Annotated in this window: 47 protein-coding genes (2 of these 47 only partly in view); 28 read left to right on the forward strand and 19 right to left on the reverse strand. The window is 39.4% G+C overall.

Features of this window, described 5'->3' with window-relative positions; all coding sequences use genetic code 11:
* The 5 genes from WBW42_RS02550 to WBW42_RS02570 form a co-directional block, all read left to right on the forward strand.
* On the forward strand, positions 1-104 hold the 3' end of the coding sequence (locus WBW42_RS02550) for a PaaI family thioesterase (protein ID WP_032056474.1). Its footprint begins 280 nt before the window's first position; the window shows 104 of its 384 coding nt (coding positions 281-384); its start codon lies off the left edge, out of view; the stop codon is at positions 102-104.
* 167 nt (positions 105-271) lie between these two features.
* Entirely contained in the window at positions 272-1,480 is a 1,209-nt protein-coding gene (locus WBW42_RS02555; protein ID WP_032003356.1) for an ABC-three component system protein, read from the forward strand.
* Positions 1,480-1,950, forward strand: a complete 471-nt coding sequence (locus tag WBW42_RS02560) for a three component ABC system middle component (protein WP_498478272.1) — start codon at positions 1,480-1,482, stop codon at positions 1,948-1,950. The genes WBW42_RS02555 and WBW42_RS02560 overlap by 1 nt, the downstream gene beginning before the upstream one ends.
* Positions 1,947-3,794: a DUF3732 domain-containing protein gene (locus tag WBW42_RS02565; protein ID WP_032003357.1), complete on the forward strand. Its 1,848-nt coding sequence runs from the start codon at positions 1,947-1,949 to the stop codon at positions 3,792-3,794. Before WBW42_RS02560 ends, WBW42_RS02565 begins: the two co-directional genes overlap by 4 nt.
* 794 nt (positions 3,795-4,588) lie before the next feature.
* Positions 4,589-5,170 (forward strand): TetR/AcrR family transcriptional regulator, encoded by a 582-nt coding sequence (locus tag WBW42_RS02570; protein WP_032056473.1) that lies wholly within the window; start codon positions 4,589-4,591, stop codon positions 5,168-5,170.
* 56 nt (positions 5,171-5,226) lie between these two features.
* Here the strand turns inward: WBW42_RS02570 and WBW42_RS02575 are convergent, their stop codons facing one another.
* Positions 5,227-6,138: a LysR family transcriptional regulator gene (locus WBW42_RS02575; protein WP_032056472.1), complete on the reverse strand. Its 912-nt coding sequence runs from the start codon at positions 6,136-6,138 to the stop codon at positions 5,227-5,229.
* 98 nt (positions 6,139-6,236) lie between these two features.
* On the opposite strand from WBW42_RS02575, the gene WBW42_RS02580 reads away from it, so the two are divergent.
* Complete coding sequence (locus WBW42_RS02580; RefSeq protein ID WP_032056471.1) at positions 6,237-6,833, forward strand: NAD(P)H-dependent oxidoreductase; 597 nt, start codon at positions 6,237-6,239, stop codon at positions 6,831-6,833.
* 56 nt (positions 6,834-6,889) lie between these two features.
* Here the strand turns inward: WBW42_RS02580 and pobR are convergent, their stop codons facing one another.
* The gene (gene pobR / locus WBW42_RS02585; protein WP_032056470.1) at positions 6,890-7,705 is read right to left on the reverse strand and encodes an IclR family transcriptional regulator PobR; all 816 of its coding nucleotides are present in this window, start codon (positions 7,703-7,705) and stop codon (positions 6,890-6,892) included.
* Between the two features lie 141 nt (positions 7,706-7,846).
* On the opposite strand from pobR, the gene pobA reads away from it, so the two are divergent.
* Complete coding sequence (gene pobA / locus WBW42_RS02590; protein WP_032056469.1) at positions 7,847-9,061, forward strand: 4-hydroxybenzoate 3-monooxygenase; 1,215 nt, start codon at positions 7,847-7,849, stop codon at positions 9,059-9,061.
* Between the two features lie 147 nt (positions 9,062-9,208).
* Here pobA and alr read toward each other — a convergent pair whose 3' ends face one another.
* Positions 9,209-10,501, reverse strand: coding sequence for an alanine racemase (gene alr / locus WBW42_RS02595; RefSeq protein WP_032056468.1), 1,293 nt, complete (start codon positions 10,499-10,501; stop codon positions 9,209-9,211).
* Between the two features lie 1,244 nt (positions 10,502-11,745).
* Here alr and WBW42_RS02600 point away from each other — a divergent pair.
* The 7 genes from WBW42_RS02600 (at position 11,746) to phnX (ending at position 19,837) form a co-directional block, all read left to right on the forward strand.
* Complete coding sequence (locus WBW42_RS02600; RefSeq protein WP_032056467.1) at positions 11,746-12,468, forward strand: UTRA domain-containing protein; 723 nt, start codon at positions 11,746-11,748, stop codon at positions 12,466-12,468.
* 91 nt (positions 12,469-12,559) lie between these two features.
* A complete protein-coding gene (locus tag WBW42_RS02605; RefSeq protein WP_163114387.1) occupies positions 12,560-13,597 on the forward strand; it encodes a putative 2-aminoethylphosphonate ABC transporter substrate-binding protein in 1,038 nt (345 codons plus the stop codon).
* Between the two features lie 22 nt (positions 13,598-13,619).
* Complete coding sequence (locus WBW42_RS02610; protein WP_032056465.1) at positions 13,620-14,822, forward strand: ABC transporter ATP-binding protein; 1,203 nt, start codon at positions 13,620-13,622, stop codon at positions 14,820-14,822.
* Positions 14,816-16,525, forward strand: coding sequence for a putative 2-aminoethylphosphonate ABC transporter permease subunit (locus WBW42_RS02615; protein WP_032056464.1), 1,710 nt, complete (start codon positions 14,816-14,818; stop codon positions 16,523-16,525). Before WBW42_RS02610 ends, WBW42_RS02615 begins: the two co-directional genes overlap by 7 nt.
* A 100-nt stretch (positions 16,526-16,625) precedes the next feature.
* Positions 16,626-17,780, forward strand: coding sequence for a TIGR03364 family FAD-dependent oxidoreductase (locus WBW42_RS02620; RefSeq protein WP_032056463.1), 1,155 nt, complete (start codon positions 16,626-16,628; stop codon positions 17,778-17,780).
* 26 nt (positions 17,781-17,806) lie between these two features.
* Entirely contained in the window at positions 17,807-18,994 is a 1,188-nt protein-coding gene (gene phnW / locus WBW42_RS02625; RefSeq protein WP_032056462.1) for a 2-aminoethylphosphonate--pyruvate transaminase, read from the forward strand.
* 27 nt (positions 18,995-19,021) lie between these two features.
* Positions 19,022-19,837 carry a phosphonoacetaldehyde hydrolase gene (gene phnX, locus WBW42_RS02630; RefSeq protein ID WP_032056461.1) on the forward strand — a complete coding sequence of 272 codons (816 nt, stop codon included), beginning with the start codon at positions 19,022-19,024 and terminating at the stop codon, positions 19,835-19,837.
* 224 nt (positions 19,838-20,061) lie between these two features.
* On the opposite strand, the gene WBW42_RS02635 is transcribed toward phnX, so the two are convergent.
* Complete coding sequence (locus WBW42_RS02635) at positions 20,062-21,312, reverse strand: MFS transporter (RefSeq protein WP_032056460.1); 1,251 nt, start codon at positions 21,310-21,312, stop codon at positions 20,062-20,064.
* Between the two features lie 61 nt (positions 21,313-21,373).
* A complete protein-coding gene (locus WBW42_RS02640) occupies positions 21,374-22,525 on the reverse strand; it encodes an acyl-CoA dehydrogenase family protein (protein ID WP_032056458.1) in 1,152 nt (383 codons plus the stop codon).
* Positions 22,526-22,856: 331 nt separating this feature from the next.
* Between WBW42_RS02640 and WBW42_RS02645 the strand changes: the two genes are divergently transcribed.
* A complete protein-coding gene (locus WBW42_RS02645; protein ID WP_032056456.1) occupies positions 22,857-24,074 on the forward strand; it encodes a CaiB/BaiF CoA transferase family protein in 1,218 nt (405 codons plus the stop codon).
* Positions 24,075-24,260: 186 nt separating this feature from the next.
* Entirely contained in the window at positions 24,261-25,106 is an 846-nt protein-coding gene (locus tag WBW42_RS02650; RefSeq protein ID WP_000996082.1) for an IclR family transcriptional regulator, read from the forward strand.
* A gap of 64 nt (positions 25,107-25,170) precedes the next feature.
* Here the strand turns inward: WBW42_RS02650 and WBW42_RS02655 are convergent, their stop codons facing one another.
* On the reverse strand, positions 25,171-25,980 hold the full coding sequence (locus WBW42_RS02655) for an enoyl-CoA hydratase (protein WP_032070491.1): 810 nt from the start codon (positions 25,978-25,980) through the stop codon (positions 25,171-25,173).
* Between the two features lie 230 nt (positions 25,981-26,210).
* On the opposite strand from WBW42_RS02655, the gene WBW42_RS02660 reads away from it, so the two are divergent.
* A complete protein-coding gene (locus WBW42_RS02660) occupies positions 26,211-27,182 on the forward strand; it encodes an NAD(P)H-dependent flavin oxidoreductase (RefSeq protein WP_032070492.1) in 972 nt (323 codons plus the stop codon).
* A 38-nt stretch (positions 27,183-27,220) separates the two neighbouring features.
* Here the strand turns inward: WBW42_RS02660 and WBW42_RS02665 are convergent, their stop codons facing one another.
* The 6 genes from WBW42_RS02665 to WBW42_RS02690 all read right to left on the reverse strand — a co-directional run bounded on the left by WBW42_RS02665 (position 27,221) and on the right by WBW42_RS02690 (position 33,793).
* Positions 27,221-28,393, reverse strand: a complete 1,173-nt coding sequence (locus tag WBW42_RS02665) for an MFS transporter (protein WP_032056451.1) — start codon at positions 28,391-28,393, stop codon at positions 27,221-27,223.
* 63 nt (positions 28,394-28,456) lie between these two features.
* Complete coding sequence (locus WBW42_RS02670) at positions 28,457-29,299, reverse strand: IclR family transcriptional regulator (protein ID WP_032056450.1); 843 nt, start codon at positions 29,297-29,299, stop codon at positions 28,457-28,459.
* A 109-nt stretch (positions 29,300-29,408) separates the two neighbouring features.
* Entirely contained in the window at positions 29,409-30,614 is a 1,206-nt protein-coding gene (locus tag WBW42_RS02675; RefSeq protein ID WP_032044212.1) for a 3-oxoadipyl-CoA thiolase, read from the reverse strand.
* A 14-nt stretch (positions 30,615-30,628) separates the two neighbouring features.
* Positions 30,629-32,152: a 3-hydroxyacyl-CoA dehydrogenase gene (locus WBW42_RS02680; protein ID WP_032056449.1), complete on the reverse strand. Its 1,524-nt coding sequence runs from the start codon at positions 32,150-32,152 to the stop codon at positions 30,629-30,631.
* A 61-nt stretch (positions 32,153-32,213) separates the two neighbouring features.
* On the reverse strand, positions 32,214-32,975 hold the full coding sequence (locus tag WBW42_RS02685; RefSeq protein ID WP_032056448.1) for an SDR family oxidoreductase: 762 nt from the start codon (positions 32,973-32,975) through the stop codon (positions 32,214-32,216).
* A gap of 29 nt (positions 32,976-33,004) precedes the next feature.
* Positions 33,005-33,793 (reverse strand): enoyl-CoA hydratase, encoded by a 789-nt coding sequence (locus WBW42_RS02690; RefSeq protein ID WP_032070493.1) that lies wholly within the window; start codon positions 33,791-33,793, stop codon positions 33,005-33,007.
* Positions 33,794-34,104: 311 nt separating this feature from the next.
* On the opposite strand from WBW42_RS02690, the gene WBW42_RS02695 reads away from it, so the two are divergent.
* From WBW42_RS02695 to WBW42_RS02720, 6 genes are read left to right on the forward strand one after another with little or no spacing between them, the layout of a single operon-like run.
* Positions 34,105-35,259 carry an acyl-CoA dehydrogenase family protein gene (locus WBW42_RS02695; RefSeq protein ID WP_163114383.1) on the forward strand — a complete coding sequence of 385 codons (1,155 nt, stop codon included), beginning with the start codon at positions 34,105-34,107 and terminating at the stop codon, positions 35,257-35,259.
* Between the two features lie 58 nt (positions 35,260-35,317).
* Positions 35,318-36,601 (forward strand): MFS transporter, encoded by a 1,284-nt coding sequence (locus WBW42_RS02700; protein ID WP_017481548.1) that lies wholly within the window; start codon positions 35,318-35,320, stop codon positions 36,599-36,601.
* Between the two features lie 47 nt (positions 36,602-36,648).
* Positions 36,649-37,317 (forward strand): 3-oxoacid CoA-transferase subunit A, encoded by a 669-nt coding sequence (locus tag WBW42_RS02705; RefSeq protein ID WP_000608704.1) that lies wholly within the window; start codon positions 36,649-36,651, stop codon positions 37,315-37,317.
* Complete coding sequence (locus tag WBW42_RS02710; RefSeq protein ID WP_032056441.1) at positions 37,317-37,970, forward strand: 3-oxoacid CoA-transferase subunit B; 654 nt, start codon at positions 37,317-37,319, stop codon at positions 37,968-37,970. Before WBW42_RS02705 ends, WBW42_RS02710 begins: the two co-directional genes overlap by 1 nt.
* 36 nt (positions 37,971-38,006) lie before the next feature.
* Positions 38,007-39,323 carry an outer membrane trimeric porin-like protein DcaP gene (dcaP, locus tag WBW42_RS02715; RefSeq protein ID WP_032056440.1) on the forward strand — a complete coding sequence of 439 codons (1,317 nt, stop codon included), beginning with the start codon at positions 38,007-38,009 and terminating at the stop codon, positions 39,321-39,323.
* 18 nt (positions 39,324-39,341) lie between these two features.
* Positions 39,342-40,562 carry an MFS transporter gene (locus WBW42_RS02720; RefSeq protein WP_032056439.1) on the forward strand — a complete coding sequence of 407 codons (1,221 nt, stop codon included), beginning with the start codon at positions 39,342-39,344 and terminating at the stop codon, positions 40,560-40,562.
* A gap of 16 nt (positions 40,563-40,578) precedes the next feature.
* Here WBW42_RS02720 and WBW42_RS02725 read toward each other — a convergent pair whose 3' ends face one another.
* Positions 40,579-41,028, reverse strand: coding sequence for a PaaI family thioesterase (locus WBW42_RS02725; protein WP_079284144.1), 450 nt, complete (start codon positions 41,026-41,028; stop codon positions 40,579-40,581).
* 306 nt (positions 41,029-41,334) lie between these two features.
* Here WBW42_RS02725 and WBW42_RS02730 point away from each other — a divergent pair, with 306 nt between their 5' ends.
* Positions 41,335-43,137, forward strand: coding sequence for an acyl-CoA dehydrogenase C-terminal domain-containing protein (locus tag WBW42_RS02730; protein ID WP_032070495.1), 1,803 nt, complete (start codon positions 41,335-41,337; stop codon positions 43,135-43,137).
* 197 nt (positions 43,138-43,334) lie between these two features.
* The gene (locus WBW42_RS02735; protein ID WP_032056434.1) at positions 43,335-44,138 is read left to right on the forward strand and encodes a thioesterase family protein; all 804 of its coding nucleotides are present in this window, start codon (positions 43,335-43,337) and stop codon (positions 44,136-44,138) included.
* A gap of 61 nt (positions 44,139-44,199) precedes the next feature.
* On the opposite strand, the gene WBW42_RS02740 is transcribed toward WBW42_RS02735, so the two are convergent.
* Positions 44,200-47,682 carry an indolepyruvate ferredoxin oxidoreductase family protein gene (locus WBW42_RS02740; protein WP_032056432.1) on the reverse strand — a complete coding sequence of 1,161 codons (3,483 nt, stop codon included), beginning with the start codon at positions 47,680-47,682 and terminating at the stop codon, positions 44,200-44,202.
* Positions 47,683-47,886: 204 nt separating this feature from the next.
* Here WBW42_RS02740 and WBW42_RS02745 point away from each other — a divergent pair, with 204 nt between their 5' ends.
* Positions 47,887-48,828 (forward strand): LysR family transcriptional regulator, encoded by a 942-nt coding sequence (locus tag WBW42_RS02745; protein WP_032056430.1) that lies wholly within the window; start codon positions 47,887-47,889, stop codon positions 48,826-48,828.
* Positions 48,829-49,076: 248 nt separating this feature from the next.
* Here the strand turns inward: WBW42_RS02745 and WBW42_RS02750 are convergent, their stop codons facing one another.
* From WBW42_RS02750 to WBW42_RS02770, 5 genes are read right to left on the reverse strand one after another with little or no spacing between them, the layout of a single operon-like run.
* Positions 49,077-49,979, reverse strand: coding sequence for a hydroxymethylglutaryl-CoA lyase (locus WBW42_RS02750; protein ID WP_032056428.1), 903 nt, complete (start codon positions 49,977-49,979; stop codon positions 49,077-49,079).
* A complete protein-coding gene (locus WBW42_RS02755) occupies positions 49,976-51,967 on the reverse strand; it encodes an acetyl/propionyl/methylcrotonyl-CoA carboxylase subunit alpha (protein WP_163114381.1) in 1,992 nt (663 codons plus the stop codon). The genes WBW42_RS02750 and WBW42_RS02755 overlap by 4 nt, the downstream gene beginning before the upstream one ends.
* 11 nt (positions 51,968-51,978) lie before the next feature.
* Complete coding sequence (locus tag WBW42_RS02760) at positions 51,979-52,782, reverse strand: enoyl-CoA hydratase/isomerase family protein (protein ID WP_032056425.1); 804 nt, start codon at positions 52,780-52,782, stop codon at positions 51,979-51,981.
* A 9-nt stretch (positions 52,783-52,791) separates the two neighbouring features.
* Positions 52,792-54,393: a carboxyl transferase domain-containing protein gene (locus WBW42_RS02765; protein ID WP_032052942.1), complete on the reverse strand. Its 1,602-nt coding sequence runs from the start codon at positions 54,391-54,393 to the stop codon at positions 52,792-52,794.
* A gap of 24 nt (positions 54,394-54,417) precedes the next feature.
* On the reverse strand, positions 54,418-55,590 hold the full coding sequence (locus WBW42_RS02770; protein WP_005076583.1) for an isovaleryl-CoA dehydrogenase: 1,173 nt from the start codon (positions 55,588-55,590) through the stop codon (positions 54,418-54,420).
* 144 nt (positions 55,591-55,734) lie between these two features.
* Here WBW42_RS02770 and WBW42_RS02775 point away from each other — a divergent pair, with 144 nt between their 5' ends.
* Entirely contained in the window at positions 55,735-56,352 is a 618-nt protein-coding gene (locus tag WBW42_RS02775) for a TetR/AcrR family transcriptional regulator (RefSeq protein WP_032056423.1), read from the forward strand.
* 110 nt (positions 56,353-56,462) lie between these two features.
* A protein-coding gene (locus WBW42_RS02780) for an AMP-binding protein (RefSeq protein WP_032056421.1) crosses the window boundary here: on the forward strand, positions 56,463-57,671 show its 5' portion. The gene runs 486 nt beyond the window's last position; only the first 1,209 of its 1,695 coding nucleotides appear in the window; its start codon is at positions 56,463-56,465; the stop codon falls past the right edge of the window.

Consider the following 57,671-nt stretch of genomic DNA (forward strand, 5'->3'; position numbering starts at 1 on the left):
TCGGCAGTAGTAAAAAATTTGCTCATTATGAAATAGTGATAACAGATGGTTTAAATAACAGAGTCGCGTTATTTACATCTACGTGTTACAGACTTGCGCCATAAGAGGCGGTTATGAGGTTGTTATATCTAAAGTAGAACTTAACTAAATTGATAAATGTATTATAAGATATAAAAAAAGACGTTGCTTAAATTTTATAAATACAGATAATGGCTGACATTATCTGTATTTTTCTATGAAAAATTTCCATTCATATTAATGGGTTTACTAAATGAAGAATGATATAAAAACTTTTACTGATAAAACAAATGCTGATAATAAAGAGATCGGCTTTCAGTATCAGTATTACTATTTTTTATATAAGTTACTTAATCTGAAGAAAGGACAATCTGTGGGCCTTGAAGTCAGGGATGATGTTCATACAACACTTAAAAATAATCAACAAATACTTATTCAACTTAAACATACAGTCAGAAAAAATGCTTCTGATAACGCTGTTTCCTTAGCGGAATTGGATGTTGATTTATGGAAGACTTTATATAATTGGGCAAATATAATTGTAGATAAAACAGCTGGTCGAGCAGAAAAGAGTCAACAGATAGATTTTATATCTAGAACTGAATTTCATTTAGTAACTAATAAAACTGAAAGTAAAAAAAATTATTTTTTGGAAATTATAGAAAAATATAAGAAGAAAGAAAGTACTTTTCATGAGCTTAGAGCTCACATTGTTGTTTTATATGAAAAAACAGATAATGATAACATTAAAAAGTATATAAATTTTTTACTTGAATTAGATGAAGAAGTACAAGCTAATTTTTTGGAAAAAATTTATTTAGAGCTTGATCAAGATGATTTAGATATATTAATAAAAGAATCAATAAGAGATAAGATGATTGATGAAAGTCGGATTCAGGAAGTCTATGAGCGATTAGACTCAAATATAAGATTTGATAATTTTATAAATATTAAAAATGGGGGTAAAGTAGAAATTAATTTTGATGATTTTTATAAACGTTATAGAAATATTTTTAGCACAGCTCGAACACCTTTACAGTTAAGTAAGTCTTTTCAACCAGTGTTACCTGATGATCTTTTTTCACAGAACTTTATTAAGCAATTAATAAATATACAAGCTATGAAAGTAAATGATATGGAAAAAGCTATAAAATATACTAGTCAAAGATTAAAAATAATCAGGTTTTTAGATGAATGGTTGCAAAATGGAGAAATTATTTATGATGAAATTAATGATTTTCATAGTGATGTGACGAATAAATGGGAAAATGAGTTTGAACATTGGTGTGAAAGTTGTCATGACATGGATATTGTAAAAAATGCAAGAGAATTATTGCGAAATCTTCGTATTATAGAGTTTACGATAGCAAACAATAAACTTAATACAGAGCTAAGTAACGGTGAGCTTTATCATTTATCCAATGAAAACTTAATAGGTTGGCATAGAGATTGGAACAAATAGTGAAAACATCCGAAGATAATAATTATCGAATTTTTGGGGACGGTTATAATAATATTGGTATAGGGGCGGTAGCTTTAGCTACGGTTATGAACGAAGTAAAAAGTTTGTCTATTTCCAAATCATTATTAATTTTACCATTAGTAATACATCAACCGACCTTGCAATTACTATCTCATAAACGAACAACTTTTAAAGGATCAGCTTCCTTTGTCTCAACATATCCACGATTATTAACAAATTTTAATAGGCGTTATTTTAGCACTCTACCACTTACGTTGAACTCTATTCAAATTTTAATAAATTTAAATTACTTAGAATTCAATGAAAATATTGAGCTAAGAAATATTCTGGATATCGATAAAGAATTCGGTGAGAGGGCAATTAAGATCTCAAAAGCAGCTAATAAAATTTCAGAGCTGCTACAAGAATCTGAAGAAGAACTTTATTTAAACTTTAGAGTAAAATTATGAATTTTGGATTAGATGCGATTGTTCTATGGTCAAGAAAAAATGAACTTCGAAAATTAGATTTTAAGAGAAATAAAATTAATGTGATAACTGGGGGAAGTCAAACTGGCAAATCAACTTTATTAAAGATTTTTGATTATTGTTTTTTAGCTAGTGAACATAATATTCCTCATGATATTATTAATGATAACGTGAGCTGGTATGGTATTAAGTTTTATATTAATAATAAAAATTATTTTCTAGCTCGTAAAAGTCCATCTGAAAGAGGTGTTTCAGATGAATATTATTTTTCATCTTTAGGTGTTATTCCGGAAATTATTAAAACAAATATAAAAGAAGATGTGTTAAAAGGAATAATTGCTTCTGAGTTTGGATTAGATGAGAGGGTAAAATTACCTTTTGGAGGAAGTTCTTTAAGAGCTGGTAGTAAAGTATCTTTTAGATATTTTTTCCTTTTTAATATGATTTCAGATGATATTATTATAAATAGTAAAAATTTTTTTGATAAACAAGAAATCCCAAGATACCGTGAAGCATTACCAAGAGTTTTTGATTTAGCTTTAGGTATTGATGATTTAAATAATATTTTGGCCCAAGAGAAAAAAGATTCTTTACTTAAAGATATTCTTAAATGGGAAAAAAGAGAAAAACTTTTAAATGAGGGTAGAAATTCTTTCGATTTTGAAGTTAGAAATATAGCTTCAAAAGCTGTTGCTTATGGCCTTATTTCCCAAGTTGATACTAATATATTACCGATCGATTTATATAGTTTATTAGAGAATACTAAAACTATTCCTGATTATGATTTTTCAACAAAAAGACGTGAAGAAATCAATTCAAGATTATTTATTATCAATAAGCAGTTAAAAGAATGTTCTCAATTTAATGATGATTATTCAAATTATAAGAAAATTTTAAAAAACTCTAGAGATAGTTTAAAGCCGATTGAAGCTTTAGTAAAAAGATCAAATGAAGTGGTTAAATCTGAAGTTTTTGATGAATTAATTAGTGCTCTAAAATTAGATCTTTCGAATATTAAAAAAGAAATTCAAGCTAAACAGCCGGTAGAAAGTCAGATAAATTCTGAGATAATTCGACTTAAAGTTGAGAAAGAAAAGTTAATGTATGAGCTCCAAGTACTACCTGAGGCTCCTCAATCATTTTTGGAGTTGCAAAATAAATGGGAATTTATTGGTGAGGCAAAAGGCAAACTTAGTATTTATACGCAGCTAGAAAGTAATAAGTTATCTAATAATTTGCCTGAAATCAATGATATTGAAAATGAATATAATTCAATTAATGTTAAAAATGTTGAAGATGAAAGAGTAGCTACCATTGGTTTGATTGATGAGGTTGCTACTGAATTAATGCAACAGGTAAATGGTGCACTAGATAATTATGCAAATTGGTATGCAAGCTTTAATTATAAAGATAAGAAGATTCAACTAAGAAAGCCGAAGTCTACCCTAATTGAAAATATTGGTAGTAGTTCAAATCATATGTTTTTACATTTAATTCATTTTTTATCTTTGCATGAAGTAGCAATTAATAAAGGATCTAAATTTGTACCTTCTTTTTTAATAATAGATCAACCAAGTAGACCTTATTGGGGTGATGATGGTGCATCAAAAGATGTAAAGTATAGTGATCAAGAGAAAATAAAAATTGCTTTTCAGCTGTTAAATAATTTTATTGATACTGTGAATATTAATTATAAGCATGAATTTCAAATATTAATGTTTGAACATGTACCATCTATTATGTTTAAAGGTTTGAATAATATTCATTTGTTGGATCCTTTTAGAGGCGGTAATGCTTTAATTCCAGAAAATTGGTATAAGGAATAAAATATAGTTGCTGATATAACCATATACATATAATGATTTTTTATAAGTATATGGTTGTTTTTTTGATAGAATTTATTAATAATAAATTTGTATTATTGAAAAAAGATTAGAGAAGCACCAAAATTTAAAACGAATAAAGTGTTAACGAATCTCTAATTTCCCACTTACATTTAAAATTAGCACCGCAATAAGCCTAAAAATTCTCTCTCTACAACCTCCACTTAACAATAACTCCCTCATTATTTAGCCTTACTTTTCTAATGATTTAATTTAAAACAAATGGCATTTTGCGTGCTTGACTGCAAAAGGGTTGGGCACTATTCTTTGCCTGCTGGCCTACATTGCCAGACGGTCGTCGCGGACCGATTACAACAGCATCAGAATTATTCCTTTCTGAGGGATAATTTTGTGTGAGCATCTCCTCGTCTCCTCCCGTAGCGGTAGGACGGGAGAGGGACACCTTCGGGTGTGCTGGTTGTTGTACCAGTCCGCGAACCCTTTCTCGTTCTGCCACCATAATTTTAATGTCGGCAGAACTCCCAATAAAAAGGAGTTGGCTTTGCACATCCATTATTTCTTGGTTCTCAATGCCAAAAGCTATAACGACACAGCTTAAAAATTAAAGCAGCTTGAACACTCTAAGGTTTTCAGGCTTTAAGTCATTTTTACTTAAAACTTAGCAACAACAAAACTTGAGATGTGCCAAGCACAGTCTTACGGGCTTTGCTGTGCCTTTTTTTCTCCCAAAAAAAGTATCTCATTTAGAAACAACAAGAATTTATAACGGTAAAACTATGCCAAAGTTAGTGCTTTCTTCCCGTGCCATTCAAGTCATCAACAAGTCGATTGATTTATTTCACCATCGTGGCTTTCATACCGTTGGGGTAGATCGAATTGTGAAAGAATGCGAAATTACCAAAGCAACTTTTTATAACTTTTTTCATTCAAAAGAGCGGTTTATTGAAATCTGTTTGATCGTACAAAAAGAACGTTTAAAAGAAAAAGTGGTCTCAATTGTTGAGTACGACCAAGGCATAAACGTGCGGGAAAAACTCAAACAGCTTTATTTCTTACATACCGATGTAGAGGGAATGTACTACCTATTATTTAAAGCCATGTTCGAAACGAAACTGACCTATCCAAAAGCCTATATCACCGCAGTGAGATATCGCACATGGCTGCTAAATGAAATCTATAGCCAGCTGATAAAACTAAAAACCGATGCGACTTTTCAAGACGCCAAACTATTTTTATATATGGTGGAGGGCACAATTATTCAGCTTTTAAGTTCAGATGAGGCAATCGATCGGGAAAAGATGTTGGATTGTTTCCTTAATGCGAATAAGACGGTCAATGCATTTGAATATAAGCAATAAACGTTGGCTTTGGGTATTAAAAAACCCTTGTTCCAGTGGACAAGGCTTTATCTATTTTAAGCTTGTTTGTTCAGCTCAGGGGGTAAATGCTGCGCCAAATAATCAATTGCAAGGCGGGTTTTTAGTGGCATAAAAGGCAGCGTAGGCCATACCAAATGAATCGGAAAAGCAATGCTCGACATGGTTTCTAACACTTGTACGAGCTTACCGTCCTGTAATTCATTTTGAATGAGCCAGTCGGGTAGCCAAGCGATACCAGCTCCAGCAAGCGCTGCATTTTTAATAGCTTGTAAGTCATTTAAAAGAAGTTTTGCTTTGGGTTTTATAAATAAAGGCTCTGTATTTTCCTTTTGAAGTCGCCATTTTTGCATTTGACCAAAATGCGGATCGGCAATCGTGGCGTGATGGTCTAAGTCTTCAATATTTTCTAATGGACCTGCTTTATTCAAATAGTCAGGTGAGGCACAAAGTAGCATTCGATGTTCACCAATAGGTTTGGCAACGAGCTGAGTGGTGTCAGGTAACGCTCCGATGCGGATGCATAAATCAAAACCTTCTTCGACCAAGTCTACATTGCGGTCATTAAATGAAACTTCTAGCTGTAAGTCCGCATGTTGCTGAGCAAATTTAACCATGAGCGGGGTAGCAAAGAGTTGCCCGAACAGCACTGGCACAGACATTCTTAATCGGCCTGTTGCATTAATTTTGCCTTGGTCTAATAACGCCGCCGCATTTTGTATTTCACTTAACGCTCGGCGGCTATGCTCATAAAACAAAGCACCTTCGTCAGTCATGCTGAGTGAACGTGTTGTTCTTTTAAATAAAGCAACGCCAAGCTGTTCTTCAAGCCGAGCAATATTTTTACTTATGGCTGAGCGAGTTAAATGCAATTGCTCGGCAGCTTTTACAAAACTTCCAGCTTCAACCACAGTCACAAATATAGATATTGCACTTAGCTCATGTTGCATGATTGTTGCCTAAAAGGAACCAATGATAAGAAATAATATCACCACTGTTGAATTTATTGTGGAGTTAATATGGCTTTATCAAAAAAGTGGAGACGGTCATGGCTAAAATATTGGTATTAAAATCCAGCATTATGGGTGAGGGTTCACAAACCAATCGCCTAATTGATGTCATGCTTGAACACCGTAAAGACCAAGGTTTGCAAGATGACATCACCATACGCAATTTAGCTGAAATGAACCTGCCTGTATTAGATTTAGAAATCTTTCAGGCGCTTCGTGGGGCTGAAAATGTAAATCAAGACATTCAGCAGATTGTTGCTTTGTCTGATGAATTAATTGCTGAATTAAAAAGTGCTAATTTACTAATTATTGGCGCACCCATGTACAACTTAAATGTTCCGACTCAACTCAAAAATTGGTTTGACTTGGTGGCACGAGCAAGACAAACATTCCGCTACACCGAAACTTATCCCCAAGGTTTGGTTGAAGGGGTAAAAGCTGTGGTAGTAAGTAGTCGGGGCGGTATTCATGTTGGTCAAGAAACTGAGGCAGTCACGCCTTATCTCAAAGCAGTGTTAGGTCTAATGGGCATTCATGATGTCGATTTTATCTATGCCGAAGGTCTAGATATGCAGGCCTATCGCAGCAATGCATTAGATCTGGCAAACCAGCAAGTTAAAAAATTCGCCATTTAAGATCATGAGCTGAAACTCTTGTACCTCTAATTGATGACAAGAGTTTCTAAGTCTATTTAAATCACATTTCTAAGTTCATTTGCCGTGTTACGCAGTAATGGCAAAATTTGCTGGACCAAATAATCTTCTTGTACTCGGTTGGTTTGAGACATGCAGTTAAGCGCTGCTATGGCTTGACCTTGTGCGTTAAATACGGGCACTGCAATCGCAATCACACCAAGCTCATGTTCTTCTTTGGAAAGACAATAATCCGATAACGAAATACCCTTAAGCACTTCAAAAAACTTTGACTCATCTACTATGGTAAAAGGCGTTAAGCGTTTTAAACCGTAATTTTTTACCCACGTATGTTGGGCTTCTTTGGGCAGTGCTGCCAGCAATACTTTACCTGTAGACGTGGCATGGGCAGGCAGTCGGTTTCCTAAGTGCATCCCATAAGGACTAACGCGCAAATTATCTTGCTGTGGTAAATAGCTACGGGCAATTGGCACGACTTCGTTATCGTCTAACACCACAATCGAAAAAGTCAGAGATGTCTGCGCGCACAAAAGATTTAAAAATGATTGAGCAACTTTAGGCAGGTGGGCAGAGCTTAAATAAGAACTTGAAAAGCGCAGCACGCGATGCGTGAGCCAAAAATAATGTTCATCGGTTTCTAAATAACCTAAGTATTTTAAGGTTTTAAGATAACGCCTTGCCGCTGTACGACTAATACCGGTTCGCTCGGCTACTTGAGTGACATTAAGCCGCTGGCGATCTGTTCCAAAAGCTTCGAGTAAAGCTAAGCCTTTTGCTAAGCCTGCAATGTAGTCTTCTTGACGAATTTTCTCATGCGAGTTTGGGTGCTCTAAAAAAGCATCGAGAGAAGGCATCCTTTCATTCCTGTTATTTTGGTTGTTTCTGTCCGCTATTCGGACAAACTAAATGATAAACGGTTATTTTCGTCTTGGATACATAGTGCACAAAACTTAAAGCCAGTAATTTAAAAGTCAGGATGAAACAAGGAAGAAGTTATGGATATTTTAAAGACACAGGTTGCAATTATTGGATCTGGACCAGCAGGGTTATTGCTTGGGCAACTTCTATATAAAGCTGGAATTGATCATATTATTGTTGAGCAACGTAGTGCTGAATATGTGGCTTCACGGATTCGTGCAGGAATTTTAGAGCAAGTTTCGGTCGACTTATTGAAACAAGCAGGCGTTGACCAAAACTTAAAAGACAAAGGATTACCGCATTCGGGCATCGAAATCTTAACCAACGGTGAATTGCATCGAGTTGATTTGGCAGCACTCACGGGTGGTAAACAAGTGACCGTATATGGTCAGACCGAAGTGACTAAAGATTTAATGACTGCGCGTGAAGCAGAGCAGCTCACTTCATTTTATGAAGCTCAAAATGTACAAGTAAAAGATTTTTACACTGCACCAAAAGTTGAGTTTGAATACCAAGGTAAAGCCTTTCAAATTCAGTGTGACTTTATTGCTGGTTGTGATGGCTACCATGGTGTCTGCCGTGCCAGCGTGCCAGAAGATAAAATTAAAACCTTTGAAAAAGTTTATCCGTTTGGATGGTTAGGAGTGTTGGCAGACGTTCCACCTGTAGCCGATGAACTCATTTATGTACAGTCAGAGCGTGGATTTGCTTTATGTAGTATGCGCTCAGAAACACGTAGCCGTTATTATTTACAAGTCCCTTTAACAGATCACGTCGAAGATTGGTCGGATGAAAAGTTCTGGGATGAGTTAAAAAACCGCCTAGACTCTGAAAGCCGCGAAAAGCTAGTGACGGGGCCTTCTATCGAAAAAAGTATCGCGCCGTTGCGCAGCTTTGTGACCGAACCAATGCGTTTTGGAAAACTATTTTTAGCAGGTGATGCTGCGCATATTGTTCCACCGACAGGAGCAAAAGGCCTAAACCTAGCAGCATCAGATATTGCTTATTTATCAAGTGCGCTTGTTGAATATTATGTCGAAGGTTCCGAGCAAGGTATAAATGAATACTCTGAAAAATGCCTACAACGTGTATGGAAGGCGGAGCGTTTTTCTTGGTGGATGACTCATTTATTGCATCGTTTTGAAACTGAAAGTGAGTTTGATCACAAGATTAAACAAGCCGAGTTAAGTTATGTGCTTGGCTCGATTGCAGGTAAAACCACATTGGCCGAAAACTATGTAGGTTTGCCTTATGAGATTAAGCAAATTGATAGTTTTAAGCACGCAAGTTAAAGGTTAGTTAAAAATAAAAAGGGCATGCAAATGCTCTTTTTTATGTAAAAAACTGGATGGAATAAAATCGCTTAAAAGATGTGATTCAGCTAAAAGTAGCCCCAATACTATTCAAAATACAGGGCTACCTATCAATTCACCTAAATTTTAGTTTGCCTTTGCCGTAACTTTATTATTGGTTAATATCACTTGTTGCTGAGATTGAAGGGGTTTAATCACTTGTGGATTAGAGTTACTCCACGGGATATAGGCTTCTGTCAAAATATGGCCTGTAAGGCTGGTTAAATCACTCGTTTTAACTTCTGCATTGCCTTGATGACCAAATAATACAACTTCATCACCTGCTTTGGCCTCTGGAATATCTGTTACATCAACCATCACAGTATTCATTGATACTCGACCCACCACTGGCGCCTTTTGTCCATTTATTAATACAAAAGCTTTATTACTAAAACTACGACGGTAGCCATCCGAATAACCTACAGGGAGGTTTGCAAGTCTAGAGTCACGTTTCAACGTATAGGTTTGGTCATAACCTACAGTTGAATCTTTAAGGTAATTATTCACTGCAGCAATTTGTGTTTTAAATGCCATCATACCTTTAAATTCAGGGTGATTAGGAAAATCCCCATATATAATTGCACCCGCACGAACCATATCTAAATGTGATTCAGGAACGTTTACGGTAGCAAATGAATTAGCGGTATGTAATGTTAATTCTTTACGATTCAGTTTGGCTTTTTTAATCAACCATGCGGTTTGTTCATTAAATTGCGCCAGACGCTCACGAACAAATTTTTCATCTTCTACAGCATAGTGGGTCATAATGCCGTCAATTTTAAGATGGGGAAGTTTGGTGATCGCCACAGCTTGTTCTTTGCCTAGAGCCGTAGCCATTTCAAGACCATTACGATCCATACCACCTGAATTCAAAGCCAAGCTGTAATGAACAGTTGTATTGTTCGCTTCTGCCCATTTAGACATACGAGCAGCTTGGTCATAATTACCTAAAAGCTCTTCAATATTTAAAGCCTGTGCGTTGATAATTTCACTATCTGTGGCGGTACGTAAACGTGTAATTTTGCCTTTATAGCCATGCTTGCGCACCATAGCCGCTTCAGCATTACTGGTAATGCCAATACAAGATACGTTTAACTTCATAACACTTGGCATAAGTAGGTCAATACTATGGCCGTATGCGTTAGCTTTCATGACTATACAAAGTTGTGTTTTGCCATTAAGTAACTGATTTGTCCTTTTAATATTATCTTCAAAAGCTTGAGTATCAATTTCTATCCATGCATTTGCTGTAGGTGCAGGGCTTACTTCATTTGTAACATGGGGAGTAAGTAAAGGCGCTGCATGAGCAAATTGCACCGAACCGAATAATATTAATGCACAGCTATAAGCGAGATGAGAAAATTTTGTTTTAAGTTTCATGAGTTTTTAATCTTTCCTGGCTAAATATAATTTAATGCTGGGTGGATTTTTATGGTTAAGTACTGAAATATAATTGATTTAAAATGTCACACGATTTGGTCTTAATAATACTTTCTCCTTAAAATATTATAGTCGCTATTAAGTAAAGTTTAATTTTGCTTAAACTGAATTGAAAAAATGCAAATCTAATTTCAATTAATCTTAATTAAATCTAAATATACATTCATAAAAAAACAAGAAGAAAAATTATTATAATTTTTTGAATGTTATTTTTTTAATCTATTTATTGGTGCTGTTTTTAATAAAATTTTTTAAAATATAACATTTGGTAAATAATTAACTTTATTATTACATAAGATTTTTTTATTTTTTAAATACATTTGATTGTATTTTTTATCAGTTGGTAAAATATAAAAAATGGTGAAATAAATAGCCGTAATTTTATTCAATAGAATATAAAAAATTAAAATTACTATATTTTTCATAAGCTTATTTATTATTTGTTAAAGTTGTTTTAACATTTTGGATTATGTCATGTCAATTTTTAAGCATCTAATGTCATGTTTAATAGTTTTTAATAAGTTAATTTAAATTTTATAAATAAAATATTAATTAGATTGAATGAATAATTGGATGGTATTTAGCCGTAGGTGTTTGGTTTTGGTTTTGTGTAATAAATGAGCTGGTGTGTCTTATATTCTTTTTTTAATTCAATTTATTGTTTAATATTTTGGTTAAATTAAAATTTTATGTTTTTTTTGAAGTTAAGGAATTTTCTTAATATTTTAGTTTTTATTAAATGAATAATTTTATATTAAGACTTTATAAATATAAGATGATGAGTGTATTTTTTATTGCTTAGGATGGTTTGGCTTTTTCTTGATCATATTATTCTAATTCTACAAGGATGTAATATAGGAGGGCTGATATTGATTTTTAGTGCAAACCTTCAATTCCTGTGTAAGAGTCCGTATAGAAATATGAATTTTTATCTTAAAAAGTGTCTAACTAAATATGATGTAATGGCTATGCGATGCCGATTTTTCTTGATGAACAAATGAGCTAAGGAAAATTTTCAGAAGCTATTGTAGGCGTGAACACTCGATTTTTTTTATGAAAAAATGAATTGGAAAAAGCGTGGAATAGGACGCGTTTTGCTTAAAAGATCAGCATTAATAAAAGCTTTTGTCATATTTTTTCAGTATATTGCTATTAATTTCTTTATTTATAAATTCTAAGTTTGTATGGAACAGGACCAAGCTCGCATACCTAAATATATTCCTATCCGCGATGCAATTGCCCACGATATTGAATCTGGCGTATTAAAAGCCCACGCAAAACTCCCTTCGGAAAGGGTGCTTTCTGAACAATTCCAAACCACTCGTGTTGCTGCACGTGAAGCTTTGTTGGCTTTGGAAACTGATGGTTTGATTTATCGCTTAGATCGCCGTGGTTGGTATGTCCGTTCTCCTCGTATTATTTATCACCCGCAATCTACCAAAAACTTTAATCAGTTTGTGATTGAACAAGGCTATGAACCTTCGACAGAAGTGATTTCGAGTGAGCTGACTCAGGCTACTTCTTGGGATGCCAAGCATTTAAAAGTTGAAAAAGGGCATCCGATTTATTCAGTTTGGCGACGTCGTTGTATTAATGGACGACCTGTTTTGGTTGAGCATTTACGGGTGAATGCCGAGTTTTTCCCTGAGTTTTTAACTCATGATCTTAAGCAATCGATTACTTTACTGATGGCAAATCAATATGACTGCCATATCACTAGAGCCGACATTAATCTGTATCCAACCGCTTTATCGGAACAGCAGGCCAAAGCACTGCATGTCAATGTGGGCGCACTGGGTTTATATATTCGTCGTAGTAATAGAAATGAACAAGGCGTGATTACTGATGTCGACCAAGAATATTGGCTACATGATGTTTTAGATTTGCATTTTGAAGCGCGAGCATAAAAATACAATCTGGTTTAAACCAGATTAATTAAACTGTCATATAAAGCTGTTGAAATACGATCATCAAATAATTGCATTCGATGGTTTGCAGATGAAACAGTATGTTCAACAAACAATTAAACTCGGCACTGCATCAGTTTTAGGTGTAGTGGTCGCTATTCAAATGGGATGTTCATCAGCAACATCAAAACAATCAGAAGAAATTACAGTCTATACGGCAGTGGAAGCCGATCAGCTTAAGCAATACCAAGAAGAATTACATAAAGCCTATCCAGAGCTAAAAGTAAAATGGGTACGTGATTCAACAGGTGTGATTACCGCTAAACTTTTGGCAGAGCAGAAAAACCCACAAGCGGATGTAGTTTTTGGTGTGGCTTTAACCAGTTTGTTGGTCATGGAAAAAAAAGACATGCTTGAGGCTTTTAAACCTGAAGGCGTCCAAAATTTAAAACCAGAATTTGTAAGTCAAAAACCTGTACCAACGTGGACAGGTATGGATGCATGGGAATCTGCAATCTGTGTAAATAAAGTCGAAATAGAAAAGCGTAAGTTACCAATTCCAAAAACTTGGAAAGATTTAACCAACCCCATTTATAAAAACCTGATTGTGATGCCAAATCCGGCTTCGAGTGGCACAGGCTATTTAGATGTCACGGCTTGGATGCAAATTTGGGGCGAAAAGCAGGCATGGGACTATATACAGGCTTTAGATAAAAACATTTCACAATATCCTCATTCGGGTTCAAAACCTTGCAAGATGGCAGCACAGGGCGAAATCCCAATTGGTGTTTCTTTCGGCTATCCAGCCTTTAAATTAAAAGCAGAGGGCGCGCCTTTAGAAGTGGTTTATCCAAAAGAAGGTTTAGGCTGGGAAATGGAAGCTTCAGCAATTGTGAAAGGAACCAAAAAATTAAGCAGTGCACAGAAATTTATAAATTGGTCGGTAAGCAAAGCAGCAAATGAAGCCTATGCCCATAACTTTTCAATGGTGGCCTATAAAGGCATTGAAAATACCACTATGGACTTCCCGAAAAATCTTTCTCAAATGCTTGTGAAAAATGATTTTTATTGGGCGGCCGAGCAGCGTGAACGTATTTTGGCTGAATGGTCAAAACGTTTTGAAAAGTGATCTTTTGGATAAGGGCCTCATTATGCAAATTCCTTCGTCATTGCAATCATCGCTGCTAGGTCAAAACCAGAAGGGTGAGTTAGCAGGGCATTTACTGTCGTCATTAACGACCTATAAATATCCTGAACATGGTCCGTCGGTTTTAGAAGTGGTGGATATACAAAAAAAGTTCCAACACTTTCAGGCCCTAACGCATATTAATTTAGACCTGAAAGCTGGCGAGTTCGTGAGCTTTTTGGGACCTTCTGGATGCGGTAAAACCACATTGCTACGCATAATTGCGGGTCTAGAAAAACCTGATTATGGAAAGGTTATAAAAAAGGGCGCAGACATTACGTTGTTGAGTGCTGAAAAGCGTCACTGTGGAATTGTGTTTCAGAACTATGCGTTATTTCCAAACTTAAACGTTGAAGAAAATATTGCTTTCGGCTTAGATAAAAGAAAGTGGGATAAGGTACAGCGTAGCCAACGGGTTCAACAGTTATTGGAACTAATTGAACTACCCGATATTGCTAAAAAATATCCAAACCAATTGTCGGGCGGTCAGCAGCAACGTGTTGCGCTTGCTCGTGCAATTGCACCGAATCCAGATATTTTACTGCTGGATGAACCCTTGTCTGCACTCGATGCTCAGGTACGTCTAAACCTAAGACAAAAGATCCGTTCGATTCAATCGCAGCTTAATTTGCCAACCATTATGGTCACACATGATCAAGAAGAAGCATTAAGCATTTCTGACCGTGTGGTTGTCATGAATCATGGCGTCATTGAGCAAATTGATACGCCGCACAATATTTATTACAAGCCACAAACCCAATTCATTGCCAAGTTTATTGGCACCATGAACTTTTTGGCAGCCACTTGTTCGGTAGTTAATCAGCTCGAGGTTTTAGGTTTTATTGCTCTAAATTTGGAACAGCAAAAACTTAAAGCTGGGCAAAACTACAGCATTGGTTTTAGACCCGAAGCAGTCGAGTTAGTTGATGATTTTGGTAGTGATAATGAGTCGTTGTATTTGCCAGTTAAAGTATTAAGCACTGAATTTTTAGGTGCCAAGTGTCGTTTATTTTGCACTATTCATATTGATGGAATTGAGCAGGCAAAGCACCTTTTGCAAATTGAAGTTGAAAATACCAAGTTCAAATCTTTGCAAGAACTCATGTTTATAAAAGTGCCTAATCAGCTCATTCATGTCTTTGACGAACAAGGGTACGCACTATGTTAAATGAAGCTGCTTCAGCGGTTTTAAAAACACAGCCGCGTCGAAAAACTGAATATTCATTAAGATCAAATATTGCTTTAGCTGCCGTCGCAATCGCTTTGACTTTAGCGATTATTGCTCCTTTAATGATGTTGTTTGAAACCGCATTTTTTGATGAAAATCAAAATTTTGTTGGCCTTGAAAATTTTTATCATTATTTTGGCAGTCCAGCTTTACTCAGCTCTATATTTAACTCGGTGTGGGTTGCTTGTGCTGCTACTGTCATTACAGTATTTCTTGCCAGTATTTATGCTTTTGCACTCACCAATGTAAATATAAAAGGCAAAGGCTTCTTTAAACTGGTCGCTTTTTTACCCATTTTAGCGCCATCACTTTTGCCTTCTTTGGCATTGGTTTATTTGTTTGGTAAGCAAGGTGTGTTTAAACCTTTACTGGGCGATATACAAATTTATGGTCCAATCGGTATTTTAATCAGTTATTGCTTTTGGCTATTTCCAGCAATTTTGATGTTGATGATGGCGTCTTTTCGCAGTGTCGATCAGCGTTTAATAGAGGCATCTTTGTCGCTCGGCAAAAATATCTGGAAGACGCATTACCACGTCACGCTACCTGCAATTCGCTATGGACTCATCAGCGCAAGTCTAGTGGCTTTTATTTATGTGCTGACCGATTTTGGGATTCCGAAAGTCATTGGCGGTTCATTTAACATGATGGCGCTTGATGTCTATAAACAGATTATTGGTCAGCAAAATATGAGCATGGGTGCGGTAATTTCCATCTTGTTATTGCTACCAGCAGTGTTTGTATTCATTTTCGATCGTATTCAAAGCAAACGCCATGCACGGTTTCAAGCTTTTCAGGCTAAACCTTATGTTTCAACATCGAATAAAAAACTTGAAGTCGTTCTGGGCTTATTTTGTGGTTTAGTTTCAGGTGCGATTTTACTGATTATCTTTACGGCAGTGCTGGCTTCATTCATTCAGTCTTGGCCTTATGATTTGTCTTTGACCTTAGCACATTACAGTTTTGAATATGTCGATGGTGGCGGTTGGGCAGCATACTTCAACTCGGTTCGTATGGCACTCTTTAGTACGGTTTTTGGAACAGCACTGATTTTTATGGTGGCGTTATTAACCGAACGTTTTAAGGCACATCCACTCATTAAAAATTATGTACAGGCTTTAGTTTTATTACCCCTTGCTGTGCCGGGGTTGGTGCTAGGTATTGCTTATATTTTGTTTTTTAACCAGCAAAGTAATCCGTTAAATGTGCTGTATGGAACTATGACCATTTTGGTGATTTCAACCATCGTGCATTATTACACCGTGCCACACCTGACTTTAACCAATGCCATTAAACAGATTCCGTTACAGCTCGATCAGGCAGCAGAAACTTTAGGAACATCAAAGTGGAAAACCTTTTGGAAAGTATATTTGCCCATGTGTTTTCCAGCGCTATGTGATGTGTCGGTCTATGTTTTTGTGAATGCCATGACCACTGTGTCGGCTGCCATTTTCCTCTATTCACCAGACACTAGTTTAGCGGCGGTAGCCGTTTTAAATATGGATGATGCGGGAGACACGGTTGCTGCTGTTGCCATGAGCATTCTAATTTTAACCACCTCATGTGTTGTAAAACTCATTCACTGGTTATTTACCAGGAAAATTATGGCAAGAAGTCAGCAATGGCGTGAAAGCGCTCACTAAGTTCTAGGTAAACAATTTTTATTTAACCGACTGAAATGAAAATGCTTTGTTCAACAAGGCAAGGGTTTATTCATCCTAAATTTCGCAAATTGGAAGTCTTATGAATAACGCACAGTTTGATTTAATTGTTGTCGGAGCTGGTATTTTAGGTCTATCCGCTGCCATACAAGCGCAAGAAAAAGGTTTAAAAGTTTGTATCTTCGAGAAAAATGCCAAGCCTGTGGGGGCAACTCGTTGTAATTTCGGCATGGTCGGAACTTCGACATTAACCCATCCAGAGCAACAGTGGCGAAAGTACGCGCTTGAAACACGTTCTTTTTATCAGCGAATTCAAGCTGAAACCGATATTTCGTTTGCTCAATGCCAAGGTGTTTATCTCGCAAACACTGCACTTGAATGGCAGGTTTTAAATGAGTTTGCCGAGCGTGCAAGTAACTATCAAATACCTGTGCATTTACGAAGTCATGATGAACTGGTCACCCAATTTTCTTATTTAAATCCCGAACAGCAGTTTCAAGGCGGCTTGGTTTTTGAGGAAGATTATTCGGTCGAACCACATGTGATTGGGCAGCTACTGTTAGCATATGCCGAAAGAAAAGGCGTAAAGATTTATACCAATGCTTGTGTCGTTCAAACCCAATATCAACATGAAATTTGTCAGGTGCGCTTGGCAAGTGGCGAGGCATATCGGTCAAATAAAGTTTTGATCTGCCACGGTGAAATCATCGATGTTTTATATCCAGATCTCTTACAAAGTTTAAATCTGAAACGTTGTGGCTTACAAATGGCCCTGACTCAACAGTTTCACCAAAAATTAAATGCTTCTCTTTATTCAGGCTTATCTATTTCACGTTATCCAGCTTTTGAAATTTGCCCAAGTCATGCAGAGCTAGTTAAAGCGTCACAACAAGGCTTCATTAAAGAATTCGGTATTCATATTCTGATTAAACAAAACGAATTTGGTGAACTGATCGTGGGCGATAGTCACGAATACCATCCGATTAATGAAGCGCCTCAGTTCGAGCAGCGTGAAGAGATTAATGAGTTTATTCAAGCTTACTGCTACGAAAAACTAGGGCTGACTTTACCTCCAATTCAAAAACGTTGGAATGGTTATTACCTGACTCATGAACATGAGTTGGCCTGTGTCACTGAAGCTGAAAAAAATATCTTTCTGGTGAGTGCGATTGCTGGCAAAGGCATGACTACAGGGGCTGGCTTTATGAAAGAAATATTAGAACAAAATATTTACTAGTTTGTAATCTGGTTTAAACCAGATTGGTGTATATTGAAATGAACGCGAAAGAAATGAGTAACATTATGAACATGCAACCCCAACTCGATATGGATTTAGAGAACAAGTATTTGCTTCTTACTCCAGGACCATTATCAACATCGGCAACAGTACGCCGTGCCATGCAAAAAGACTGGTGTACTTGGGACCAACAATACAACTCGCTTGTACAAGATATTCGCTCTCGTCTAGTCAACTTAGCAACCAGCCAACCTGAAAAATATACGGCTGTGTTAATGCAAGGGAGTGGAAGTTTTGCTGTGGAGTCTGTGCTTGGGTCAGCTATTCCGCGTGATGGCAAAATCTTGATTATCAATAACGGCGCATACGGTGCACGTATGGTGCAAATGGCGCGTTGCCTAAATATTGAAGTTGTAGAACTGAACTATTTAGAAACCCAGTCACCAGATTTACAAGAGATTGAGCGCGTTTTAGAAGATAAAACCATTAGCCATGTTGCTTGTGTGCACTGTGAAACCACCACAGGTATTTTAAATCCGATTCAAGAGATAGGCCGTTTGGTTAAAGCAGCAGGAAAAATCTGGATTGTGGATGCCATGAGTTCATTTGGTGGTGTGCCTATGGATATTGCTGAGCTTGAAATTGATTTTCTAATTTCAAGTGCAAATAAATGTATTCAAGGTGTTCCGGGCTTTGGCTTTATTTTGGCAAAGCGTGATTGCCTAGAAGCATGTAAAGGCTTGGCACGTTCGGTCAGTCTCGATTTGTATGATCAGTGGAACACGATGGAGCAGTATAACGGTAAATGGCGTTTTACCTCGCCAACCCATGTGGTACGTGCTTTTTATCAAGCCTTACTTGAGCTTGAGGCAGAAGGCGGAGTTGCTGCACGTTATCAACGTTATTTACAAAATCAACAAACCTTATCGCAAGGTATGCAGCAACTGGGCTTTGAGTTGGTACTCGGTAAAGAGTGCCCACAATCGCCCATCATTACCACTTTTCTTTACCCAACAGCCAAGTCATTTAGCTTCCAGTCATTTTATGAAACGCTGAAAAAATCAGGCTACGTAATTTATCCAGGCAAAGTCACTGACCTTAACTGCTTCCGTATTGGCAATATTGGCGAAGTTTATATTCATGACATTGAAGGGCTTCTTGCTGCGATTGCCAGCTACTGCGAAAACCACCTAAACCAAGCTGTAACAGCATAATTTTTATTAAATAAAGGGGAATACATCATGACAACCAACAATACACAAATTCAGGCTGTGGTTTTTGACTGGGCTGGTACAACAGTAGATTTTGGCTCACGCGCACCAATTTTGGCTTTTATGGCTTTATTTAAAGACAATAAAGTTGAAATTACGGTTGAAGAAGCGCGTGCCCCAATGGGCTTAGAAAAACGTGACCATATTGCAGCTGTTTTAAAAATGCCGCGTGTAGCGGCTGCATGGCAGGAAGTATATGGGCAGGCGGCAACTGAAGCAGATATTGACCGTTTATATAAAGACTTTATTCCGTATCAGTTAAATTCTATTCCGAAATGTTCTGCTTTAATTCCGGGTGCATTAGCTACTTTTGAAAATATTAAAAAGCGTGGTGCAAAAATTGGGAGTAACACGGGTTATGCATCTATGATGATTGGGCGATTGGTTAAAGATGCTGCCGATCAGGGTTACCGACCGGACTGTATCGTTACTGCCAGCGACGTGAAATATGGCCGTCCATATCCTGAAATGTTATGGAAGAACTTAATTCAACTCGACGTATCTGATATCAAAACCGTTGTAAAAGTAGATGATACTGTGGTGGGAATTGACGAAGGTTTAAACGCAGGTTGCTGGACAGTCGGGCTTGCGATTAGTGGTAATGAAGTCGGTTTAAGCTATGAAGAGTGGAGCGCATTATCGGCTGATGAACAGATTGTGCTAAAAGATAAGGCATACCAAAAAATGAGTGCGTCGGGCGCTCACTATGTGATTGATAGTGTCGCTGACTTACCAAATGTACTCGATGATATTGAACGCCGTTTGGGGCAGGGTGAACGACCTTAAACAAATGTTTAGGTCTATATTTTTTTTAAGCTTAGCTCCCTTGGGAGCTAAGCTTACCTAAAAAATTAAAATGAAGAGTAATAAACTCTACATATGGGGAAATAAAGAGTAACTTTGAAGAGTAAATTCCTTATTTCCTGCTAACCATCTAAAACACATGTTTAGATCGTTAGACCATCAATCCTATAGTCATAAGACCTATAGGATTTTTTGTGATGGATCTTTTACGACTTTTGAGGGTCGTATAATTTTTCTTTAATGAATAGGGCTGGTATCACACCACAAATCAGGTAGGCAGCGCCCATCACGACAAAACCTAAACCAATTGAGCCGCCAGAGGCTAAGAAACCAATCGTTGCAGGGGCTAATGCAGCGCCTAAACGTCCAACATTATAGGCTCCACCAATGGCTGTACCGCGAATTGCTGTCGCAAAACTTTCGGTCATATAGGTGGCATTTACGCCATAAGGGATGCCGTAGAGGAAACCAAAGGTCACCAGTAAATATAGAATGTTGCTTGGCGAGTTATAAAACACAATTAAAGGTAGGAAAATAGCAGTGCCGATTGCACCAAAGGCATAAGTAAAACGACGTCCTAATTTATCGGCCATCATACCCGCAAGAACTTTACCTAAAATCATGGCGGTATATGTACCTACCATATAGGCGGTCATTTCCTTAAATTTCATACCGAGTTCACTTTCAAGGTATGACGGCATCCAGTTATTTACACCATAATAGCCAAACTGTAAAAAACCTGCCGTTAAAGCCCACAAGATAAACATATTGCGGTTTCGTTTATCTTGGAAAATAAGCTTAAATGCTGAAGTTTTTTGAGCATTCTGAGCCACGACTGGTTGTTGTAGTCGTGACTGTTGCCATGCTTCTGGTTCGGGTACAAGCACATGCATGAGAACAGCAATAATGACCGGAATAATCGCAACATAAAACAGCATGCGCCAGCCATAATCAGGAATAATCCAACCTGCAAGCAAAGTCGCAACAATATAGCCAACCGTCCAACCTGCTTGTAAAGTGCCCAGTACTGTGGTGCGATAACGGGTTGGGACATATTCGGCCATGAGGGTATTACAGGCGATATAAAGTGAACCTAAACCCAGTGATGCAAAAAATCTTAAAATACCAAACTGAAGAAAGCTTTGGGTGAAACCTAAGCCACAGGTGAGGAGCGAGAAAGTTAAAATAGAAATAACAACAATGCGAACACGACCAAATTTATCGCACGCCCATCCCCCAAAAATTCCACCAACAGCCATGCCTGCCAGTGTGAAACTGCCAAGCATACCTGCTTGTACTGAACTTAATCCAAAATCTGCCTTAATACTATTTAAGCTATAAGACAGCATCATCAAATCTGCACCATCTACCAACAGTGCTAGAAAAGCAAAAGTAAAAGCTATTTTCCACGTATGAGGCTGTATACGAGAAAGACCTTCTTTGTAATTTGTAGCCATAATCCATTACCTACATTTGATAAAAAGCACTTCAAGTCGTTTTGAAGCGCTTAAAATTTGATTAAGACGCAGCGCGAATCATGTTTCGGGCAATAATCACTTGTTGAATTTGAGTGGTCCCTTCATAGAGACGGAACAAACGAACATCTCGATAAAAACGTTCAATGGCGTATTCACTGATGTAACCCGCACCGCCGTGAATTTGTACGCAGCGATCAGCAACACGGCCACACATTTCGGTTGCAAACATTTTTGCGCATGAGGCTTCAGTACTAACGTTTTGTCCTGCATCGCGTAGGCGTGCAGCGTCTAAGACCATACATTTAGCTGCATAAATTTCAGCTTTTGAGTCAGCAAGCATGGCTTGAATGAGTTGAAATTCGGCAATCGGTTGTCCAAATTGCTTGCGTTCGATGGCGTAATTTAAAGAATCTTCTAGCATTCTGGTTGCTGCGCCGACACTCAAAGCCGCAATATGCAAACGGCCTTTATCGAGTACTTTCATAGCAGTTTTAAAACCAACACCTTCAACACCACCAATGAGTGCCGAAGCAGGAATACGACAGTTTTCAAAAATCACATCACAGGTATGTGCGCCTTTTTGCCCCATTTTTTTATCGCGTTTGCCAAGAAAAATGCCCGGAGTTTGGCTATCGACAATAAAAGCAGAAATACCACTAGTGCCTTTAATATCAGGGTTTGTACGTGCCATGACTGTAAATATACCAGCGTGAGGAGCATTGGTGATAAAGCGTTTAGTACCATTTAAAATGTAAAAGTCACCGTCTTTTACAGCGGTGGTTTTTAAAGAGGCAGCATCAGAACCTGCATCCGGTTCGGTTAAGCAAAAAGAACTGATCACTTCACCACGTGCTAAACGTGGCAAGAAAAATGATTTTTGTGCTTCGGTCCCATCAATAATCAGGCCACTTGAGCCAATGCCATTATTGGTCCCAATGAGAGAGCGAAAAGCAGGAGAGGTACGACCTAATTCAAAAGCCACATAGACTTCTTCTTCCATCGTCAGGCCAAGACCTTCGTACTCTTCAGGAATGGTTAAACCAAATAAACCGAGAGCTTTCATTTGCTCAACGATATCTTGAGGAATTTCATCCGTTTCAGCGACTTCATTCTCATGAGGAATTAATACACCTTCAACAAATTGTCGAATCATATCAACAAGTTGATTTAAGGTTTCCTGATCTCGAATCATAGTCTCGTCCTTTTACTACATGCAGAAAACATCAATGTGATGTTCGTAAAATCACCAATATTTGAAGCGATAGTAATCAAAGGATGAACGCAAAACAATATATTTTGAAAATTAATTTCGCAATGCGGTACTTTGTTGTTGATTTATGTTTGGCTAATTTATTGATTTATTTAAGCTATATTTTCTTATAAAAAATCATTATTTTTAGTAGAAAATTAAAGTTTGATTTTTAAAAAGAGCTGTGTATATTAAAAATATATATCGCTATGCGAAATTTTAAATGGATAAGTTTTCCTATAGGAAATGAGTCACAAAATATAGTGGGATGAAGATGGGTGCTTTAAATGGAATTCGGGTGCTTGACTTAAGTCGGGTGTTGGCTGGGCCTTGGTGTGGACAGATTCTTGCCGATTTAGGTGCAGAAGTAATCAAGATTGAACGACCAAAAGTCGGTGACGATACCCGTTCTTGGGGGCCGCCTTGGATGAAAGATGACTCAGGCCAAGACACTCAAGAAGCTGCATATTATCAGTCTACTAACCGAAATAAACTATCTGTTGCTATCGACATTGCTAGCTCTGATGGTCAAGAATTGATTAAAGCTCTTATTCAACACACCGATGTTGTGATTGAAAACTACAAAGCAGGTTCTTTGAAAAAATACGGTTTAGACTACGAGTCTTTATCTGCGATTAACCCTAAACTGGTGTATTGCTCGATTACAGGTTTTGGTCAAACTGGCCCAAGAGCAGAGGAACCCGGTTATGACTTTATTATTCAGGGCATGGGCGGGCTCATGTCGGTCACAGGTGAGCGTGATGATTTGCCTGGTGGTGGACCACAAAAAGTAGGGGTCGCATTTTCCGATTTAGCCACGGGTCTTTATTCTACGATTGCCATACAGGCTGCTTTACTCAACCGCCATGTGACGGGTTTAGGCCAATACATTGATATGGCTTTGCTTGATGTTCAAATTGCCACAATGGCAAATCAGGGAATGAACTATCTTTCATCGGGTAATATTCCTAAGCGTTATGGCAATGCACACGCCAATATTGTGCCTTATCAAGTGTTCAAAGCTTCTGACCGTGATTTTATTATCGCGTGTGGAAATGACACTCAGTTTATTCAACTCTGTCGTAGTATTGGTTTACCCGATTTACCAAATGATGCACGTTTTGCCCGAAATGCGGACCGAATCAAACACCGTGATGAAATTATCGAAATTTTACAAACACACTTTTTAACTAAAACGGCAGATGAATGGGTAGATGCAATCTATGCCGCTAAAGTTCCTGTCGGTGTGATTAATAACTTGGAGCAAGCTTTTCAAGAGCCGCAAGTCATTGCCCGAGAAATGTTAGTCGAGATGAACCATCCTCAACGTGAAAAATTGAAGGTAATTGGGTCACCAATCAAACTTTCTAGAACGCCAGTTGAATACAAAACAGCTCCTCCATTGTTGGGTGAACATACGCAGGCGGTTTTAGGTCGAGTGGTTTCTTCGGAAAAACTAGCTGAGCTTAAAGAAAAAGGTGTAATTGGGTAGGTGGCTTAAAAGCGGAAGGTTAAAATTATATTTAAAATCAGAAAATAAAATATTTAATCTTTCGCTTTAATGAGTTAAATGAAGTTATCTTTTAGATGCAGACTCGGATGTTTGTTCTTTTGCTATTTATAGAAAAAATAGATTATAATTTTCGCAGTGCGAAACAAAATATGGATTGGTATGACAATGAACGATGCAGTTGATGCAGAACAGACAGAAAAATTATTAGCGCCGTTAAGGCATGAATTATTACATCCGATTGAAGACATGCAGGATGAAAATGATCGCCAATTTATTACTGCATTAGCACGTGGTTTAGAGCTATTACGTTGTTTTACTCCTAAGCATCAGCATTTGGGTAACCAAGAACTTGCTCAAATGACCGGTTTGCCAAAACCAACCATTACTCGCCTTACACATACCTTGTCGCGTTTGGGTTATATCAAACAAGTACCTAACTCAAGCAAATTCCAGCTTTCAGTAGGGGTTCTTGCGTTTGGTTATTCGATGCTGTCTAACGTATCGATTCGCTCTATTGCTCATCCATATATGAAAAATTTGGCAGACTATGCGGGCGCTGCTGTTGCAATGGCAACACGTGATCGACTGAATATGATTTATCTTGATGTGGTACAAGGCAAAGGCAATATGACCATGCGCCGTCAAGTCGGAACCTATTTACCGATTCATTTAAGTTCAATGGGACGGGCCTGTTTAGCTGCAATGCCTGAAGATGAAAGAGAGTTTTTACTTGATGCCATTCGTAGTAAGCACAAAGAAGACTGGATTAAAATTAACCGTGATCTAGACAAAGCGTTTAAAGACTACCAAGATTTTGGATATTGTTTTTCAATCGGCGAATGGCATAAAGATGTAAATTCGGTTGCAGTTCCACTGATTCATGAACAACATGGTTTGCTGGTATTTAACTGTGGCGGTCCAAGCTTTATTATGAACCGTGAAAAACTCGAGGAGGATATTGCACCGCGTCTTTTACACATGGTGAATAATATTCGTACCGAGATTAGCTAAACGTATTTGATTCATTTATAAAAGCCAGCTTTGTTTTTTAAGGCTGGCTTTTTAGTGGGTGCATTTAGGCTGTTTGCTTGTGAAAGTTCGGTTTTCTTTTTTCTTTGAAAGCATTTAATGCTTCTTTAAACTCGGAACCTTGTAAACAACGCGAGAAAATAGTCGACTCATGATCAATACGATTGAGTAGATCATTAATTGGCATATCTCTTAGTAACTTTTTACTCAGTTGTAAGGCTTGGCTTGGTTTCTGGGCTAATTTGATTGCCACATCTTCAACTACCTGATCCAACTCAGCGGCTTCAAATATTTCATTTACCAGACCATAATTTTTTGCTTGGTCTGCCGAAAATTTTTCACCCAATAAAATAATCTCAGAAGCTCGAGCAAAGCCCAATAATCTTGGCAGGATGTAACTTGAACCCGCTTCGGGTACAAGTCCCAAATTCACAAAGGGAAATTGAAAAATAGAGTTTTGGCTTGCATACACAAGGTCGCAATGTAGAAGCATAGTGCTGCCAATGCCAATTGCCACACCATTTACTTTAGCAATAATCGGTTTTGGAAACGTTGCTAAGCTTTTTAAGAAAACAATCGAAGCGGGTGGTTCTGAAGTGGTGATATCGCGTTTTTCAAATGCGTTTACATCATTGCCGCTGGTAAATGCGGAGTCTTCACCAGTCAGCACAACCACATGAATGTCTTGATTAGTTGAAGCCTCATCTAATGCCTGACTTAGGGCCGCATACATTTCGTAATTAATTGCATTCTTTTTAGTGGGATTACTGATGGTGAGCGTTAGTATATTTTTATCAAAATACTCATGAATTGTGCCTGTTTTAAGCTGGTTTTGAGTTTTGTTGTCCTGCTGCATCATTCATTCCTTTAACTAACTTTCTGTCTAAAAATTAAACTCATTAAAATAATGCTATCGAAAAATAATTCCGTTATCAATTATTTTGTTTTATATTGTGGTATATAATTTTGTATTGTGAAATTTTTACCTTAAGTCACTTTAAATGATGATAAGATTTATGTGTAAATAAGCATCTAGCTCTGCTAAGGAAATGAGAAGCTAGCTATAGAACAGTGAGTGGGAATAATATGAAGACCAAAATTACAGAACTATTTGAAATCGAGCATCCAATTATTCAAGGCGGTATGCATTATGTTGGTTTTGCAGAGCTGGCTGCTGCGGTTTCTAACGCGGGCGGATTAGGTATTATCACTGGCCTGACTCAGCGTACGCCTGAAAATCTAGCAAAAGAAATTGCACGTTGCCGAGAAATGACCGACAAGCCTTTTGGGGTAAATTTAACCTTTTTGCCTACGGTAAATACTCCTGATTATCCGGGTTTTGTAGAAGCAATCATTAAAGGCGGAGTAAAGGTTGTAGAAACAGCGGGGCGTAATCCTGAACAAGTCATGCCATATTTAAAGGCTGCTGGTATTAAAGTAATTCATAAATGTACTTCGGTTCGACATAGCTTAAAAGCTCAGCAAATTGGGTGCGATGCGGTTTCTGTAGATGGATTTGAGTGTGGTGGTCACCCCGGTGAGGATGATGTGCCCAATATGATTTTATTGCCTTTAGCTGCTGATGCATTAGAAATTCCGTTTGTTGCCTCAGGTGGGATGGCAGATGGACGCTCACTGGCTGCTGCATTAGCGATGGGAGCCGATGGAATTAACATGGGAACGCGTTTTATTGCGACTCAGGAAGCTCCCGTACATGCAAATGTGAAGCAGGCGATTCTGAATGCAACCGAAAGAGATACACGTTTAATTATGCGTGCTTTGCGAAATACAGAACGTGTCATGAATAATGCTGCTGTAGAAAAAATCGTGGCAAAAGAAAAAGCACTCGGCGATAACATTAAGTTTGAAGATATTATTGAAGAAGTTGCAGGGGTTTATCCAAAAGTCATGATTGATGGCGATGTAAATGCAGGTGCATGGTCATGTGGGTTAGTGGCAAGCTTAATCCATGATATTCCGACATGCGATGAACTGGTTAGCCGGATTGTCAAAGAGGCAGAAGATATTATTCGTGGTCGGTTATTAGGGGTTCTATAACGAACTATTGCCTACTTTATATAAGATCAGCACAAGTTTTAATTGTGCTGATTTTTTGCATCACTCACACAATAATAAAGACATAAAACGGCAAAAATTAAGCCTAAAATACAGACGCCCGTCCATCCGAAGTGTTTCCAAGCATAACTTCCTGCCGTTGTGCCTAAAGCGCCTCCAGCAAAGTAACCTGTCATATAAATCGCGTTAAACCGCGAACGTAATTCTTGATTAAGTTTAAATACAATACTTTGATTGGTGACATGTACAGCAGAAAGAGAAGCGTAGAGAATGAGTAAGGCAATAATATAAAAGGCGAAATGGTAGGGTAAAAGTAAAAACAGAACCCAACTTAAAATAAGGCCAACGCCGCAATAAATTGAAATTTTATGAATATAGCCTTGGTCAATAAATTTGCCTGAAAAATTGGCAACAAATGTTCCTAACACGCCAACAAAACCGAAAAGACCAATGGTAAAGTCGCTAAAAAAATAAGGTGCTGGAGCCAGAAGCAATGACATGGTGGTAAAAGTTAAACTCACACAAGCAAATGTAAAACCACCAATATAAGTTCTGGTTCTTAACCGTCGATTTTGAATAAAAATCTGTGGAAGAGAGCGAATAGTTTTTACATAATTTTCAGATTTAGTCGGTGGAAATAACCCGATATTACGATGCAAAATAATGGCAATGATAAGTAACAAAAAGCCACTGACCAGATAAATAATATTCCAAGCGAAAAGCGTAGACATCAGCCCTGAAAGGGATCGAGCGAGTAAAACCCCCATCATCAGTCCACTCAGTAAAAAACCAACGACACGGCCGCTTTGTTGAATTGGAACCAGACTTGCAGCAAGTGGTAACAACAGTTGGGCTGCACTAGAAAATAGACCAGTAATGATAGTGCCAAGCAGTAAAAGATAAATATTGTGCGAAAAACCGCTAATAATTAATCCACTTGAAGCCAATAACATAAAGATAAATAGTAACTTGCGCTTTTCTAATATGTCGCCCAATGGCATTAAAAAGAGTAAACCACATGCGTAGGTGATTTGGGCTAGAGTTGGCACCCACGCTGTAGTTGTTTCAGTTAAATCTAGGCTTACACTAATTGAATGAATAAGTGGCTGACTAAAATAATTTCCACCTGTACAAATGCCTGCGGCAATCGCCATTAAAATAATGGTTGGGGTATAGAGTGCGTTTTTCATCATGCCTTAGTCATAATGAAAGTAGACCTTTAATCAACACAACCATGACTATTTTAAGCACGACTGTTAATGCGTTTCATTCAAAGCATCTTGAATGTTGTGCACCATGTGGATTAAACGTGGTCCAATTTCACCTTCAAGTTTTTCCGGATTTAAATGAAAACTTGGCGCACCACAGTTAAAAACATAAAGACCGTGTTTCGAGCTGCCCAAAGGTACAGCTACCGAGTTCACTTCTTTATGCCACTCACCTAAAGACAAACAATATCCATAATCTTGGTAATCACGGAAAGCTCGTTCTAAAGAACGTTTTATGGCTGGCCAGTTTTCTGGATTTTTTTGTTTCAACGCATCAAGTAGAAAATTGCGCTCACGTTCAGGGGTCGCAGCCAAGCATGCTCGTCCCATTGAACTACTATGGATTGGCAAAGTAGAACCAATTGGACGGCGCATATTCAAGGCTGTTTCAATTTGCACAACATCGATATACACCATATTTAAGCGGTCACGCGTTGCCATCGCCACAGGCGCTTGAACATACTGACTCATCTCTTCCATATATTGATGAGCAATATTACGAATCGAGATGTTAGATAATGCTGCGTATCCTAAAGATAAGACACCAATATCTAGTGTGTATTTGGTCGAGTTAGGCAATTGTTTTAAATAACCTAATGACACAAGGGTATTGGTAATACGTGCAATGGTCGGTTTAGGTAAACCTGTCATTTTTGCTAATTCTTGGTTGCCAAGCACCTGATTATTTGCAGAAAAGCATCTTAAAAGTTCTAAACCGCGTGCTAAAGAAGCAATAAATTGCGGGTTGTTTTCCCGATGTATATGCGAAATAGGATCTAAACGTATCTCATCAAAATTTATTGGTTTTTCAGTTTCCGTGTTTTGAGACATTCGATCCTCAAATATAATTAAAGCAATAGTTTTGCCATTATATTTCGCTCTGCAAAATAAATCCATTCATCACTGCGCTGTTGTGATGAATGGATATCTGGTTCAATGGTTATGAAACGTTTTCAATCACCATTGCAAGACCTTGACCTACACCAATACATAGGCTCACCACGGCATATTTCTTCTTACGGCGAATTAACTCGCGCGCTACTGTTAACGCAAGACGAGCGCCTGAAGCACCAAGTGGATGACCAACAGCAATCGCACCACCGTTCGGGTTCACACGTGGATCATTAAAATCAACATTTAAACCTTTTAAACAAGATAAAACTTGTGAAGCAAAGGCTTCATTAATTTCGATAATGTCCATGTCATCTAAAGTAAGGCCAGCACGTGCAACCGCTTTTTTAATGGCTTCGATCGGACCTGCACCCATAATGCGTGGCTCAATACCTGCAGCCGCCGCTGATAAGATTTTTGCCATTGGTTTTAGGCCATATTTTTGACCTGCAGCTTCTGAACCAATCAAAAGTGCTGCTGCACCATCATTAATACCTGAGGCATTACCAGCTGTAACCACGCCACCTTCAAATAGAGGTTTTAACTTTGTGAGTGCTTCAACAGTTGAGCTTGGGCGAGGGTGTTCATCTTCTGAAACGAGTTTAGGCGGTAATTTTTTGCCTTGGAAAACCTCAATTGGTGTAATTTCATCGGCAAAGAAACCTTCTTCTTTGGCTTTTTGATATTTGGCTTGTGATTGAGCTGCAAAAAAATCAGCTTGTTCGCGGCTAATACCAAAGTCGGCTGCAACGTTATCACCCGTTTCAGGCATTGAATGACCGCCGTACTGAGCAATAATTTTTTTATTTGGAAAACGAGATCCAATGGTGGTGTCATAAATTTTTGCATCACGGCTATAAGCACTTTCGGCTTTACCCATCACAAAAGGTGCGCGAGACATACTTTCTACACCACCTGCAATATACAGCTCGCCTTCACCACAAGTAATGGCACGTGCTGAGTCAATCACAGCACCTAAACCACTCGCACATAGGCGGTTTACCGTCTGGCCCGGTACAGTAACAGGTAAACCTGCAAGTAATAGCGCATTTCGTGCCACATTACGACTATCTTCTCCAGCTTGGTTGGTGTCGCCTAAAATCACATCTTCAATATCCGCACCCGGCACACCAGTTTTTTCTAATAGTTTTTGAATGACAGTTGCGGCTAAATCATCAGGGCGAATTGAGGCAAGTTCACCTGCATGACGACCAAATGGACTACGTAAACCATCATAGATATATGCATTTAACATTGAGAAATTCCTTTTCAAGACTCGTGAGTAAAAGTAAGTGGTAAATGAAGTGCGACACGACGCTGTAACCATGGGCTAGGGCGGTAACGCGGGTCATGCGTAAGTGCTGTTATACGGTTAAGAATGAGTAAGATTTTTTCGCTACCGACTTGATCGCCCCATTCAATTGGTCCAAATGGATAGCCTAAGCCAAGACGTACTGCAGCATTAATATCATCTACCGTTGCAATATTTTGCTGGGCAATATCGCAGCCTAAATTAATGACCATTGCTAAAACGCGCTGCGTAACAAAGCCAATACTTTCATTAATCATACTCACCAGATTTCCATCTAGATTGAAAATAGAGTGAGCGGCTTGTCGGTATTCAGGTTTGGTAACAAGTGAAGGCATTAAGGTACGGTGCTTTGCAATGCCATAAAGCATGTCTATAGCAACAGCATGTTCTGGATTAACCCCAAGGCGAGTAGCCGCTTGAGTGGTATCTTCACCGTAACAAGCAAGTAAACATAAGCTATCTGTTTGTGGTTCAGAATTGGTGTCTAGGGTAATATTTTGCTGAGTTAAATAATCTTCGAGCTGTTTCTTATCATCTAAAAAATCGGCAGCGATCCAAACTTTTGGATATTGCGCTAAACGCTCTACAAACTTGGCAGGTTGTTCACCTGTTTTTGAACCAGTTTCATAGTTATAAAAACCTTGATTAACCTTACGTCCAAGTTGTTTGGCATCAAGCATTTGTTTGGTGAGCGGGTTTGGTTTGTAGCGGGCTTCTTCATAGTATTGGTGATAAATTGACTCCATCACAGGATGCGAGACATCAAGGCCAGTTAAATCGAGTAATTCAAAAGGACCCATTCTAAAACCAACGCCGTCACGTAAAATTCGGTCAATTTCACTAATATCACAGACATTTTCATTTAAAATTTTGAGCGCTTCGGTACCATAAGCTCGACCTGCATGGTTAATAATAAATCCAGGGGTGTCCTTCGCTACAACAGGGCGGTGACCAAATGCACGAGATAAATCGTTTAAAGCCTCAATAATAAGTGGATCTGTTTTTAAACCACGAATGACTTCGACCACTTTCATGAGTGGAACTGGGTTAAAGAAGTGATAGCCTACAACACGCTCAGGCTTTTTACAGTTTGAAGCAATGGCTGTAATAGAAAGAGAAGAGGTGTTTGAGGCTAAAATAGTATTATCCGAAACAATATCTTCAAGCTGCTGCATCAAGCTTTGTTTGACATCAAGACGTTCAACAATTGCTTCTACAATGAGGTCGCAATTTTTTAAATCTTCAATTTGATGAGCAACAATTAAATGGTTATTTGCTGCTGCCGCTTGCTCAGATGTAATTTTATTTTTATCGACTAACTTTTGAAATGTAGCAGCCAGTTTTTCTTTTGCCTGTTCTGCTGCACCGGCTTTGGCATCATATAAATAAGTGGTATGACCTGACTGTGCAGCAATTTGAGCAATACCACTGCCCATGACACCTACACCAATCACAGCCATGCTTTTAATATCATAAGTCATGTCGATCATCCTGATGATTAATCTATATTTGAAATTAAACGGAAAAATAGGGTTGGGTGATTTAGCTTAAGCATTGTTTATCACCATCAATTGGTAAGATTTGCCCTGAAATTGAGCGGCCACTGTCTGACGCTAAAAATAGGCATAAATCTGCAATATGCTTTGGATTGACAAAATATTTGAGCGACTGATTTTTCAGTGCATTTTGAGTCACTTCTTCAAGTGAGGTATGCGCTACATCGGCACGGGCCTGTAATACTCGCTGAACCCGATCACCATCGACTGCACCCGGAAGAATAGCGTTAACTCGAATATTATCTGCACCGAGTTCCATAGAAAGCGTTTTGGTAAAACCGATCAGCCCCCATTTTGAAGTGGAATAGGCTAATCGATATGGATAGCCTAAGCGGCCGGCAATAGACGACATATTAATAATCACGCCTGCTTGTGCTTTCTTTAAATAGGGAATGGCTAACCGGGTAATTAAAAAAGTGCTATTCAGGTTTAAATTAATGACCGTATTCCAATCTTCAAAACTTAACTCATCTGCTGCAACGGTCGGACCTGAAATGCCTGTGTTATTGACTAAAATATCAATACCGCCAAGTTTCTGAACTGCATGACTAAACATGAGTTTAATTTGCTCATGATCAGCCAAATCACACGTATATATATGTAGCTTTGGATAATCTTGTTGAAATTGTTCTAGGCTTTTAGCATTAATATCGCAAACAAAAACTTCATCCTGATTGTTTAAAAAGACTTCAGCAATGCATCGTCCAATCCCTGAACCACCTGCACTAATCAATACTTTTCTGGCCATTTTCATTCCTTTGTTATTATGGTTTTAAATTATTTACCTTGATACGACGGCTTACGCTTTTCGATAAAAGCTTGAACACCTTCATTTTTATCTTCGGTCGAAAACAGTAACTGGAATGCTTTTCGTTCTAGCGTTAAGCCTGCATTTAATGGAACGTCTTCGCTCATTAGTGCAACTTCTTTAATTTGTTGCAGGGCAATAGGAGGCATTTTTGCGAGGCTTTGTGCCATTTGAATCGCAGTTGGAATGGTTTGGTCATCTTCTGTGACTTGTGAAACAAGACCGATGATATAAGCTTCTTCGGCTTTTACCATGGCACCCGTCATAATCATGCGCATGGCATGGAATTTACCCACAACACGGAATAAACGTTGTGTACCACCAGCACCCGGCATTAAACCAACTTTAATTTCCGGCTGGCCAAAGGTTGCGCCTTTACCTGCAATAATAATGTCAGCATGCATTGCAAGTTCACAGCCACCACCTAACGCATAGCCATTTACAGCAGCAATGACTGGTTTAGGACACTGAGCAATCGCATTCCAATAACGTTCTGTATGATGCAATAACATTTCTGTGGAAGTTGCGGTTGCCATTTCTTTTAGATCCGCACCTGCAGCAAAGACTTCTTCACCGCCTGTGAGCACAACCGCATTGATCTCATCGTTAAAACTTAACTCGGTAAAAGCTTGTGCTAGTTGTTTGCGAACTTCACCATTTAAAGCATTCTTTGCTTCTGGGCGGTTAATTTTAACAACCGCTATTTTTTGAATAGAAAAGTCGACTTCTACGAAATTATTCCCTGTTGACACACTCATTTTTGAATTCCTTGTTTCGCATATCAAAACTATATTCCTTTTATGATGCTTATTTTGGAATTTATTTCAAGTCTTATTTCTTTTAAGAGCGTAGTTGATATCTTTTAAAAGATCTAAGTTATTGATATTACGTATTGCTCTAATTTTAAATTTCGTTTAACGAAATTAATTTTCAAAAAAGCTTGAAATTTGTATTTTCGTTCTCGTACTATGAAACACATCCGCAGTAAACAAGATTTAAAACATGGTATCCAGACAAGCTGGAGATGGCTGATGGGTGCGATGGAAATACATAAAAAGGGAGATCACAGATGATCCGTGATGAAGGGATGTTGGAGCAGTTACTTTCAACAATTCGAGATTTTGTAAAAAATGAATTGATCCCTCGTGAAAACGAAGTGGTAGAGAAAGACAAAATTCCAGATGACATTGTGCAGCAAATGCGTGAGCTAGGTTTGTTCGGGCTCACAATTCCCGAAGAATATGGTGGTCTAGGCATCACCATGGAAGAAGAGGTTAGAGTTGCATTTGAACTTGGACAAACTTCACCGGCTTTTCGTTCTTTAATTGGTACCAATAACGGGATTGGCTCAAGTGCAATTTTGATTGATGGTACAGAAGAGCAAAAGCAGAAATATTTACCGCGTTATGCAAGTGGCGAAATTATTGGTTCATTTTGTTTAACCGAGCCTGAATCTGGTTCTGATGCTGCCTCTTTAAAAACCAGTGCAGTAAAAGATGGTGATTTTTATGTGTTAAACGGTTCCAAACGTTTTATTACCAATGCACCTCACGCTGCAACTTTTACTGTAATGGCGCGAACCAATCCTGAAATTAAAGGGTCAGGTGGTATTTCAGCTTTTTTAGTTGAGGCCAATACACCGGGTATTACGTTAGGCAAAATTGATCAAAAAATGGGTCAAAAGGGTTCACACACTTGTGATGTGATTTTTGAAAATTGCCGTGTGCCTGCTTCTGCATTGATTGGTGGGGTAGAAGGTGTCGGTTTTAAAACGGCCATGAAAGTGCTTGATAAAGGGCGTTTGCACATTGGTGCTTATAGCGTGGGTGTTGCCGAACGCATGTTAAACGACGCATTGCACTATGCGATTGAGCGTAAACAGTTTGGTCAACCTATTGCAAACTTCCAGCTTATTCAAGCCATGCTTGCCGACTCTAAAGCCGAGATTTATGCAGCTAAATGTATGGTTTTAGATGCAGCTCGCCGCCGTGACAATGGCGAAAACATTAGCACAGAAGCATCATGCGCAAAAATGTTTGCGACTGAAATGTGCGGACGCGTTGCTGACCGCTGTGTACAGATTCACGGTGGTGCTGGCTATATCAGTGAATATGCCATCGAGCGTTTTTATCGTGATGTTCGTTTGTTCCGTTTATATGAAGGAACCACGCAAGTTCAACAAATTATTATTGCCAAAAACATGATTAGGGAAGCTACAGCCTAATAAAAAATCAAATGCCATGAGGCATTGGATGCCTCATGTTCCTTCTGAGGATATGGACATGACAACAGAAACAGTTACCCAAAATACGGCTAGCAGTGAAGCTATCCAGACACCAAAAAAGATTTGGATTACCGCATTTATATTCGCTTTTTTAACATTGTTGTGTGATGGGGCAGACTTAGGTTTTTTGGCATTGAGCCTGACCAGTCTTAAAACAGAATTTCATTTAACCGGTGTACAAGCTGGAACGTTAGGCAGTTTAACGCTTTTTGGATCGGCAGTGGGTGGTCTGATTGGTGGCTGGGCGTGTGACCGTTTTGGGCGAGTTCGCATTATTGTGTTCTTTATTGCTTATTCTTCAGTTTTAACTAGTGCGTTGGGTTTTACTGATTCTTATATGCAATTTGCAGTTTTAAGAACATTTGGAGCGATGGGCTTAGGCGCACTTTATATTGCCTGTAATATCTTAATGTCTGAAATGGTGCCAACCAAACATCGCTCGACTGTTTTAGCTACTCTCATGACGGGTTACACCTTAGGTTCTTTACTCGCGACATTATTAGCAGGACATATTATTCCTGAACATGGCTGGCGTTTCCTTTACTGGATTGCAATTGCGCCCGTGGTGTTGTCAGTTTTGATGCACTTTTGTGTACCTGAACCTGAGTCATGGAAAAAAGCCCGTCAACTAAAAGCACTAGAAGTCGCTCAAAGTAACCAACCTAAAAAACGCCAAAATCCATATCTTGAGATTTTAAGAGATAAAAAACATGGCACCATGTTTGTGCTTTGGATTATTAGTACTGGTGCATTGCAGTTTGGTTATTACGGCGTAAGTAACTGGTTACCAGCTTATTTAGAGTCTGATCTAGGCATCAAATTTAAAGAAATGGCCATGTATATGGTCGGTACTTTCCTGATTATGATGTTTGCCAAAGTGATCGCAGGGATCGTTGCCGACAAATTAGGACGCCGCGCTGTATTCGCTTTTGGAACCATTGGTACAGCCTTATTTATTCCAGTGATTGTCTACCTAAATACACCAACCAACATTTTATGGATGATGCTGTTCTTCGGTTTCCTTTACGGTATTCCATACGCAATTAATGCCACCTATATGACAGAAAGTTTCCCGACTTCTATTCGAGGCTCGGCAGTGGGTGGTGCTTATAATATTGGCAAAGTACTTTCTATTTTCTCTCCATTAACAATTGGTTTTCTATCGCAAAACGGTTCTATTGGCTTAGGACTCTTGGTGATGGCTGCGGCTTATTTTATCTGCGGTGTAATCCCATTGTTATTTATTAAAGACCGACTATTTAACCCGCAAAAGGCAGAGTGACAGATCAATCTGTCGCCTTAAATTAAGGATGAAAAGGGACAAGTGAGATGATAAATAAAATCACCAGTGACATTGAACCGATTTTAAAAGCTATTCCTGATGGTGCAACCATCATGACAGGCGGGTTCGGTGTGACGGGGCAACCTGCTGAATTAATTGAAGCCTTAATCGATTTAGGAAAAAAAGAACTCACCGTTGTAAATAACAATGCGGCTTCTGGTGATCGTGGCCTAACCAAGCTCATTATTGCTGGCTGTGTTAAAAAAATGATTTGTTCATTTCCGAAATCTGCTGGATCAACCGTTTTTCAAGACTTATATAGAGCGGGAAAAATTGAGTTAGAACTAGTTCCACAAGGTAATTTGGCTTGTCGGATTCAGGCCGCAGGGGCTGGTTTAGGGGCTATTTTTACGCCGACTGGTTATGGTACCAAAGTTGCCGAGGGTAAAGAGACCCGAACCATCAACGGTAAAAATTATGTGCTTGAATATCCACTTGAAGCTGATTTTGCACTGATTTATGCCGATAAAGCCGACCGCTGGGGCAATTTAACTTACCGCAAAGCAGCCCGCAATTTTGGGCCGATCATGGCAAAAGCCGCCAAGACCACGATTGTTCAAGTGAATGACACTGTAGAGCTAGGAACGCTTGACCCAGAGTGCATTATTACACCGGGAATTTTTGTTCAGCACGTTGTAAAAGTAGGAGATATCTAATGTCAGTTCAAAAGCGTTCTCGTGAAGATATTGCCAAACTCATTGCCAATGACATTCCGGAAGGTTCTTATGTCAATTTAGGAATTGGCTTACCGACCAACGTTGCTAAATTTTTGCCAAAAGACAAAGAAATCTTTTTACATTCGGAAAATGGGGTTTTGGCTTTTGGCCCACCACCACAACCGGGTGAGGAAGATGAAGACTTAGTAAATGCCGGAAAAGAACTTGTCACTTTGTTAGACGGTGGATGCTTTATGCATCATGGCGACTCGTTTGATATTATGCGAGGCGGTCATTTGGACATTTGTGTGATTGGTGCATTCCAAGTTGCGGTAAATGGGGACTTGGCAAACTGGCATACCGGTAAAGCGGATGATGTACCCGCAGTTGGCGGTGCTATGGACTTGGCGGTCGGCGCGAAAACGATTTATGTCTATATGGAACACGTCACTAAAAAAGGTGAGTCCAAAATTGTAAAAGAACTGAGCTATCCAATGACGGGTGAGCAGTGTGTAAATCGTATTTATACCGATTTATGCATTATTGAACTCAAAGACCAAAAAGCTTATGTCACAGAAATGGTGGAAGGCTTAACTTTTGATGAGCTACAGGCAGTCACAGACTGTGAATTAATCGATGCACGTGTAGCCTAAATACACACGGAAAAACGCTTCTTTAAGGATTAAAAGATGAAAAAATTAATATTAGCTGCAGCTTGCGCTGCGGCTTCAGGGACTATTTTTGCAAATTCTTCAGATACCACAGAACAAAGAATTAATTTGCTAGAAACCGAGCTGCAAAAATTAAAAGCAGAACTTGCTGCTCAGAAACAAACTCAAAATAATTTACAGGTCAAACAGGTAAAGATCGAAGAAAATATTGAAAAAACTAAAGCCACTGTAACAGAGAAGCCTGTTGCTCCTTCGTGGGTGACTTGGACAGATAATGTGAAGGTTTACGGTATTGCCCGTGTTGATGCAGCGGTTGATTTTAAATCATCACCAGACTCAGGTGGTAGAACAACCAGCAGTCTGTACCGAACACCTTTTGAAAGTGAAAAACGTTCAAATCATGCACGTTCCGATGCCATGATTAATGCAAGCCGATTAGGTGTTTATTTTAATAGTCCTAATAAAGCAGTTACAGGAAATATTGAAGCCGATTTCTTTGATAGCTCTAACATGGGAACGGGGGATGGTAAATTCCGTATCCGTCATGCATTTTTTACCTATAAAGACTGGACCTTTGGTCAAACATGGTCACTTATGTCTAACATGGAAACCCGTACAGAAGCTGTCGATTACACCCAATTTGTGGGAACCTCTTATACGCGGACTCCTCAAATTCGCTATGACTGGAAAATTGATGCCAATAATGATTTAAAAGTAGCCCTGGAATATACAGGTTCGAGAGTCTCGGCATTTCCAACTTTAACTGGTCGTTATACCTTTAAACAAGGTCCTTTAACGGCCCTTGCTCAAGGCTTTATTAATGAAAAGTCTACAGATGTGGCAACTGCCACGGTGAAAAAAGTAAGTTGGGGTGCAGGAGGCGGCTTAAAATATCAACTCACGCCAAAACAATCGGTACAAGCAAATTATCAATATATTGTCGGTGATCAAAAATTTATGCCGTATACCACCCAAAGTGGGTTGGCAAATTCAACAAGTTTAAATGCCGCGGGTGATTTCTCTTTAAACGAAGACAAAACAGATTTGGTTATGAATAAGTTGAATAGCATCAATATTGGTTATTCATATAAATTTAATGAGCAATGGCGTGCAAACTTATCGGCTTCAATGTTTGATTATGATGATGACACGGCTTATGCCAAACTTAACCCAGATGCCAACAAACGCCTAACTGACTATGCAGCTAACGTTTTCTATTCACCAATTGAGCAAATGGATATTGGTATGGAATATCATCAAGGCAAACGAGAAGTGTTTGATGGCAGAACAGCTGATGTATCACGTGTAAATTTTGTATCGATGTATAAATTTTAAAATAGGGCGTAATTAAAAATGGAAAAACTAGTTGAGCCCAATGCAGAAAATATACTGTCAAAAAGCTTTATTTTTATCATGGCAATGACATGTGGAATTTGTGCGGGTTCAAACTATTATAACCAGCCTTTAATCTATTCGATTGCTGAAGCATTAAAAGTTAATGCTGATCAAGTTGCTTTAACTATTGTGATTAGCCAACTGTCATATGCAGTTGGCCTTTTTATATTAGTTCCTTTAGGCGACTTCTTTGAAAAGCGAAGTTATATTTGCTTGCTCATGTGTTGTACAGGCCTTGCCCAAGTAGGGTTATCTTTAAGTCAAACCTTGCCAGCTTTATATGGCTTTACCTTTTTAGCCACATTCTTTTCAATTGCGACACAAGTTTTAGTTCCTTTCGCCGCAGGTTTAGCTAGTCCTAAAAAAAGCCCTCAAGTTGTAGGCACTCTCATGAGTGGTTTGTTTTTGGGAATATTGTTGGCGCGTTCTATTGCAGGCTTACTTTCTACAGTTTGGTCTTGGCATGCGGTTTATTTAATTAGTGGAATTGTCATTTTGGTGTTTGCTTGGGTGATGTGGGTGAAGTTGCCAGTTGCACGTAAGTCTCATCAACTCAATATTCTACAGATTTATGGTTCATTATTTTCATTAGCAGCTCATCAGCCTCATTTACTGCGCCGTGGTTTGGCAGGGGGAATTGGCTTTGGAATTTTGGCTCTGATTTTTACTACTATGACTTTTATTTTGGCGAATGAGCCTTATCACTTTAACGATTTCCAGATTGGTTTATTTGGGATTGTTGGACTGGCAGGTGTGTTTGCGACCCCTTGGGCAGGTAAGAAAATTGCAGCAGGACTTGAAAATAAAATTGCAGTAATTTGCATGGGCCTATTAATAAGTGCATGGATACCACTATTTTTTGCTCAGCAGTCTCTGGTTGCCTACGCTGTTGGTGTGATTATGGCGTACTTCGGTTTGTCAGCATTTCATGTGCTTAACCAAAATTTGGTCTATCGAATTTCGGCCGAGGCACGTTCCCGTATTAATTCAATTTATATGACCTTATATTTTGGCGGAGCCGCCTTAGGTTCTTTTATTGCGGTGTATGCATGGAAACATTGGGGATGGGAAGCATGTGCAGCCTTAGGTTTAGCGATGGCAATAACAAGTTTCTTGATTGATCGTTTAGATTTTTATGAAATGGGCAAGATTGCCAAGCAAGAAAAGCTCCATAAATAGGAGCTTTAAAATTTTATTATTTGCGAATAATCATTAAGGTTGCTGAAGCAAAAGCATACACTTTGCCGTTCTCATCTACGATTTTACCTTCGGTACTAATAATATTCCGGCCCGCATTAATCAACTCGGCTGTCGCATAGTAAGACGTATCAACCTGCATGGGGCGGATCATTTTTACATTTAAATCAATGGTTCCATAACCAACGCCATGTTCAAGTAATGTATGAGCTGCGCTGCCTGTTGCTGTATCTAAAGCTGTGGCGCAAAAGCCGCCGTGTACACCGCCTTGTATATTTCTATGTTCTTTGCGAGGAGTAACTTTATAAGTTGCTTTACCTTCGGAAACTTCAACGAGTTCCATTGGTATGGTGTGAGCCATAGGTGATGGAGAAACTTCACCATTTTTTAAAGCGGTTAAAAATTCAAGACCTGTGTATTTCGGGCTTTCCATAAATCGTCCTTGCATGATTAAGCAGTCTAATCACCATACTATAAATTGATTTTTTACGGAATAAAATTTTGCAATACAAAATAAAAAATTATTCTAGTTAAACGAGACTAAATACTTTTTATCTTATATTTATTTTAAAAACATATAGTTATATTTTTTATCTATGGCTAAGCTAGGATGATTTTATTAAATTAGTGAAAATGTATTTTGCTATAAGAAATTTTTTGATATTTTGGTGAGATTGAAACAATAAAAGTCCATTTTAAGGAAAAAACGATATCTGCCCCTATAACAAAGGCAGTAACGTGGAAGGGAAAAACTATGCCTTTATACAAAGCTCCATTACGCGATATGCAATTTGTGCTGCATGAAATGCTTCAAACAGAACAGAACTACCAAGGTTTAAGCAAATATCAGGAAAGTGTAAATCGAGAATTAATTGATCAATATTTAGAAGCAGCAGCAGATTTTTGTGAAAATGAGTTGGCACCGATTAACCAAAATGGTGATCAGGAAGGCTGTCATTTAAATCAAGGCGTAGTCACAACACCAAAAGGTTTTAAAGAAGCCTACCAAAAATATGCCGAGCTTGGGTTTACTTCATTAACCGCCGATCCGGAATATGGTGGGCAGGGCTTGCCGACATTGCTGCGGATTGCGATTTCTGAAATGTTATGTGGTTCTAATTGGGCTTGGGCGATGTATCCCGGCTTATCTCATGGCGCGATGAGAACAATTGAGCACCATGGTGCCGAGCAACAAAAACAGAAGTTTTTGACTAAACTCATTAGTGGTGTCTGGACTGGAACCATGTGTTTAACCGAGTCACATGCGGGTTCGGACCTTGGATTAATTAGAACAAAAGCAGAACCAAATCCGGACGGTAGCTACTCCATTACGGGTGAAAAGATTTTTATCTCGGCGGGTGAGCATGATCTTTCAGAAAATATTATTCATATTGTTTTAGCTCGTTTGCCTCAAGCACCCGCAGGGACCAAAGGCATTTCTTTATTTATTGTGCCTAAATTTAATGTGAGTGATGATGGTCAGGTGCTGGACCGTAATAAAGTCGTTTGTAGTGCGATTGAACATAAAATGGGGATTCATGGAAATGCCACCTGTGTACTGAATTTTGATGGTGCCAAAGGTTATTTGATTGGTCCGGAAAATCGCGGGCTCAATTGTATGTTTACCTTTATGAATACCGCACGTATTGGAACGGCAGTACAAGGGCTTGCTGCTTCTGAAATTTCATTTCAAGGCGCATTAAGTTATGCCAAAGAGCGCCTTGCCATGCGTTCGCTATCTGGTTCTCAATATCCTGAGAAAAATGCCGACCCAATTATTGTGCATCCCGCTGTACGTTCGATGTTAATGACGCAAAAAGCGTTTTCTGAAGGCGGCCGTGCACTGGCTTACTTTTTAGCTCAGCATGTCGATATTGTCGAAAGTTCAAACGATCAGGAACAGCAAAAACACTCTGATGAATTACTGGCTTTTTTAACGCCAATTGCCAAAGCTTTTTTAACAGAATCAGGTAATGAGTCTGCCAAGCATGGCGTTCAAGTATTTGGTGGCCACGGCTTCATTGTTGAGCATGGTATGGAGCAAATTGTACGTGATGCGCGTATCTCAACATTGTATGAGGGAACGACCGAAATCCAGTCTTTAGATCTACTTGCACGTAAAGTCCTCAAGTCAGAAGGCAAACTTCTAAAAAATATGACCGACTTAATTGATCAATTTATTGGTCAACAGCAATCCAATGAAGTCTTGAAACCTTATTTAGAAAAATTAGCTGAGCTTAAGCAGCAATGGCTGTCACTGACCAAAACGATTGCAGAGAAAGCCAAGCACAACCCTGAAGAAATAGGGGCTGCTTCAGTAGATTATCTTTATTTTTCCAGTTACGTCGTGTTCGCTTACTTATGGGCTCGAATGGCACAAGTTGCCCATGAAAAATTAGAATTGGGTACACAAGAGGAAGCTTTTTATAAAGCAAAATTAACTACTGCTAAGTTTTTCTATCAAAAGCTTTTGCATCGTACACAGAGTCATGCTGCTTCTATCGAGTCTGGTGCTGACGCTGTGATGGAGCTCGATCAAGATGCTTTTGCTTTTTAGTGAATAGTCATTTTTAGAATCACTAGGTAAAAATTTATGTACGGAATTTTACCTAGTGATTAAATTTGTAATTTTAGACTCATCAGTTTTTGGTAGGAAAAACCAGTTGAGCCAAAGAAATAGAGGGTTAACATAAGCATTAAAACGTGAATTTTCATCAAATATTGATGTTGGATAAGGACTACGGAAAGAAAATCATGAATGCTTATTATCAATTACTGAATAGAACAATTGGTCCTCAAGGTGAAGTCATTGCTCATTATTGCTCAACTGTCCATGCACAAGGGGCTTGGAACCCTCATGAACAGCATATGGCACCTGCAAGTGGTGTAATCGCAGCAGAGTTAGAACAGTTTTCACCGCGACAAGATATGCGAATTGGTCGAATTAGTTTTGATATTTTTGGATTGATTGCATTTGGTGAGTTTACGATTAAAACACATGTGATTCGTGCCGGTAAAACCATTGAATTGATTGAAGCCGAAATGCAAGCACAAGGTAAAACCTGTATTGTGGCTAGAGCATGGCGCATGTGTACTCAAGACAGTTCCGATATTGCTGGGCTTGAAGATCAGCCAGTTCATCATCCAGATACCTTTACAGAATGGACAGGTATGAAAAGATGGCCGGGTGGTTTTATCCAGACACTCGTCACTAAAACTGATGATCAGCATCGCGCAGGCAAAGGGATTGTTTGGCTGAATAATGATAAAGAAATCGTGGAAGGGCAGCCGACCACAGATTTTGCGCATTTAATTGGCATGGTAGATGCGGCAAACGGCATTGTCCCAAGACAAGAAGGCGAATTTACTTGGGGCTTTCCAAATCTTGATTTGCAAATCCACATGCACCGTTATCCGCAAGGGAAATGGCTAGGTCTGGAAACCGTTCAGCAATATGGTTCGGATGGTATTGGTTTAACCAGTGCAGTTTTACATGACGTACATGGTCCATTTGGACGAAGCGAGCAGATTTTGACTTTACGTAAAATGGCTAAATAAATTTTTGAGCCAATAAAAAAGTCATCCCTAAGGATGACTTTTTTATTTTGAGATTTAATTTTTAGTTACGGACTTTGAGCAATGTTGGTGTAAGTTCATCCCAACGTTGTTTTGCAGCGTCCATTGCTTTCATTTTGATATGCCCATAACCACGAACTTCTGCCGGTAATTTTGCAATTTGTTCAGCAACTGCCAAGTTATGATTGTCTGGTGCTTCAACAAGTGCTTCAACAAATGCGATGTAACGATCACGCCATGCTTGTTCGTGTTGACGCTCTTCTTGACGTGCAAATGGGTCAAGGAAAGTTTCACGAAGCCATTGTAAGCGAGCAAGCATCATCATTGGGAAGCGCATCCAGTAACCAAACGCACGTTTACGGACATTTTTTAGACCACCGAGTAATGCTGGTGGGGCAAGGTGATACGTTAAACGTAAGCCTTTACCAAACTGGGTTTCAATTGATTCTTTGAAGCTTTTACCTGTTAAAAGACGTGCAACTTCATATTCATCTTTATACGCCATGACTCTATAAAGCTGAGTTGCAATCGTACCTGTTAATTCTTCTGGTAACTTTTTAGCAGCTAATTCTACAAGCGTACGGTATTTACTTGCGTAAGCTTCGTTCCAGTAGTCTGTTAGACGAGCACAACGATCTTCAACAAGTTCAGCCAAAGTTTGCGGAGTTTTGGTTTTTGGCATTGCTGCAAGTAAACGAGCAGCTAAAGTCGGGTCACTTGCAAGATGACAACCTACACGGAAAGCTTCGAGGTTCTTTTCAACAGCCGTACCATTTAGGCGAATTGCTTTTTCAATGCTTTCACGCAGTAATGGAATACGACCAGATTGCCAAGCCATACCGAGTAATAACTGGTTGGTATAAATTGAATCACCTAAGAGTTGTGTTGCAATTCGAGCTGCTGGCAGAGAAACCAGTTGACCTTGACGAACACGACCACGAAGACGATCAATTAAATCGCTAATAGGCGCATACCAGTCACGAGATTTAATAAACTCAGAAGTAGGAGTACTGTCTTCATTCACAATAACCAAAGCATCATCTTTTAAGCGAGAGAGAGCAGCACTACCACCAGCAACTACAGCATCTGCACCGATGAGTAATTCACATTGGCCCGCTGGAATTTTGGTAGAAGAAATTTGCTCATCAGTTGCTGCAAGTTGTACGTATGAATAAACCGTACCACCTTTTTGCGCAAGACCTGCCATGTCCATCACACGGGTTGCTTTACCTTCGAGGTGAGCTGCCATACCAAGCAGTGCACCAATAGTCACAACACCTGTACCGCCAATACCACCAACCATAATACGACTTGGAACGTCATATAACTGAGGAATAACTGGTGATGTTGGCCAGCCTGCACCAATACCTTCAAATTTAGCAGGACGTTTCATATCACGTGTATGAACAGTCACAAAACTAGGGCAGAACCCTTCGGCACAAGTGAAGTCTTTATTACAGCTACTTTGGTTAATTTGACGTTTAGTGCCTAAAGCTGTTTCTACTGGCTCAATCGATAAGCAGTTTGATTTTTTTGAACAGTCGCCACAGCCTTCGCAAATATCACTGTTAATGTATAAACGCTCAGCTGGGTCAGGATAGGCATCACGTTTACGACGACGGCGTTTTTCACTGGCACAGGTTTGTACATAAATTAAAGCGGTCACACCTGTAATTTCTCGAAGCTCGCGTTGAACTGTATCGAGTTCATTACGGTGGCGAATTTCGACACCCGGTGCAATGCCATCTTCTTCGTTTAATAGTTTAACTTCATCAGTAACAATAACTTGTTTTTTAATGCCTTCGGCAGCGAGCTGGCGAGTTAACTGCGCAACACTCAAATGTCCATCTACATGCTGACCACCTGTCATAGCGACTGCATCGTTGTAGAGGATTTTGTAGGTAATATTGGTTTTTGCAGCGATAGACTGACGGATTGCTAAGTAACCAGAGTGGAAATAGGTTCCATCACCAAGGTTAGCAAAAATGTGTTTTTCATTGGTAAATGGTGATGCACCCACCCAACTTACACCTTCACCGCCCATTTGAGAGAATGTTTCGGTACCGCGGTCAAGTGAAACTGCAATATAGTGACAACCAATACCGCCTAATGCACGGCTACCTTCAGGAACTACGGTTGAAGAGTTATGAGGGCAACCACTACAGAAATAAGGTTTACGTTCTGCAAGATCAATAACACGTTTTGATTCTTGCTCTGCTTTTAATAGTAAGTCGATTCTGCTTTGGATTTGTGTTTTTAAGCTTTCTGGAATATTGAGTCTTAAGAAGCGAGCAGCCAGCATTTTTGCAATAGGTTCAGGCTGGTACTCATAGTGACCAATGAGCGGTGCTTCTTCAATAGAAGTACTCCATTCGCCTTTGCCGTCAGTTGCTTTACCAATCACATGTGGACGTTTGCCATCAGGCAGTGAGTACAGCTCATCTTTAATTTGTGTTTCAATAATTGGACGTTTTTCTTCAATAACGATCAGTTCTTGCAAGCCTTCGGCAAACTCACGAACACCTTGAGGTTCTAAAGGCCAAATCATCCCAACCTGATAAACACGTAGCCCAAGTTGTTGGGCAGTTTCATCTTCAATGCCTAAAATACGTAAGGCTTCAATGGTATCTAAATAACCTTTACCACTTGCAGCAATACCAATACGGGCATTTTCACAAGGCCATGTAACGGTATTGATTTTGTTGGCGCGGGCATAAGCCAAAACAGCAGGTAAACGGTATTTATAAAGACGTTCTTCTTGCTGAATGCCGTGATCTGGCCAACGAATGTTAACGCCACCCTCTGGGAAATTGACATCTTCTGGTATAACTGGAGTCACTCGGTCTAGATCGACATGAACAGAAGCAGAAGTTTCTACAATTTCACTCACCAGCTTCATTGAAGACCAAAGGCCAGAAAAACGTGAAACCGCAATGGCGTGAACACCAAAGTCTAAAATTTGTTGAACGGATGTTGGGTAGAAAATTGGAATACCGCAACCAATCATGACATGTTCAGACTGATGCGGGATTGTAGAAGATTTACATGAGTGGTCATCACCAAATAAAGCAACGACACCACCACGTTCAGAGGTACCAGCTAAGTTAGCATGGCGGAGTACATCGCCTGAACGGTCAACACCCGGGCCTTTACCATACCACCATGAAGACACTCCATCATATTTGCCTTGGCCTGAAAGGTTAACTTGTTGGGTACCCCAAATTGCGGTAGCAGCCAAGTCTTCGTTTACACCAGGTTGAAATACAACATTATGGGATTTAAGTAATCCTTGAACTTGCCAAAGGAAACTATCATAGTTACCAACAGGAGAACCGCGATAACCAGAAATAAAACCAGCAGTATGATAACCATTCATCGCGTCACGGCGAGTTTGGGCAAGAGGCAACCGAACAAGTGCCTGAATGCCGGTCATATATGCTGTACCGTTATCACTTACATATTTATCTTCAAGTGACACATCCTTTGTTGCAATAATATTTGGAGTGACTTTTGTAGCTATATTCATTTATATCTCCTTAGAATTTTTAGTAGCTCGGACTACTTTCTTTTTTCAACATCCAGTTGAATATTTGGAGCAAGTGACATACGAAATAAAAAAAGATCGGTTCCTCTTCTTAAAAAGAATTAGTGCCAATGTATGTACATTTAGTCATTGTGGTTGATCTAAACTGGTGCAACAATCCGTAATTTAGGAAAACATATTTACGTTATGCGCAAAAATCTCGATGGTGGACTATTGCATGCAATGCATGCATTCCTGAAAGTGATTGATAGCGGGAGTTTCACAGCAGCAGCTGAGCAGATGGATCTGACCACAGCACAGGTTTCACGTCTTATCAGCGAGCTAGAAACACGCTTAGGTACAAAATTAATACAACGCTCAACGCGCCAGCAGGCACTGACCGATATTGGTGCGACTTACGCAGAGCGGTGTCGTCAAGTCATTTCAATGGTGGATGAAGCGGAGTCGGAAGTAACAGGAACAGCATCTAAACCCAAAGGCCGTTTACGTGTATTAAGCATGGGAAGCTTTGGGCATCATTATGTTTTTCCAGTGATGGCCGAGTTTTGTAAGCATTATCCCGAATTAACCGTGGAATATACGACTTCACAGTACGTTCCAGACTTGTTGGCAAAAGGGGTGGATGTCAGTCTTTATCTGACTGAATCATTAACAGATTCTCGTTTTGTCGCACGCAGAATTGGCACTATCTTTTCTGTTTTATGTGCTTCACCTGCTTATTTAGAAAAGCATGGTATGCCGAAGTCCCTAGAAGACTTAAAAAATCATGCTTGTTTACGCCTGGTAAACCCATCTATTACACCAGATTGGCACTTATTAAATACAAGTGGTGAGTCTTACCAAATCGACATTGGCGGACAACTCATTGCAGATAATCCTGAGTTATTGTTAGATGTGGTGCAACAGGATATGGGAATCGCATTATTGCCGATGTTTTCGGCTTTAGATGCAGTTCAAAATGGAAGATTATGTCATATCTTACCAGAGTGGCGTTCGCCTGATATCGGGGTTTATACCTTATTGCCTTCACGCCATTTTATTGATGCCAAAACACGTGCATGGTTAGATTGGGTGGAAGAATATATTTCTCCAAGAATTGAAATGGATGCATCTTATTTTTATAAATAATGAGATAAATTTTTAAGGATTAAGATAAAAAAGGATGAAGAATAATACGGTTTAGAATAAAAATAGGGTAGAGAATGCTTCTTTTGAAAGAGGCATTTAATACAGAGATAAATAATAGATTTTAAAAAATTGCATGAGGGAATTAGTCCCAATTCCTGAATGAAATGAGATAAAGATGAGATAGGATGATCTGGTACTTCGCCTAATATTAAGCCTTATACCAGATGCTGAACTACTTTAATTTATGATTAGGCACACTTGGTTTGCCAATACGCATTTGCATAATTCGACAAGCTTTTTCGGTTTAATACATTGCTAATATTTTTGCTGGCTTGCATCAGTTTTTCTAAGTCAATGCCAGTTTCAAAGCCCATGTGTGACAGCAAATAAAATAGATCTTCGGTTGATACATTGCCAGAAGCACCTTTGGCATAAGGGCAACCGCCAAGTCCTGCAAGGGACGAATCAAAAACACGAATGCCTTGCTGTAAAGACTGATAAATATTGGCAATCGCCATGCCATAGGTGTTGTGGAAATGTCCTGCCAAAACCTTGCTGTCGAGTTCCGCAAGACAGGCCTGCCAAACCTTTTGAACGCGATCTGGTGTTGCTGTACCAATGGTTTCACCTAAAGATACTTCATAGCACCCCATGTCATAGAGTCGTTTAACTACTTTCACCACTTGCTCAGGTGCAATTGTGCCTTCATAGGGACAATCGACAATACAAGAGACATAACCGCGTACACGGATGTTATGTGCTTTTGCCGCGCTCATGACATCGCTAAATTTCTCAAAGCTCTCGTCGATTGAGCAGTTAATATTTTTACGAGTAAAACTCTCAGAAGCTGCGGTAAAAACCGCAACCTCTTTGCATCCTACTGCTTGAGCTGTCTCAAAACCTTTGATATTGGGCGTGAGCAGGCTAAATTGTACATCGGTTGTTTGAGGTAACAACTTAAATAGCTCGTCACTTTGAGCCATTTGCGGCACCCATTTTGCTGAAACGCATGAACCCACTTCAATCGATTTTAGGCCTGCATTAATCAGGTCATTAATAAAATTTAAACGCTGTTCGACGGTTAAAGCCTGCTTTTCGTTTTGGAGGCCATCTCTGGGACCGACCTCCACGATTTTGACAAACTCACTCATGCAACTTCCTCCTGAGCAGGCTGAAATTCCACAAGCTCATCGCCAGCTTTGACCTGATCGCCGACTTGGAAATAGGAGTCTACAATCACGCCATCTTTAGGGGCACGGATGGTATATTCCATTTTCATTGCTTCAAGCGTCATTAAAATATCGTCTTTTTTAACGCTATGATTTGCGCTCACCAGTACTTGCGTGACCACACCTGGCATTGGTGCTTTTAGGTGACCTTCATCGGCTTGGCTATCTGCTTGATTAAAATCTTGGCGAATATAAGCAAACTTATAGCTTTGCCCATTTTGGAACAATGTAATGCCTTGCTGACTTTGGTTAAAAGACAGCTTTTGCTTAGATCCACCAATTTGAATAGATGCCATATGCGCATCAATCAATTGCCCAGAAATAGGGTAGCTTTGCCCGTTATATTCTGCGGTGAAGCCATGTTCATGTGAGGCAAACTTGATTTGGATATTTTGGTTTAAATAATTCAGTTTAATACTGTGCTGATAAGCAATATTTAAACGCCAAAGTGGTTGAGCTTGCCAAAGCTGTTTTTGGCTTGAGCTGTTGTTATTAAGTTTACTTAGAAACTCAATAAATGCCGCTGCTACCACCAGTTCAGGTTTGATCTCTTCAGGACTAAACAAGAAGTTTTGTTCACGTTGAATCAGGTTGGTATCAAGCTTGGCTTGTTTAAAAGACTCACTGCGTACAATTTTTTCAAGAAAAGCAATGTTGTTGCCTAAGCCATCCACATGGAATTGGCTTAAAGCATTTTGAATTTGAATGAGCGCAGCTTCACGGTTTTTACCCCATACAATGAGTTTGGCAATCATTGGGTCGTAATAGGTCGTGATTTCATCGCCTTCAACAATACCGCTGTCTACACGCACATATTGGTTTTGGGTTGGGTAACGCAAATAGTCAATTTTACCAATGGCAGGTAAAAAGCCTTTTTCTGGTTCTTCGGCGTAAATACGTGCTTCGAGCGCATGTCCGTTAATTTGGAGTTGGTTTTGTAATTTAGGTAAAGGTTCACCATACGCCACACGAAGTTGCCACTCGACCAAGTCTTCACCTGTAATCATTTCAGTCACTGGGTGCTCGACTTGTAGACGGGTATTCATTTCCATGAAATACGCCGTACCGTCTTGTTCCACAATAAACTCAACCGTACCTGCACCAACATAATTTACCGCTCGTGCAGCATCAATTGCAGCTTGGCGCATTGCATCTAACTTTTCGCTTGGCATCTGTGGAGCTGGGGCTTCTTCTAACACTTTTTGGTGACGGCGTTGTACCGAACAATCGCGTTCAAACAAATGTACGTAGTTGCCATGTGTATCGCCAAAAACTTGCACTTCAATATGGCGAGGTTGAATCACATAACGCTCAATCAAGACGTCATCATTGCCAAAGCTTGATTTTGCTTCACGTTTACAAGAGGCTAAGGCATGCAGAAAATCTTCACTGCGTTCAACCAGACTCATGCCTTTACCACCGCCGCCCGCACTGGCTTTAATTAAAACAGGATAGCCAATTCGGTCTGCCTGTTGTTTTAAAAAGTCGGCATCTTGGTTGGTTCCGTGATAACCCGGTGTTAAAGGAACGCCTGCTTTTTCCATTAAAGCTTTAGAGGTTGCTTTTAAGCCCATCGCTAAAATGGCATCCACTGGCGGTCCAATAAAGCAAATATTGTGTTGTTGGCAAGCGAGTGCAAACTGGTCATTTTCAGAAAGAAAACCGTAGCCCGGGTGAACCGCTTGGCTGCCTGTATCAATCGCCGCTTGTATAATACGGTCAACCTGTAAATAACTTTGTGTTGCAGGGGATTGACCAATATAAACCGCTTCATCTGCAAGTTTGACGTGTTGTGCATTTGCGTCTGCATCTGAGTAAACGGCAACCGTTCTAATACCTAATTTTTTAGCTGTACGAATTACGCGGCAGGCAATCTCGCCACGGTTCGCAATTAAAATCTTTTCAAACATGATGATCGTCCTTAATTGTTGTTATTCGAGTTAGAAACCCAAGCAGGCTGCTGTTTATTTAAAAAGGCACTCAGACCTTCTTTTGCCTCACTGCCTTGACGAACTTGAGCAATATGATGTGCTGTCTGTTGTAGCAAATCATTGCTCATGGTCTGGTTGCTCACCATTTGAATGAGTTGTTTTGAGGCCGCTTGAGCGTGCGGGCCACCAAGTAATAGAGCATCAATAATTTCTTGAACTTTTTTATCTAAGTCTTCCGCATCAGCCACTTCGTGTGCCAAACCAATATGTTTGGCTTCACGTGCAGAAATTCTCTCAGCAGTTAAGAAGTAACGAGAAGCTTGTCTTGCACCAATTGCATGAATTACATAGGGGCTAATGGTAGATGGAGCAAGCCCTAAACGAACCTCAGAAGTTGCAAATTTAGCATCCGTGCTGGCAATGCAAATATCACATGCCGATGCCAAACCCATGCCGCCACCAAAAGCAATACCATGCACACGAGCAATAGTCGGTTGCTTAAGCGTTGCAAGCGCATCAAGCATTTGCGCAAGTTTTAATGCATCTGCTTCATTTTCAGCCGAAGATGCCTGACCTGCCTGTTTCATCCAGTTGAGGTCGGCGCCTGCCGAAAAGCTTTTACCGCGACCAGCTAAGACCACAACACGAATGTCATCACGAGTATTAATTTGCTTAAAGCAAGTATGCAATTCTTCAATGACTGTCGTATTAAAAGCATTGTGCAATTCAGGGCGGTTTAGCCATACATAGGCAACCTGACCTTGTTGTTCGAGTTGTAAAAATTGATAGCTCATATACACCTCTTACATGCGGAACACGCCAAATTTGGTTGGCTGGATTGGAGCGTTCATGGCCGCAGCAAGGCTTAAACCAAGTACCTGACGAGTTTGCGCTGGGTCAATGACACCGTCATCCCAAAGGCGGGCAGAAGCATAGTATGGATGGCCTTGGCGCTCGTATTGTTCACGAATTGGTTGTTTAAATTCGTCTTCTTCTTGCGCTGACCACTCGGCACCTTTTTGCTCAATTTGATCTCGTTTTAAAGTCGAAAGTACGCTCGCTGCTTGTTCGCCGCCCATCACTGAAATACGAGAGTTTGGCCATGTCCATAAAAAGCGTGGTGAATAAGCGCGGCCACACATACCGTAGTTACCCGCACCAAACGAACCACCAATAATCAGGGTGAGTTTTGGTACATTTGCGGTGGCAACTGCCATAACCAATTTGGCGCCGTTTTTAGCAATTCCTTCATTTTCATACTGGCGACCAACCATAAAGCCCGTAATGTTTTGTAGGAATAACAATGGAATATTGCGCTGTGTGCATAGCTCAATAAAGTGCGCACCTTTTTGTGCAGACTCTGAAAATAAAATCCCGTTATTGGCAATAATGCCGACTGGCATACCGTAAAGTGAAGCGAAACCAGTAATAAGTGTTGAACCAAAGCGTGCTTTAAACTCATCAAAACGAGAGCCATCTACAATACGGGCAATCACTTCACGCACATCGAAAGGTTTACGTGCATCACTTGGCACCACACCATAGAGTTCTGATGCATCAAACAATGGTTCATCAACTTGTTTATTTAAGTCGTTTGGCTTCTTGTTTAGGTTAGCGACAATGTTTCGTGCAATCGCAATTGCATGTTCATCATTTTCAGCTAAATGGTCAGCTACACCCGAAAGGCGTGTGTGGACATCACCACCGCCTAAGTCTTCACTACTCACCACTTCGCCAGTTGCAGCTTTTACTAGAGGAGGGCCGCCTAAGAAAATCGTACCTTGATTACGGACAATAATCGTTTCATCAGACATGGCAGGCACATACGCACCACCTGCGGTACAGCTTCCCATTACCACAGCAATTTGGGCAATACCTAGACTCGACATGCGTGCCTGATTATAGAAAATACGCCCGAAGTGATCGCGGTCTGGGAAAACCTCATCTTGCATTGGTAAATAGGCACCGCCTGAGTCCACCAAATAAATACAAGGCAAGTGATTTTGTTCAGCAATTTCTTGGGCGCGTAAATGCTTTTTAACCGTAAGTGGGTAATACGTTCCACCTTTAACCGTTGCATCGTTAGCAACGATCATGCAAGTGATGCCGTTGACCTGACCAATACCAGCAATCACACCCGCAGCAGGAACATCATCTTCATAAACGTTGTACGCTGCCAACTGACCAATTTCTAAAAATGCCGTGCCGACATCAATCAGTTGATCAATACGTTCGCGGGGTAAAAGTTTACCTCGAGCCAAATGTTTTTGACGGGCATTTTCACCACCGCCTAAAGCAATACGCTGGGCAACTTGTTTTAGATCTGTGACCAATGTTTGCATGGCTTGTTGGTTTGTTTTGAAGTCTTCACTTCGAACATTAATCTTGCTTTGTAATTGGTTCATAAGATGTGTCCTTATTTATAATTATTATTTGGTTTCATTGAAGAGTTCGCGACCAATCAGCATGCGGCGAATTTCAGAAGTTCCGGCACCAATTTCATAAAGTTTTGCATCGCGCCATAAACGGCCAGCTGGGAATTCATTGATATAACCGTTGCCGCCTAGACTCTGGATTGCTTCACCCGCCATCCATGTTGCTTTTTCAGCAGCATATAAAATGGCACTTGCGGCATCTTTACGTAGGCTGCGGTCATGGTCGGCTTTGTCACACGCAGCACCAACCGCATAAACGAGAGCTTTACATGCCAACCATGTTGAATACATATCGGCAAGTTTGCCTTGCATAAGCTGGAATTCACCTAAAGCCTGGCCAAACTGTTCACGTTGATGCAAGTAGGGAATAACAACATCTAAACAGGCATCCATAATGCCTAAAGGTCCGGCACTTAAAACTGCACGTTCATAGTCCAAACCACTCATCAGTACTTTTGTGCCGTTACCCACACCACCGAGTACGTTTTCAGCAGGTACTTCTACATTGTCAAAGAACAGCGGATAAGTGTTAGAGCCACGCATACCGAGTTTGTCTAAATGGTTACCGTGACTAAAGCCTTTCATGCCTTTTTCAATTAAGAAAGCGGTCATGCCTTTCGCGCCAGCTTGCGGGTCAGTTTTAGCGTAAACCACGAGTACATCTGCATCACCGCCATTAGTGATCCACATTTTTGAACCGTTTAAAACGAAGTGATCACCTTTTTGTTCAGCACGTAATTTCATGCTGACGACATCAGAACCTGCATTTGGTTCAGACATCGCAAGGGCACCCACATATTCACCGGAAATCAGTTTTGGTAAATACTTTTGTTTTTGTTGCTCGTTACCGTTACGGTTAATTTGGTTTACGCATAAATTAGAATGAGCACCATAAGAAAGACCAATGGCTGCCGAAGCACGCGAAATTTCTTGCATGGCAATAATATGAGCTAAATAACCCATATTGGCACCGCCATATTCTTCAGAAACCGTCATGCCTAAAAGGCCCATATCTCCGAATTTTTTCCAGAGATGTGCAGGGAATTTGTTGTCTTGATCAACTTGTTGGGCAATTGGTGCAATTTCCTTTGCACAAAATGCTGCCACTGAATCTTGAAGCGCAATTAAAGTTTCATCTAGACCGAAATTCAAGCTGCGTAGGTTCATGATATCTTCATCCTATTGGTTATATTTGTTGTCCATAAAATATTTTGTGGGTATTTGATAATTACCATACAATGATTTTTTGAAAAAGTGAATACAGATTCATAAAATGATTTACAATTCATTTTATTTGTTAGAGAATAAATTATGAGCTATAAACGATCATCTTTAATGCAAGAGCGGATGGAGCAAAATCGTAAATCGATTTTGAATTCAGCCAGAAAAATAATTTCAGAGGGAGGATTTAAAGACGCGCAAATACAAACAATTGCAGAGCAAGCGGGTGTATCTAGTGGACTGGTTTATCGCTACTTTGATAATAAGAGCCAAGTGCTGATTGAGGTTTTGTCCGAGGCTATTAATACAGAACTATTGGTGATTGATTCGATTACCGAAAGTGAGTTATCGGCAAAGCAGAAATTACACAAGGCGGTGGCAACCTTTGTAAAACGGGCACTGAATAGTCCTCAGCTTGCATATTCACTCATGTTTGAACCCGTCGATTCAACGGTTGAACATGAGCGTTTTCGTGTGAAGCAATTGATTAAACAAAGTATTAAAAAAATACTTGCGGATGGAAATGCAAGTGGTGAGTTTGTCTTGGACGATTTAAATACAGCAGCACTGTGTGTTGTCGGTGCCATGACCTATGTGGTGGTTGAACCCCTAGACCCAGCTCAAAATACAAAGTTTGATCATGCGCACAAAGACTATTTTTCAAAACAGATTGCTGACTTTTGTGTAGATGCTGTGCAGAGGAAATAGGGCATATAAAGGATAAAACAACACAAAGAAGGCGGTTTAGAAAAATAGTTGCAGTAACAACAATTAGATCAGGTAAGAAGAGAATTAGAAGAATCAAGGAGAATGATTCAATGCAACAAGAACGGTTAAGCTACGCCTCGGGACCAAGCACACAGCCCTTATTGGGTATGACCATTGGTGAACAATTTGATCAGGCTTGTCGGCAATATGCTGAAAAGGAAGCAATCGTTAGTTTTCATCAAAACAGACGATTAACCTATAAAGCTTTACAAGATGAAGTAAATGCTTTTGCTTGTAGCCTTTTAAAATTGGGATTAAAAAAAGGTGATCGATTAGCCATTTGGTCGCCTAATTGTGTGGAATGGACGGTAACCCAATTTGCAGCTTTTAAAGCAGGGATTATTTTAGTCAATCTCAATACAGCTTATAAAAGCCATGAACTTGAATATGTGTTGAATAAAGTCTCATGCAAAGGATTGATTATTGCTTCTCAATTCAAAACGACTGATTACCAAGAATTACTCACAAAAATTGCCCCTGAGTTAACCACCTGTACTGACAAAGTACTCAGTTCAGAACGTTTACCACATTTAAAGTTTGTCATTAAAATTGATGATCAGCAACATACGGGTATTTATCGCTTTAGTGATTTAGTCACTATGCCAACTTCTGAACAGCTAGAACAATTAAAACTATTAACCAAGCAACTTCAGTTTGATGAAACTATTAATATCCAATTTACCTCAGGTACAACAGGTAATCCGAAAGGGACCATGTTAACCCATCATAATATTTTAAATAATGGTTATTTTGTCGGTGAAGGCATCTGCTTAAGCCCTCAAGATAAAGTCTGTATTTCTGTGCCATTGTTCCATTGTTTTGGCATGGTCATGGGGAATCTGGCGTGTGTGACGCATGGGTCAACCATGGTCTATCCATCGGCTGTATTTAATCCTTTGGAAACTTTAAAAGCGATTCATCAAGAACGTTGTACGGCAGCTTATGGCGTGCCTACTATGTTTATTGCCATCTTAGAGCATGAACAGTTTAATGAGTTTGATCTGTCGAGTTTAAGAACAGGCATTATGGCTGGTAGTCCTTGCCCACGTGAAATTATGCAACGTGTGATTGACCGAATGCATATGTCTGAAATTACCATTTGTTATGGCATGACCGAAACCTCGCCAGTGAGTGTACAAAGTTCGGTAAATGATTCGATTGATAAGCGAGTAAGCACAGTTGGACATGTTCATCCGCATGTTGAAATTAAAATTGTCGATTTAGAAGGGCAGATTGTTCCGCAAGGGACTTTGGGTGAG

It is taken from the genome of Acinetobacter sp. LT1 (assembly GCF_059800965.1).

Bases quoted from the DNA above. Each gene is read 5' to 3' on its own strand.
- WBW42_RS02555 (WP_032003356.1), top strand. From the start codon at position 272: ATGAAGAATGATATAAAAACTTTTACTGATAAAACAAATGCTGATAAT.
- WBW42_RS02565 (WP_032003357.1), top strand. From the start codon at position 1,947: ATGAATTTTGGATTAGATGCGATTGTTCTATGGTCAAGAAAAAATGAA.
- WBW42_RS02570 (WP_032056473.1), top strand. From the start codon at position 4,589: ATGCCAAAGTTAGTGCTTTCTTCCCGTGCCATTCAAGTCATCAACAAG.
- WBW42_RS02575 (WP_032056472.1), bottom strand. From the start codon at position 6,138: ATGCAACATGAGCTAAGTGCAATATCTATATTTGTGACTGTGGTTGAA.
- WBW42_RS02580 (WP_032056471.1), top strand. From the start codon at position 6,237: ATGGCTAAAATATTGGTATTAAAATCCAGCATTATGGGTGAGGGTTCA.
- pobR (WP_032056470.1), bottom strand. From the start codon at position 7,705: ATGCCTTCTCTCGATGCTTTTTTAGAGCACCCAAACTCGCATGAGAAA.
- pobA (WP_032056469.1), top strand. From the start codon at position 7,847: ATGGATATTTTAAAGACACAGGTTGCAATTATTGGATCTGGACCAGCA.
- alr (WP_032056468.1), bottom strand. From the start codon at position 10,501: ATGAAACTTAAAACAAAATTTTCTCATCTCGCTTATAGCTGTGCATTA.
- WBW42_RS02600 (WP_032056467.1), top strand. From the start codon at position 11,746: ATGGAACAGGACCAAGCTCGCATACCTAAATATATTCCTATCCGCGAT.
- WBW42_RS02605 (WP_163114387.1), top strand. From the start codon at position 12,560: ATGAAACAGTATGTTCAACAAACAATTAAACTCGGCACTGCATCAGTT.
- WBW42_RS02610 (WP_032056465.1), top strand. From the start codon at position 13,620: ATGCAAATTCCTTCGTCATTGCAATCATCGCTGCTAGGTCAAAACCAG.
- WBW42_RS02615 (WP_032056464.1), top strand. From the start codon at position 14,816: ATGTTAAATGAAGCTGCTTCAGCGGTTTTAAAAACACAGCCGCGTCGA.
- WBW42_RS02620 (WP_032056463.1), top strand. From the start codon at position 16,626: ATGAATAACGCACAGTTTGATTTAATTGTTGTCGGAGCTGGTATTTTA.
- phnX (WP_032056461.1), top strand. From the start codon at position 19,022: ATGACAACCAACAATACACAAATTCAGGCTGTGGTTTTTGACTGGGCT.
- WBW42_RS02635 (WP_032056460.1), bottom strand. From the start codon at position 21,312: ATGGCTACAAATTACAAAGAAGGTCTTTCTCGTATACAGCCTCATACG.
- WBW42_RS02640 (WP_032056458.1), bottom strand. From the start codon at position 22,525: ATGATTCGAGATCAGGAAACCTTAAATCAACTTGTTGATATGATTCGA.
- WBW42_RS02645 (WP_032056456.1), top strand. From the start codon at position 22,857: ATGGGTGCTTTAAATGGAATTCGGGTGCTTGACTTAAGTCGGGTGTTG.
- WBW42_RS02650 (WP_000996082.1), top strand. From the start codon at position 24,261: ATGAACGATGCAGTTGATGCAGAACAGACAGAAAAATTATTAGCGCCG.
- WBW42_RS02655 (WP_032070491.1), bottom strand. From the start codon at position 25,980: ATGCAGCAGGACAACAAAACTCAAAACCAGCTTAAAACAGGCACAATT.
- WBW42_RS02660 (WP_032070492.1), top strand. From the start codon at position 26,211: ATGAAGACCAAAATTACAGAACTATTTGAAATCGAGCATCCAATTATT.
- WBW42_RS02665 (WP_032056451.1), bottom strand. From the start codon at position 28,393: ATGATGAAAAACGCACTCTATACCCCAACCATTATTTTAATGGCGATT.
- WBW42_RS02670 (WP_032056450.1), bottom strand. From the start codon at position 29,299: ATGTCTCAAAACACGGAAACTGAAAAACCAATAAATTTTGATGAGATA.
- WBW42_RS02675 (WP_032044212.1), bottom strand. From the start codon at position 30,614: ATGTTAAATGCATATATCTATGATGGTTTACGTAGTCCATTTGGTCGT.
- WBW42_RS02680 (WP_032056449.1), bottom strand. From the start codon at position 32,152: ATGACTTATGATATTAAAAGCATGGCTGTGATTGGTGTAGGTGTCATG.
- WBW42_RS02685 (WP_032056448.1), bottom strand. From the start codon at position 32,975: ATGGCCAGAAAAGTATTGATTAGTGCAGGTGGTTCAGGGATTGGACGA.
- WBW42_RS02690 (WP_032070493.1), bottom strand. From the start codon at position 33,793: ATGAGTGTGTCAACAGGGAATAATTTCGTAGAAGTCGACTTTTCTATT.
- WBW42_RS02695 (WP_163114383.1), top strand. From the start codon at position 34,105: ATGATCCGTGATGAAGGGATGTTGGAGCAGTTACTTTCAACAATTCGA.
- WBW42_RS02700 (WP_017481548.1), top strand. From the start codon at position 35,318: ATGACAACAGAAACAGTTACCCAAAATACGGCTAGCAGTGAAGCTATC.
- WBW42_RS02705 (WP_000608704.1), top strand. From the start codon at position 36,649: ATGATAAATAAAATCACCAGTGACATTGAACCGATTTTAAAAGCTATT.
- WBW42_RS02710 (WP_032056441.1), top strand. From the start codon at position 37,317: ATGTCAGTTCAAAAGCGTTCTCGTGAAGATATTGCCAAACTCATTGCC.
- dcaP (WP_032056440.1), top strand. From the start codon at position 38,007: ATGAAAAAATTAATATTAGCTGCAGCTTGCGCTGCGGCTTCAGGGACT.
- WBW42_RS02720 (WP_032056439.1), top strand. From the start codon at position 39,342: ATGGAAAAACTAGTTGAGCCCAATGCAGAAAATATACTGTCAAAAAGC.
- WBW42_RS02725 (WP_079284144.1), bottom strand. From the start codon at position 41,028: ATGCAAGGACGATTTATGGAAAGCCCGAAATACACAGGTCTTGAATTT.
- WBW42_RS02730 (WP_032070495.1), top strand. From the start codon at position 41,335: ATGCCTTTATACAAAGCTCCATTACGCGATATGCAATTTGTGCTGCAT.
- WBW42_RS02735 (WP_032056434.1), top strand. From the start codon at position 43,335: ATGAATGCTTATTATCAATTACTGAATAGAACAATTGGTCCTCAAGGT.
- WBW42_RS02740 (WP_032056432.1), bottom strand. From the start codon at position 47,682: ATGAATATAGCTACAAAAGTCACTCCAAATATTATTGCAACAAAGGAT.
- WBW42_RS02745 (WP_032056430.1), top strand. From the start codon at position 47,887: ATGCGCAAAAATCTCGATGGTGGACTATTGCATGCAATGCATGCATTC.
- WBW42_RS02750 (WP_032056428.1), bottom strand. From the start codon at position 49,979: ATGAGTGAGTTTGTCAAAATCGTGGAGGTCGGTCCCAGAGATGGCCTC.
- WBW42_RS02755 (WP_163114381.1), bottom strand. From the start codon at position 51,967: ATGTTTGAAAAGATTTTAATTGCGAACCGTGGCGAGATTGCCTGCCGC.
- WBW42_RS02760 (WP_032056425.1), bottom strand. From the start codon at position 52,782: ATGAGCTATCAATTTTTACAACTCGAACAACAAGGTCAGGTTGCCTAT.
- WBW42_RS02765 (WP_032052942.1), bottom strand. From the start codon at position 54,393: ATGAACCAATTACAAAGCAAGATTAATGTTCGAAGTGAAGACTTCAAA.
- WBW42_RS02770 (WP_005076583.1), bottom strand. From the start codon at position 55,590: ATGAACCTACGCAGCTTGAATTTCGGTCTAGATGAAACTTTAATTGCG.
- WBW42_RS02775 (WP_032056423.1), top strand. From the start codon at position 55,735: ATGAGCTATAAACGATCATCTTTAATGCAAGAGCGGATGGAGCAAAAT.